This is a genomic window from Salinispora cortesiana, assembly GCF_000484695.1.
GTDB lineage: Bacteria > Actinomycetota > Actinomycetes > Mycobacteriales > Micromonosporaceae > Micromonospora > Micromonospora cortesiana.
In genome coordinates this window covers 1-52,930 of sequence record NZ_AXVR01000036.1, presented here as the reverse complement: position 1 = coordinate 52,930, position 52,930 = coordinate 1, and the positions used below count along the sequence as shown (strand labels likewise).

49 protein-coding genes and 9 pseudogenes are annotated in these 52,930 nt (G+C 68.4%); 31 read left to right on the top strand and 27 right to left on the bottom strand.

All coding sequences use genetic code 11. The features are described 5' to 3' along the window. Nucleotides 1–209 (bottom strand): annotated as a pseudogene (locus K228_RS29600) (IS701 family transposase); the annotation flags it as partial. A 176-nt stretch (nucleotides 210–385) separates the two neighbouring features. Here K228_RS29600 and K228_RS0116340 point away from each other — a divergent pair. Together K228_RS0116340 and K228_RS0116335 are read left to right on the top strand one after the other, a co-directional pair. Next, nucleotides 386–994 (top strand): RNA polymerase sigma factor, encoded by a 609-nt coding sequence (locus K228_RS0116340; RefSeq protein WP_025619398.1) that lies wholly within the window; start codon nucleotides 386–388, stop codon nucleotides 992–994. Beyond that, complete coding sequence (locus K228_RS0116335) at nucleotides 948–1,724, top strand: anti-sigma factor (protein WP_029723645.1); 777 nt, start codon at nucleotides 948–950, stop codon at nucleotides 1,722–1,724. The genes K228_RS0116340 and K228_RS0116335 overlap by 47 nt, the downstream gene beginning before the upstream one ends. A gap of 101 nt (nucleotides 1,725–1,825) precedes the next feature. On the opposite strand, the pseudogene K228_RS25735 reads toward K228_RS0116335, so the two are convergent. Next, nucleotides 1,826–2,286, bottom strand: a pseudogene (locus K228_RS25735) (hypothetical protein); the annotation flags it as partial. Nucleotides 2,287–2,567: 281 nt separating this feature from the next. Between K228_RS25735 and K228_RS0116325 the strand changes: the two are divergent. From K228_RS0116325 to K228_RS25725, 8 genes and pseudogenes are all read left to right on the top strand, one after another. Next, a complete protein-coding gene (locus K228_RS0116325; protein ID WP_025619396.1) occupies nucleotides 2,568–3,953 on the top strand; it encodes a DEAD/DEAH box helicase in 1,386 nt (461 codons plus the stop codon). A gap of 428 nt (nucleotides 3,954–4,381) precedes the next feature. Continuing rightward, a pseudogene (locus K228_RS30415) lies at nucleotides 4,382–5,145 on the top strand (hypothetical protein). Further along, nucleotides 5,127–6,215: a glycosyltransferase gene (locus tag K228_RS0116315; protein WP_245603492.1), complete on the top strand. Its 1,089-nt coding sequence runs from the start codon at nucleotides 5,127–5,129 to the stop codon at nucleotides 6,213–6,215. Before K228_RS30415 ends, K228_RS0116315 begins: the two are co-directional and overlap by 19 nt. Further along, entirely contained in the window at nucleotides 6,202–7,179 is a 978-nt protein-coding gene (locus K228_RS0116310; protein ID WP_025619394.1) for a glycosyltransferase, read from the top strand. The genes K228_RS0116315 and K228_RS0116310 overlap by 14 nt, the downstream gene beginning before the upstream one ends. Continuing rightward, nucleotides 7,179–8,234 carry a glycosyltransferase gene (locus K228_RS0116305; RefSeq protein WP_245603491.1) on the top strand — a complete coding sequence of 352 codons (1,056 nt, stop codon included), beginning with the start codon at nucleotides 7,179–7,181 and terminating at the stop codon, nucleotides 8,232–8,234. The genes K228_RS0116310 and K228_RS0116305 overlap by 1 nt, the downstream gene beginning before the upstream one ends. Beyond that, the gene (locus tag K228_RS0116300; RefSeq protein ID WP_025619392.1) at nucleotides 8,231–9,451 is read left to right on the top strand and encodes an O-antigen ligase family protein; all 1,221 of its coding nucleotides are present in this window, start codon (nucleotides 8,231–8,233) and stop codon (nucleotides 9,449–9,451) included. Before K228_RS0116305 ends, K228_RS0116300 begins: the two co-directional genes overlap by 4 nt. Further along, entirely contained in the window at nucleotides 9,448–10,683 is a 1,236-nt protein-coding gene (locus tag K228_RS0116295) for a hypothetical protein (protein ID WP_025619391.1), read from the top strand. The genes K228_RS0116300 and K228_RS0116295 overlap by 4 nt, the downstream gene beginning before the upstream one ends. Continuing rightward, complete coding sequence (locus tag K228_RS25725) at nucleotides 10,683–12,005, top strand: glycoside hydrolase family 55 protein (protein WP_245603490.1); 1,323 nt, start codon at nucleotides 10,683–10,685, stop codon at nucleotides 12,003–12,005. The genes K228_RS0116295 and K228_RS25725 overlap by 1 nt, the downstream gene beginning before the upstream one ends. A 44-nt stretch (nucleotides 12,006–12,049) precedes the next feature. Here the strand turns inward: K228_RS25725 and K228_RS0116285 are convergent, their stop codons facing one another. Further along, on the bottom strand, nucleotides 12,050–13,024 hold the full coding sequence (locus K228_RS0116285; protein WP_245603489.1) for an LCP family protein: 975 nt from the start codon (nucleotides 13,022–13,024) through the stop codon (nucleotides 12,050–12,052). A 270-nt stretch (nucleotides 13,025–13,294) separates the two neighbouring features. Here K228_RS0116285 and K228_RS0116280 point away from each other — a divergent pair, with 270 nt between their 5' ends. Then, nucleotides 13,295–14,605: a sugar transferase gene (locus K228_RS0116280; protein ID WP_025619389.1), complete on the top strand. Its 1,311-nt coding sequence runs from the start codon at nucleotides 13,295–13,297 to the stop codon at nucleotides 14,603–14,605. Between the two features lie 91 nt (nucleotides 14,606–14,696). On the opposite strand, the gene K228_RS29585 is transcribed toward K228_RS0116280, so the two are convergent. The 5 genes from K228_RS29585 to K228_RS0116255 form a co-directional block, all read right to left on the bottom strand. After that, the gene (locus K228_RS29585; RefSeq protein WP_245603497.1) at nucleotides 14,697–14,924 is read right to left on the bottom strand and encodes a GNAT family N-acetyltransferase; all 228 of its coding nucleotides are present in this window, start codon (nucleotides 14,922–14,924) and stop codon (nucleotides 14,697–14,699) included. Between the two features lie 196 nt (nucleotides 14,925–15,120). Then, nucleotides 15,121–16,359: an MAB_1171c family putative transporter gene (locus tag K228_RS0116270; RefSeq protein WP_025619388.1), complete on the bottom strand. Its 1,239-nt coding sequence runs from the start codon at nucleotides 16,357–16,359 to the stop codon at nucleotides 15,121–15,123. Between the two features lie 6 nt (nucleotides 16,360–16,365). Then, nucleotides 16,366–16,893, bottom strand: a complete 528-nt coding sequence (locus K228_RS0116265; RefSeq protein ID WP_025619387.1) for a hypothetical protein — start codon at nucleotides 16,891–16,893, stop codon at nucleotides 16,366–16,368. Between the two features lie 53 nt (nucleotides 16,894–16,946). Further along, complete coding sequence (locus K228_RS0116260; protein ID WP_025619386.1) at nucleotides 16,947–17,441, bottom strand: hypothetical protein; 495 nt, start codon at nucleotides 17,439–17,441, stop codon at nucleotides 16,947–16,949. A gap of 113 nt (nucleotides 17,442–17,554) precedes the next feature. Further along, the gene (locus K228_RS0116255; protein WP_025619385.1) at nucleotides 17,555–18,394 is read right to left on the bottom strand and encodes an SAM-dependent methyltransferase; all 840 of its coding nucleotides are present in this window, start codon (nucleotides 18,392–18,394) and stop codon (nucleotides 17,555–17,557) included. A gap of 235 nt (nucleotides 18,395–18,629) precedes the next feature. Here K228_RS0116255 and K228_RS29580 point away from each other — a divergent pair, with 235 nt between their 5' ends. From K228_RS29580 to K228_RS25720, 3 genes and pseudogenes are all read left to right on the top strand, one after another. Continuing rightward, nucleotides 18,630–18,962 carry a GNAT family N-acetyltransferase gene (locus tag K228_RS29580; protein ID WP_342667122.1) on the top strand — a complete coding sequence of 111 codons (333 nt, stop codon included), beginning with the start codon at nucleotides 18,630–18,632 and terminating at the stop codon, nucleotides 18,960–18,962. Nucleotides 18,963–19,246: 284 nt separating this feature from the next. Further along, the gene (gene rsgA, locus K228_RS0116250) at nucleotides 19,247–20,239 is read left to right on the top strand and encodes a ribosome small subunit-dependent GTPase A (RefSeq protein WP_025619384.1); all 993 of its coding nucleotides are present in this window, start codon (nucleotides 19,247–19,249) and stop codon (nucleotides 20,237–20,239) included. 213 nt (nucleotides 20,240–20,452) lie between these two features. Next, nucleotides 20,453–20,892, top strand: a pseudogene (locus tag K228_RS25720) (LPXTG cell wall anchor domain-containing protein); the annotation flags it as partial. Nucleotides 20,893–21,000: 108 nt separating this feature from the next. Here the strand turns inward: K228_RS25720 and K228_RS0116240 are convergent. From K228_RS0116240 to K228_RS0116230, 3 genes and pseudogenes are all read right to left on the bottom strand, one after another. Next, complete coding sequence (locus K228_RS0116240) at nucleotides 21,001–21,564, bottom strand: type 1 glutamine amidotransferase domain-containing protein (RefSeq protein ID WP_025619382.1); 564 nt, start codon at nucleotides 21,562–21,564, stop codon at nucleotides 21,001–21,003. A 248-nt stretch (nucleotides 21,565–21,812) separates the two neighbouring features. Next, on the bottom strand, nucleotides 21,813–22,196 hold the full coding sequence (locus K228_RS0116235; RefSeq protein WP_025619381.1) for a VOC family protein: 384 nt from the start codon (nucleotides 22,194–22,196) through the stop codon (nucleotides 21,813–21,815). A 146-nt stretch (nucleotides 22,197–22,342) separates the two neighbouring features. Then, nucleotides 22,343–22,600: pseudogene (locus tag K228_RS0116230) on the bottom strand (VOC family protein); the annotation flags it as partial. 21 nt (nucleotides 22,601–22,621) lie between these two features. Here K228_RS0116230 and K228_RS29575 point away from each other — a divergent pair. Together K228_RS29575 and K228_RS29570 are read left to right on the top strand one after the other, a co-directional pair. Further along, nucleotides 22,622–23,029: a hypothetical protein gene (locus K228_RS29575; RefSeq protein WP_245603488.1), complete on the top strand. Its 408-nt coding sequence runs from the start codon at nucleotides 22,622–22,624 to the stop codon at nucleotides 23,027–23,029. Beyond that, nucleotides 23,011–23,319 carry a hypothetical protein gene (locus K228_RS29570; RefSeq protein ID WP_245603487.1) on the top strand — a complete coding sequence of 103 codons (309 nt, stop codon included), beginning with the start codon at nucleotides 23,011–23,013 and terminating at the stop codon, nucleotides 23,317–23,319. The genes K228_RS29575 and K228_RS29570 overlap by 19 nt, the downstream gene beginning before the upstream one ends. Nucleotides 23,320–23,390: 71 nt before the next feature. Here K228_RS29570 and K228_RS0116220 read toward each other — a convergent pair whose 3' ends face one another. From K228_RS0116220 to K228_RS0116205, 4 genes are all read right to left on the bottom strand, one after another. After that, a complete protein-coding gene (locus K228_RS0116220; RefSeq protein WP_029723644.1) occupies nucleotides 23,391–23,807 on the bottom strand; it encodes a VOC family protein in 417 nt (138 codons plus the stop codon). An 85-nt stretch (nucleotides 23,808–23,892) separates the two neighbouring features. Continuing rightward, the gene (locus K228_RS0116215) at nucleotides 23,893–24,738 is read right to left on the bottom strand and encodes an alpha/beta hydrolase (protein ID WP_025619378.1); all 846 of its coding nucleotides are present in this window, start codon (nucleotides 24,736–24,738) and stop codon (nucleotides 23,893–23,895) included. 70 nt (nucleotides 24,739–24,808) lie between these two features. Beyond that, entirely contained in the window at nucleotides 24,809–25,348 is a 540-nt protein-coding gene (locus K228_RS0116210) for a hypothetical protein (protein ID WP_025619377.1), read from the bottom strand. A gap of 128 nt (nucleotides 25,349–25,476) precedes the next feature. Beyond that, nucleotides 25,477–26,364: a fructosamine kinase family protein gene (locus K228_RS0116205; protein ID WP_033776988.1), complete on the bottom strand. Its 888-nt coding sequence runs from the start codon at nucleotides 26,362–26,364 to the stop codon at nucleotides 25,477–25,479. Between the two features lie 417 nt (nucleotides 26,365–26,781). Between K228_RS0116205 and K228_RS0116200 the strand changes: the two genes are divergently transcribed. The 3 genes and pseudogenes from K228_RS0116200 to K228_RS27300 all read left to right on the top strand — a co-directional run. Further along, on the top strand, nucleotides 26,782–27,831 hold the full coding sequence (locus tag K228_RS0116200) for an MFS transporter (RefSeq protein ID WP_025619375.1): 1,050 nt from the start codon (nucleotides 26,782–26,784) through the stop codon (nucleotides 27,829–27,831). A gap of 142 nt (nucleotides 27,832–27,973) precedes the next feature. After that, complete coding sequence (locus tag K228_RS0116195; RefSeq protein ID WP_245603486.1) at nucleotides 27,974–28,867, top strand: aminoglycoside phosphotransferase family protein; 894 nt, start codon at nucleotides 27,974–27,976, stop codon at nucleotides 28,865–28,867. 72 nt (nucleotides 28,868–28,939) lie between these two features. Next, nucleotides 28,940–29,167, top strand: a pseudogene (locus K228_RS27300) (hypothetical protein); the annotation flags it as partial. A 50-nt stretch (nucleotides 29,168–29,217) separates the two neighbouring features. On the opposite strand, the gene K228_RS0116190 reads toward K228_RS27300, so the two are convergent. Next, the gene (locus K228_RS0116190; RefSeq protein WP_245603485.1) at nucleotides 29,218–29,688 is read right to left on the bottom strand and encodes a dTMP kinase; all 471 of its coding nucleotides are present in this window, start codon (nucleotides 29,686–29,688) and stop codon (nucleotides 29,218–29,220) included. A 6-nt stretch (nucleotides 29,689–29,694) separates the two neighbouring features. Here K228_RS0116190 and K228_RS29565 point away from each other — a divergent pair, with 6 nt between their 5' ends. From K228_RS29565 to K228_RS0116165, 5 genes are all read left to right on the top strand, one after another. Beyond that, entirely contained in the window at nucleotides 29,695–29,832 is a 138-nt protein-coding gene (locus K228_RS29565; RefSeq protein WP_245603484.1) for a hypothetical protein, read from the top strand. 40 nt (nucleotides 29,833–29,872) lie between these two features. Continuing rightward, nucleotides 29,873–31,393, top strand: a complete 1,521-nt coding sequence (locus tag K228_RS0116180) for an MFS transporter (RefSeq protein WP_025619373.1) — start codon at nucleotides 29,873–29,875, stop codon at nucleotides 31,391–31,393. A 124-nt stretch (nucleotides 31,394–31,517) separates the two neighbouring features. Next, nucleotides 31,518–32,828, top strand: a complete 1,311-nt coding sequence (gene aspS / locus K228_RS0116175; RefSeq protein WP_025619372.1) for an aspartate--tRNA(Asn) ligase — start codon at nucleotides 31,518–31,520, stop codon at nucleotides 32,826–32,828. Between the two features lie 156 nt (nucleotides 32,829–32,984). Then, a complete protein-coding gene (locus K228_RS0116170; RefSeq protein ID WP_025619371.1) occupies nucleotides 32,985–34,226 on the top strand; it encodes an MFS transporter in 1,242 nt (413 codons plus the stop codon). Nucleotides 34,227–34,413: 187 nt separating this feature from the next. After that, on the top strand, nucleotides 34,414–35,193 hold the full coding sequence (locus K228_RS0116165; protein WP_029723640.1) for a hypothetical protein: 780 nt from the start codon (nucleotides 34,414–34,416) through the stop codon (nucleotides 35,191–35,193). Nucleotides 35,194–35,416: 223 nt separating this feature from the next. On the opposite strand, the gene K228_RS0116155 is transcribed toward K228_RS0116165, so the two are convergent. Then, entirely contained in the window at nucleotides 35,417–36,121 is a 705-nt protein-coding gene (locus tag K228_RS0116155) for a DUF4386 domain-containing protein (protein ID WP_025619369.1), read from the bottom strand. Nucleotides 36,122–36,307: 186 nt separating this feature from the next. Here K228_RS0116155 and K228_RS0116150 point away from each other — a divergent pair, with 186 nt between their 5' ends. Then, nucleotides 36,308–39,109, top strand: a complete 2,802-nt coding sequence (locus K228_RS0116150) for an ATP-binding protein (protein WP_029723639.1) — start codon at nucleotides 36,308–36,310, stop codon at nucleotides 39,107–39,109. A gap of 30 nt (nucleotides 39,110–39,139) precedes the next feature. Here the strand turns inward: K228_RS0116150 and K228_RS0116145 are convergent, their stop codons facing one another. The 3 genes from K228_RS0116145 to K228_RS29215 are packed head-to-tail and all read right to left on the bottom strand — an operon-like array spanning nucleotide 39,140 to nucleotide 41,659. Continuing rightward, entirely contained in the window at nucleotides 39,140–40,768 is a 1,629-nt protein-coding gene (locus K228_RS0116145) for an ABC transporter permease (RefSeq protein WP_025619368.1), read from the bottom strand. Then, nucleotides 40,765–41,112, bottom strand: coding sequence for a hypothetical protein (locus K228_RS29220; protein ID WP_223160752.1), 348 nt, complete (start codon nucleotides 41,110–41,112; stop codon nucleotides 40,765–40,767). The genes K228_RS0116145 and K228_RS29220 overlap by 4 nt, the downstream gene beginning before the upstream one ends. Before the next feature lie 22 nt (nucleotides 41,113–41,134). Beyond that, nucleotides 41,135–41,659, bottom strand: a complete 525-nt coding sequence (locus K228_RS29215; RefSeq protein WP_223160751.1) for an ATP-binding cassette domain-containing protein — start codon at nucleotides 41,657–41,659, stop codon at nucleotides 41,135–41,137. A 207-nt stretch (nucleotides 41,660–41,866) separates the two neighbouring features. Here K228_RS29215 and K228_RS30410 point away from each other — a divergent pair. Both K228_RS30410 and K228_RS28365 read left to right on the top strand, forming a co-directional pair. Next, nucleotides 41,867–42,030: pseudogene (locus K228_RS30410) on the top strand (IS1380 family transposase); the annotation flags it as partial. Nucleotides 42,031–42,403: 373 nt separating this feature from the next. After that, nucleotides 42,404–42,868 (top strand): annotated as a pseudogene (locus K228_RS28365) (beta-ketoacyl synthase N-terminal-like domain-containing protein); the annotation flags it as partial. On the opposite strand, the gene K228_RS0116125 reads toward K228_RS28365, so the two are convergent. Then, nucleotides 42,750–43,754 (bottom strand): helix-turn-helix domain-containing protein, encoded by a 1,005-nt coding sequence (locus K228_RS0116125; protein ID WP_025619366.1) that lies wholly within the window; start codon nucleotides 43,752–43,754, stop codon nucleotides 42,750–42,752. The pseudogene K228_RS28365 and the gene K228_RS0116125 overlap by 119 nt on opposite strands. A gap of 97 nt (nucleotides 43,755–43,851) precedes the next feature. Between K228_RS0116125 and K228_RS26455 the strand changes: the two genes are divergently transcribed. Beyond that, nucleotides 43,852–45,060 (top strand): GDSL-type esterase/lipase family protein, encoded by a 1,209-nt coding sequence (locus tag K228_RS26455; protein ID WP_025619365.1) that lies wholly within the window; start codon nucleotides 43,852–43,854, stop codon nucleotides 45,058–45,060. A 503-nt stretch (nucleotides 45,061–45,563) separates the two neighbouring features. Here K228_RS26455 and K228_RS0116115 read toward each other — a convergent pair. The 5 genes and pseudogenes from K228_RS0116115 to K228_RS26450 all read right to left on the bottom strand — a co-directional run bounded on the left by K228_RS0116115 (nucleotide 45,564) and on the right by K228_RS26450 (nucleotide 50,660). Continuing rightward, nucleotides 45,564–47,339: an ABC transporter ATP-binding protein gene (locus tag K228_RS0116115; protein ID WP_025619364.1), complete on the bottom strand. Its 1,776-nt coding sequence runs from the start codon at nucleotides 47,337–47,339 to the stop codon at nucleotides 45,564–45,566. Further along, nucleotides 47,336–49,207, bottom strand: a complete 1,872-nt coding sequence (locus tag K228_RS0116110; RefSeq protein ID WP_025619363.1) for an ABC transporter ATP-binding protein — start codon at nucleotides 49,205–49,207, stop codon at nucleotides 47,336–47,338. Before K228_RS0116110 ends, K228_RS0116115 begins: the two co-directional genes overlap by 4 nt. Continuing rightward, nucleotides 49,204–49,536, bottom strand: a complete 333-nt coding sequence (locus K228_RS0116105) for a hypothetical protein (protein WP_245603483.1) — start codon at nucleotides 49,534–49,536, stop codon at nucleotides 49,204–49,206. The genes K228_RS0116110 and K228_RS0116105 overlap by 4 nt, the downstream gene beginning before the upstream one ends. Before the next feature lie 260 nt (nucleotides 49,537–49,796). Further along, nucleotides 49,797–49,976: pseudogene (locus K228_RS30405) on the bottom strand (hypothetical protein); the annotation flags it as partial. A 66-nt stretch (nucleotides 49,977–50,042) separates the two neighbouring features. Continuing rightward, a complete protein-coding gene (locus tag K228_RS26450) occupies nucleotides 50,043–50,660 on the bottom strand; it encodes a TetR/AcrR family transcriptional regulator (RefSeq protein WP_033666932.1) in 618 nt (205 codons plus the stop codon). On the opposite strand from K228_RS26450, the gene K228_RS25700 reads away from it, so the two are divergent. Then, complete coding sequence (locus tag K228_RS25700; RefSeq protein ID WP_033776978.1) at nucleotides 50,659–51,177, top strand: lantibiotic dehydratase; 519 nt, start codon at nucleotides 50,659–50,661, stop codon at nucleotides 51,175–51,177. The genes K228_RS26450 and K228_RS25700 overlap by 2 nt on opposite strands. Here the strand turns inward: K228_RS25700 and K228_RS0116085 are convergent. Then, the gene (locus K228_RS0116085; RefSeq protein ID WP_025619358.1) at nucleotides 51,155–51,685 is read right to left on the bottom strand and encodes a DoxX family protein; all 531 of its coding nucleotides are present in this window, start codon (nucleotides 51,683–51,685) and stop codon (nucleotides 51,155–51,157) included. The two genes, K228_RS25700 and K228_RS0116085, sit on opposite strands and share 23 nt — an antisense overlap. A gap of 570 nt (nucleotides 51,686–52,255) precedes the next feature. On the opposite strand from K228_RS0116085, the gene K228_RS0116080 reads away from it, so the two are divergent. Then, the gene (locus K228_RS0116080) at nucleotides 52,256–52,594 is read left to right on the top strand and encodes a nuclear transport factor 2 family protein (RefSeq protein ID WP_025619357.1); all 339 of its coding nucleotides are present in this window, start codon (nucleotides 52,256–52,258) and stop codon (nucleotides 52,592–52,594) included. Nucleotides 52,595–52,604: 10 nt separating this feature from the next. Beyond that, a partial coding sequence (locus K228_RS0116075) for an SDR family NAD(P)-dependent oxidoreductase (protein WP_029723647.1) occupies nucleotides 52,605–52,930 on the top strand: 326 nt, incomplete at its 3' end.

Here is a 52,930-nt window from a genome sequence, read left to right as displayed (position 1 = left end):
AGATCCTGCATGCCACCCGGGCCGTCGTCACCGGCATGCTCCGCGATCGTCCAACAGTTCTTCGTCGGCAACGGCGCCAGCAGCCCGGCCAGGAAGTCCCGCACCCGCCGGCGGGGCTCAGGCCGACCGAAGCAGGACCCGACCACGTCCATCAGCTCGTCGAACAGCCCAGACCACCGCTGGACGTCTACCCTGTAGGCGGCAGCCACCGCCGCATCTTTGGTCCACACAACCACAAGACTCAGCGGTGGCTGCTCCATGCTCACGGACAAAACCACACAGCTCCAGCAGGTCCGAACGGATCTCCTGCTGGAGTACTAAGGGGAGTGAGGCGAGGGCTGTGGGGGTTACAGTCAGGCATGCCCCACAGAAGGCGACCCGTCCGGTGACGGCGGCGGCACCGCAGGAACCCCCGGGCCCACCGGAGGACGACCTGGCCGCCCGCTTCCGCTCCGGCGATGAGGCGGCACTGCGGGAGGCGTACGACCGGTTCGGCCGGGCGGTGCTGCACCTGGCCATCAGCACGCTGTCGAATCGCAGCGACGCCGAGGATGTGACGCAGGCGACTTTCGTTGCTGCCTGGCTGGGGCGGGAGACCTTCGATCCGACGAAGGGGTCCCTGATCGGCTGGCTGCTCGGCATCGGCCGCCGTAAGGTGATCGACCGGCTCCGGGCTTCCGCCCGGGAGGCCCGGGTGGTCGAGACGGTGCGTCAGCATCCGGATCCCACCCCGACCCGCTCCGACCCGGACAACGTGGTTGACCGGCTGGTGGTGGCCGACGAGTTGGCGCGCCTCCCCGGTGAGCAACGACGCATGCTGGAGTTGGCGTTCTTCGACGACCTGACCCACCATCAGATAGCGACCATGACCGGCGTGCCGCTCGGCACAGTGAAGAGTCACATTCGGCGTGGCATGCAGTGCCTGAAACGCAGATGGGAGGTGGACGGTGCAACACATGGACCACGACCGGCTGGTCTTCCTGGCGCTCGGTGAGAGTGAGGCGGACAACGAAGAGCGCGCCTACCTCGCGGGCTGCGAGCACTGCCGGTCCGAGTTGGAGAACCTTCGGCGCGTCGCCGATCTGAGTGCTGAGGGACAGGGTCTGCACGACCTCCCCGACCCCCCGGACCACCTGTGGCAGGGCATCGTCGCGGAGATTCGGGCGGCCGAGCGGCTGCCCACGCTCGTGGAGCCGCGTCGGCCGGTCACCGCCCCCGACACCTTCGCCGATCCACCCGCGCGGGTCCTGTCACCACCGGCGCGAAAGCGGGCCCGGTGGTCGGGCTGGATGACGACCGTCGCGACCGCGGCGGCGGCCGCGATCCTCGGCGTGGTGGGCACCGCCGTGGTGCTGGGTGGGACGGAGCCCGAGCCCGCGCCGCCGCAGCAGCAGACAGTACGGGCCAGCGCGTCGCTCGCGGCGTTCGGTGAGACCCCGCCAGAGGTTAACGGCGCGGCCCGGGTCTTCGACAACGGGCAACTCCACCTGCATGTGGTGAATCTTCCCGATGTGTCGGGTTACTACGAGGTGTGGTTGATCGATCCCGAAACCATGGAGATGTTTTCGGTTGGGGTGCTCGGTGGCGACACCGACGCGCTGCTGCCGCTGCCCCCAAACGCCGACCTCGAGCGGTACTCGGTGGTGGACATCTCCGCCGAGGGTTACGACAACAACACCGCCCACTCCGGCGACAGCCTGGTGCGGGGCACCCTAACGAGTTAATCAGCCCGGTTGCCCCGTTGGCCCCGCTGCGCCGGGGTGCCTGTGTCGCCGGTTGCCCCGCAACCCGCCGCGCCGGTTGTCGACGGGCGAGTTGGCTGCGATCAACTGTGTCGTTGCCAGACGGGTCGCAGCGAGTCCCAGTTGCCACCGAGGCTGTCGCAGGGCACGTCGACAAGGACAGCGGTATCGGTGCCGTCCGGGTTCCACCAGATGCCGCAGAGAGACGGGATTTCGCCGGTCGGGGTGGTGTACTCGACGTACATGCCCGCAGCCCCGGTGACGCCACCCAGTTGTCGCCGGGCTCCTCCGCATCGGGCCGGTCGCTCGCCGAACTGCGGGCGATCCGCTGCCGGAAACTCAAGTCCGTAGCGCGCCCCTCAGCCGACTGATACGCGACAAAGTGCAGGTACATGCCGCCGTCCCGGCACAGCACGTGGGTGCGCTCGCCGGGGCCGAGGGCCAGGCCGCCGTCATCGGTGTTCGCGGCGCAGCTGCTCATGTCGGCGAGCCACGGCTCCGCCAACGGGATCAGGTCCTCCGGGAATGCCGCCCGGTTGGCGGCGGCGAAGACGTCGGGCCGCTCGATCAGCCACGTGCGGCACGTTATCAGCGCCTATCGAAACCCCGCAGAACCGTTCTGGGAGTTCTTCACCTCGCTGAAGGTGCGCGGAAGCCGCTGCACGGCAGATCCCACGGTGGGCAACGCGCTCCGGAAACGGCTTCGGCTAGACTTGACGTGCGGCCCTTCCAGCAGGACGACCGGGTTCGATGCCCACGTCGCACGCCGCGACCGAAACGGTCAGCGCCGGGCGGGACGGCCCCCCTTCAACCTTCGGAGCCTTCATGGCGGCAAGCCGCCCGCGCCAGAACACCCTGCCTGACTCGGTGACCTTCACTGACCTCGGCGTCCCCGACCTACTCAACCGCCAACTGGCCGCGGCCGGGGTGGAACGGCCGTTCCCGATCCAGGCCGCGACCCTGCCGGACGCGCTCGCCGGACGAGACGTACTCGGCCGTGGCCGTACCGGTTCGGGTAAGACCTATGCCTTCGTCCTGGCGGTGCTGACCCGCCTGGCCGCGACCGCCACCCGCCGTCGTCCCGGGCGCCCACGGGCGTTGATCCTCGCGCCGACTCGCGAGTTGGCCACCCAGATCGACCGCGTGATGGCGCCGCTGGCCGAGGCGCTGTCGCTGCGTACGATGGCCGTTTTCGGCGGTGTCGCCGCCCGGCCCCAGATCGCTGGGCTCAAGGCCGGGGTTGATGTCCTGGTGGCCTGCCCGGGACGGCTGACCGACCACGTCGAGGCCGGACACGCGCACCTGGACGCCGTCGAGATCACCGTCCTCGACGAGGCCGACCACATGGCTGACCTCGGCTTCCTGCCCGGCGTTCGGCGGCTGATGGAGCGCACCCCGCGCGGCGGGCAGCGGCTGTTGTTCTCCGCGACCCTGGACTCCGGCGTTGACGTCCTGGTGCGGCGCTTCCTCACCAAACCAGTCGTGCACAGCGTTGACTCAACTCTGTCGCCGGTCGCCGCGATGACCCACCACGTGCTGCACGTTCAGGCCGAGGACCGGTTCGGCGTGCTGGTCGAGTTGACTGCCGCGTCGAACCGTACCGTCGTGTTCACCCGTACCAAACGGGGTGCGAAGACCCTGGCTCGACGGCTGGCCGCAGCCGGGGTCAGCGCGGTCGAGCTGCACGGCAACCTGGCCCAGGGGGCCCGTACCCGGAATCTGCGGGCATTCGCCACCGGGGAGGCGCACACGCTGGTCGCCACCGACATCGCCGCCCGGGGCATCCACATCGACGACGTGGCGCTGGTCGTGCACGCCGACCCGCCGGTGGAGCACAAGGCGTACCTGCACCGCTCGGGCCGTACCGCTCGGGCCGGTGCGGACGGGACCGTCGTGACCCTGATGACCGACGCGCAGGTGGCCGAGGTGCGGGCGCTGACCCGCAAGGCCGGCATCACCGCGACCACGACCCGCCTACGCCCAGGGGATGCGCTGCTTCGCGAGATCGCCCCAGGTGAACGGCGGTTGGTCCCCCAGCCCGTGCCACCCGCCGGTGGCCCACGGCACGAGGCACGATCCCCCTCCGGCGGCCTGGGCCAGCGCGGCGGCAAAGCGGCGCCGACCACCTCGACCCGATCCGGCCCGCGGCGATCCGGGGCGGCGGCCTTCTCTGCCCGGGCCCGTCCACGCACCCGCCACACGGGACGGTAGCCCCTGTTGGGCAAGGCGCGGCGCCAGTCCGGTTAAGTTCGCTTCCGAGGGGCCGAATTCTTCTGCCCACTGTGGAGTAGCTTTTGCCAGGGGCATTACGGGCAAGGAGTTTGCGGGACCTGGGAAGGTGATGAGGGCCGCGTCACCGGGCCCGCGAAGGCTCGATGGGCGCTGATATCGTGCCGCTCGTGACTGATGAAGCGGCCAGCGAACGGGGGCACCCGCCCGGCGGCGGGCAAGCGCAGGGCGCTCCGGGCGACCGGCGTGACATTCCTGTCTCGTCCACGCCGCCCTACTGGCCGCAGGCCAACCAGCCCGGGGCCGGCCCGGCAGACGGTGGCTCGTATGGGCGGGATCAGTATGGTCTGAGCACGCAACCGGGGGCTGGGCCGGCGGGCGGGGACCCGTACGGGCAGGACCAGTATGGCCTGAGCACGCAGCCGAGCGCCGGTTTGGCGGGCGGGGCCCCCTATGGGCAGGACCAGTACGGCCTGAGCACACAGCCGAGCTCGTTTTCCGCGGCGCCGCTCGCTGCACCCGGACTGCAGCGACGGATCGTGCCATCTCCGCCCCCACAGCGGGGAAATCTCCTGCGCGGCCTGCTCGTCGGTGTCCTCGCCGGTGCGCTGGTGGCCGGGGTCGGTGCGTTCTTCCTTGGCCGGGCAACCGCCCCCGAACCCGACTCGGGCCCGGCTGCCGCCCCGCAGTCGGGGATCCTGTCCGAACTGGTCGCTACCAACCGCGCCAAGTTCCCGAGTGACCTGCTCCCCTGGCAGAGCCGTGGCTCGCCGACATGAGCGGCTGCATCGCGAACACCGACACCGGCGGCCCGGAGCTTGGCGCCGGTCAGCGGGCTCATGTGCTGTGCCGGGACGGCGGCATGTACCTGCACTTCGTCGCATACGAGTCGGCCGAGGCGAAGGCCGCCGACCTGGACTACCGGAAGCAGCTCGCGCTGAACTCCGGGAGCATCCTCGCCGGTGCCGATCAGCCCGGCCGTAGGTTGGGCGTTGCCACCGACTCCCCGGGCACGTACGTCGAGTACGCCACCCCCGCCGGCGATGCCCCGGCTCTCTGTGGTTTCTGGTGGAATCGGGACGACACTCAGACGGCTGTCTATGTGGATGTGCTCTGCGACAGTCTCGGCGGCGGGTGGGACTCGCTGCGAGCGGTTTGGCAGCGACACAGCTGATGGCCGACCTGCTCGCCGATCTGTCGGTGGCGGTGGTCCACGAGTGGTTCAGTGCGGTCAGCGGATCGGAGAACGTCTTTTTGGCGATCGCTGAGCTGATCCCCCACGCGACCCGGCACGTGTTGTGGGCCGAACCGGACGCCGACAGTGCCGGCCTGCGGGAGACGTGGTTGGCCCGCACGCCGCTGAGTCGGTCCAAGGCACTCGCCCTCCCGGTGATGCCGTTGGTGTGGCGCACCGCGGGCCGACCCAGCCCAGACGTGGTGATCTCGTCCAGCCACGCCTTCGCGCACACGGTCAGGTTCGGTCATCCCACGCGCACCCGCCACCTCAGCTACGTGCACACCCCCGCCCGGTACGTGTGGAGCCCCGGCTTCGACGGGCGTGGTGCAAACCCGCTACTCGCGCTGCCCCGCGCGCTCCTGCAGCGAGCAGACCGGTGGGGTGGGCGCCACGTACACGCCTACGCGGCGAACTCCGTGGAGGTCCGCGACCGAATTCGCCGGTTCTGGCATCGGGACGCAGTGGTGATCAACCCGCCGGTCGACGTGGAGTACTTCGGTGCCGCACCGGATGGCGACCGCGACTACCTACTCGGTGTCGGGCGGTGGATCCCGTACAAGCGGTTCGACCTGATGATCGAGATCGCCGTTGAGGCCGGGATGCCGCTGGTCCTGGCGGGATCTGGCCCGGACGAGGCGAGCCTGCGCCGGCGGGCCGGACGCCACGTCCGATTCGAGGTACGCCCCTCCCGGGAGCGGCTGCGCGAGCTGTACGCGGGCGCTGCGGCCCTGCTTTTTCCTGCCCACGAGGACTTCGGCATCGTTCCGGTCGAGGCCCAGGCAGCCGGCACCCCTGTGGTGGGACTGGCTCGGGGAGGTCTGCTGGAGACCGTCGTGCCCGGCGAGACGGGCCTGCTAACCGAATCCACGGATCCGCGGGTGCACGCCCGGTTGCTGGGGAACCTTCGGGAACTGGACCGGACCCGGATCCGGCGGCACGCGGAGGCCTTCGGCCACGCTCGGTTCGCCGAGCACATGACGAGGTGGATCAACGATGCCGTCCGCTGAGCGCCGGCTGACCGTACTGGACGGCAGTGGGGTCGGGCCGGGAGGCATCACCCGGGTCCTCAACGAGCTGGTCCGGTACTGGCCGAGCGGCCACGACCTACGTCTCGTCGGCGCGCCGCCGGGGTTCGACGGGCCGGCGGAGATCGTGGTGAGCCACCAGGCCGACGGCCGGGCAGGCACCATCGCCGCCGCGACCGCCGCTCTGCGCCGGGAGAGCCACGGGCAGATCCTGTCGCTCAGCCCGTCCCTCGCGCTCGCCGGCGCCCGCCTGCCAGTCACCACGATCGTGCATGACCTCGCGTTCCGGCTTTGGCCGCGTGGGCTGTCGCGCTCCGTTCGCGAGTACCGTCGGGTCAGCTACGCCACCGCGATCCGCCGCTCGGCCAAGCTGCTGTGCGTCAGCGCCCGCACCCGGCATGATCTGCTGGGTCTTTACAGTGTGGACGACGATCGAGCCGGCGTTTGGCACCCGGGCAGTGATCTGCCCAGCCCGGGTACGCCGCCGTCGCTCCCCGCCGAGTACGTCGTGATGACCGGACACGCCCCGCACAAGGGCGTCGAGCTGGCAATCGAGGCGATCCGCAGGTTCCCCCGGTACACCTTGGTCGTCCTCACCGGCGGCACCCGTCACTTTTCGGACGACAGCGACCGAACGGTGTTCCTGGATCGGCTCGACGACGGGGCGTACGCGGCGACGGTGGCCGGCGCCGCCGCGTTCCTGATGCCGAGTCACTTCGAGGGCTTCGGCCTGCCCGCCGCCGAGGCGCTCGCCCTGGGAACCCCCACGATCGTCTCGCCCGACCCCGCCCTGCACGAGGCCACCGGCGGTGCCGCAATTCGGATGCGAAGCTGGACCGCCGACGCCCTGGTCGAAGCGCTCCACAAGCTGGAGAAGCCGGAACCGGTCGCCGTTCGGACCTGGCGGGAGGCCACCGCGGAACTGGCCGGACGGATGTGGCCCTGATGCGGATCGCCATGGTGCACGCCTCGTTCGCCGTCCGGGGCGGTGCCGAGCTCTACGTCGAAGACCTGAGCCGCAGCCTCGGCGAGCGCGGGCACGAGGTACGCATCTTCACCGCCGCGGATCGCCGGCGCCTGTCGGCCCGGCTGCCGGGCAAGGTCGCCGTACACGTGGCGGATCTGCTCGACCCGACGGGTTTCGGCCCGGCCGACCTACGCGACTTCGCGCCCGACGTGGTGCATGTGCACAACTGGCAGGGGCTGGGGGTACCCGCGGTGGCCCGGATCTCGCGCGCCTACCCGACCGTGCACACGGTGCACGACCATGCCGTCGTGGATCCGAACAACGCGATGCTGAATCTGGGGCGTTCCCGGGTACTGGACGCGCTGCTGCGGGCGCGCTCGGCGTGGATCCTGCGGCGCTTTCGGCGGGTACTGCTGCTGTACGCCACCGAGCGGGTACGCGACACCGTACGGCGAAGCGCCCGTTCCGCCCGGCATCCGTCGAGCCGGATCCTGCCCCTCGCCGTGGCGCTGGACTGGAACCGGCGGGACTGGCCACCGGGCGAGCCCAACACATTCCTGTTCCTGGGTGCCCTCGGCACCCACAAGGGCCTCGACTTGCTGCTGGACGCATGGGACGGCCCGGGGACCCTGCTCGTGGCCGGGGAAGGACCGCTGCGGCAGCGGGTCGAGACCGCGGCGCCGGACGTGCGGTATCTGGGCCGGCTCGACGAGGCGGGCAAGCGCGAGGCATTCGGCCGAGCCGCCTGGCTGGTGTTCCCCAGCAAGCAGGAGACGTACGGCCTGGTGTGCGCGGAGGCCCTGATGGCCGGTCGTCCGATCATCGCCGGCGCACACGCGCCGCCGGCGATGGCCGCGGGCAGCTCCACGCTGCTCTTCAACGGTGCCGAGGAGCTCCGGGCGGTCCTGCGCCGGGCCGCTGAAATGCCGACCGCCGAATACGCTCGGATGGTCGAATCCGCGGCCGCCGATGGCCGGGAGCTCGACTGGGATGACCACGTCAGCAAGGTGCTCGACGCCTACGAGGCACGATGATTGAACAACACCCGACCCGTACCCCGTCCCGCTGGGCTTCGATCCAGGAGTACGGCCTGCTCTTCGTCCTCGTGGCGAGCATGGCCCCGCTTCCGCTCGAAGGGCTGTCCTGGTTGCTCTTCGCCGGCCGGCCCTGGGCCTTCAGTCTGGCCAGCGCCGTGGTAACCAGTGTTCTGGCAGTCGCCGTGGTGCTGCGGCAGGGCTGGGGCCTACCGGTGCGGTGGGTCGAGGTGGGTGCTGCCGCAGCCCTGGTGCTGACGGTCTGGAGCGCCATCGGCGTCGCCCACCACGGCCTCGCCCAGACCATCACCGGCCTGCGGTTGATCATGATTCCGGTGGCGTTCCTGGTGATTGTCGGCGCGCTGACATCGGGCGCGGTGTCGCGGCTGCTCACCGCAGTGGCCGTGCTGGTCATCGCGAACGCCGCGGCGGGTGTGGCGGAGGTGCTGATCGGGCCCGCGACGCTGGTCCGCTGGGGGTTCAGCCCGCAGCACAACGTCCGCTACATCGACGGCGTCTTCCGCGTACCGGGGCTCACCGAGGTCAATGCCGAACTGGGCATGCTCGCTGCGGCGTACCTGCTCGGCTACCTGGCCTGCTGGATCACGCCCCGGGCGCGGCCGCGGGTGGTGCTGTGGCATCTGGCCGCTGCGGCAGCGGTGCTGTGTCTGATGCTGAGCACCAGTCGGTCCGGCGCTCTGCTCGTGGTGGGCGGCCTGGCCGGTGCGCTCGTCCTGCCGCATGCCCGCTCCCGGGGTAGACGACTGGTGGCCGTGGCGCTGATGGGACTGATCGCAGCCGGGGCCGCCGGCGTGTTCGTGCTGATCGGGGCGGGCGGCAGCAGCAGCCTGTTCCAGCGCTTCGCGGTCTGGCGTGACCTGCTGGCCGCGGCGCCACTGTTCGGCGACGGGATCGGCTCGGCGGGTGGGGCGTCCTACTCTAGGGTGGCCAGTTCGTCACCGCAGTTCGTGGACAACTACTTCCTGAACATCGGCCTGCAGTTCGGTCCCGTGGTGATGGTGTTGCTGGTCGGTGCGACGGTCTTCGCGCTGGTGCGGTTGGCGCGTGCCTCCGTTCGACGGCCCGAGTTGGCTATGCCGATCGCACTCGTCAGTGGCCTGGCTGCGGCCTCCCTGACCCTGGACTCCTGGGAGTTCGCGGCCGCGATGCTGATTCTGATCCTCTTTGGTTACCGCGGTCTGCGTCCCCCGTCATGACCGGGCTGCTCCGGCGGCTCCAGCAGTCGCAGCTGTCCGTACAGGTGATGACCAGGCTGGCGAACGTCGGGGTATTCCTGCTGGCATCCTGGCTCGACAGTGGGCATGTCGCCTTCGTGGCTTTCCAGGGTGTCCTGCTGGCCATTCCCTACACCCTCATCGAGGCTTTGATCGGCCGCCCGCAGTCGGCGGGAATCGTGCCCTCCGGCTGGGACCGGGAAGCGTGGGCGACGCGGACCGCAGCAGTGGTGACGTTGCCGGTCGCCGTGATCGGCTTCACGGCCGTCTCGGTGACATTCCCGGAGAGCGGCATCTTCGACCGACTTCTGGTCGTCCTGCCGGTGCTGCTGCAGCTACCGATCGAGGCGCTCTTCTGGTCGATGTCGGCAACCCGGTCCCGCCGCCGGGCCAACCTGGTGCCGCAACTGGTCGCGGCCGGCACGCTGGCCACGGCGGCCTTCGCGACCGCGGGCCTACGTCTGGAGATCGCGGCGGTACCCGCCCAGCTCGCCGTGCTGGCCTGGGCCCTGAGCCGTCGGTCGCCCCGCGGCGAGGGAATCCGGCCGGGCCTGCTGGCCGGCGTACGACTCGGGGTCACCTACTGCGTGGCCGCGGCAGCTGACCTGCTGTACGTCATCGCATTGCCCGCCGTCGCCGGCGTGCTGGCCGGCGCCGACGCGATCGTCGTGCTGCGCGCGATGGACCTGGCCTTCGGTCCGTTCCACGTGGCGCTCGCGGCCACTACCCGGGAAGACCTGGTCGTGGGGCGAGGGAGTCGGTTCCGGACCGGGGCTCGGCTGTTAACCGTGGTGCTGCTGGTGGGCATCTCCGCCACCGTTGTCGCCAGCCCCGACCTACGCGGCCTACTGGCCGCCGCGCTCGCCGCCGCCAGTTTTGGCACGGTGGCGTTCTACTGCGCCTACAAGGCGGCGCTCATGACTTCCACCTGGCTCTCCACTCGACACATGATCTACTCCGCGCCCGCCACCTACCTCGCCTCCGCGATCGGGTCCCGAACGATCGCCTTCACGGCGCTGGCCGTCGCGCTGCTGTGGCTGCGTACCACCGGTGATCTGTTCCTGCTGCTCGCCGTGGGCGAGTTGCTCGTCGTAGCGTGGTTCGTCCTGCGGCTCAGGCTGACCGGGGACACGGCGGCGCGGCCACCAGAGCTACCCTCGCCACGGATTCCCACCCCTACTCTCGTCCGGCCACGTCAGCCACAGGAGAAGTAATGAATCCCGAGCTGCCCGGCGGCAGAGCAGCCCGTGCCGCCCTGCCACGCCGCCGGGCCATCGCCTCGGTCGGCGCGGTCCTCGCTGTCAGTGGAGTCGGAGCCCTGGCGTACGGCAGGGGCGATGACGCGTCCGCGGGCCGCGACTACGACGTGCGCGAATTCGGCGCGACGGGTGATGGCACCACCGACGACACCGCCGCTCTACAGCAGGCTATCGACGCCGCTCGCGTCACCGGCGGGATCGTCTTCTTTCCGCCGGGCACGTACCTGACCCGTCGGCTCACCCTGTACTCCCGGGTGCATCTGCGCGGCTCCGGCGGTGACGCCACCATGCTTCGACTGGCTCCCGGCGCCAACACCGCCATCCTCGAGTCCGATCGTTTTGAGCAGGAGACGAGAAGTCGTAGCAGCGCTGGCAGCACGATGTTCAGCATCCGTGACCTCACCCTGGACGGAAACCGCGCGAAGGACAATCCGGTCGGCTACGGCCTTCGCCTCTACGGGTACGGCTACGAACTCGCTGACCTCACCGTCTTCAACTGCGGTGCCGACGGGGTGGTCAGTGACTGGGGAATCGCTGCCGACCTGCCCGCCCCCTCCCACCAGATGGAGGCACGGATCACCGGCCTCCGTACGCACGACAACGGGGGCCACGGCATCAACTTCACCGGGCCGCACGACTCGATGTTTCTTAACTGCATCTCGTTCCAGAATGCCGGCACCGGGTTTCACATGGCCGGAAACTCCTACGGCACGCTGATGGTCAACTGCCATGCCTGGGGCGTCCGGCAGGATGTCTCCTTCGAGCTCGCCGCGTCGGGCATTGGATGTGTGAACTGCTATGCAGACCTGGCCGGTGGGGTCGGTGTGCGCATCTCACGCAACGACTGCCGTTGGCTGGCCGGCTACGTGCAGGGTGCCAACCACGCCGGCCCGGGCACCGAGATAGGTATTCGGTTCGTGGCCGGCGCCAAACCCGAGGAGCCCGCCTCGGCCACCATCGACACGCAGATCCGTAACTGTGCCACCGCCGCGATCGACTTCGGCGCGGACCGGGGCATGTCGAGCATCCGGGCCACCCTTTCGCAGCCCGGTCTGCCCGACGTCGCCGGCACCGGACAGGGGTGGATCGGTCAGCCGGCGGCCAACTCACAGGTGGACATCACCCACGGACTGAGCCACCCCAGCAAGAATCTCGTGGTGCGGCCGGCATTTGACCTGCGGGCCCAGCAGACTCCGGGCGTGCCCGGCGAGGGGTTCAGTCCGCGTGTTCGCACGCGAGGTGAACGGTGCCACGCAGCTCTGCGTCCGATTTCCTAACGGCGCGGTGCGGGTGCTGGCGGGGGAGGGCTGACCGGCAGCCGCTATCCGGCCGCTCCGATCGCCGCGATCTGCGCGGTGTCGTCGCGGCGCACCGCGTCGTAGAACGCCTCTGCCTTGGCCGGATCGGGCAGTACGACGCTCTGGTTGCCGCGGGTTCCGGTGCCGGATATGGGACTGGTGTAGAAGCTCAGACTGTCGCTACGGAGGTGACGCAGGTCACGAGCTGTAGTGAAAATGTTCAGGGTTTCGTCGATGGCGACCGCGTCGGCGGTGGCTCGCAGGAACGAGTTGAGCCTGCGGGGGTTGGTCAGGACGCCACCGGAGGCCGCCTTGTTGATGATCGCTTTGATCACCTGCTGCTGATGCCGGATCCGGGCGAAGTCGCCGTCCTCGAACGCGTATCGCTCCCGTGCGTAGTCCAGCGCTGCGGCGCCGTCCATGGTCTGCGGCCCTGCCTTGAACTCGCGGATGCTGTCCGGGTTCAGGGAATGCGTCGAGGTGAACGCCTTCTCCACGTCGATCTCCACCCCGTCCAGTGCATCAACGATCTCTTTGAAACCGGCGAAGTCGACCATCAACACATGGTCGACTCGGACGCCGGTGTAGCGCTCGACGGTCTGCACCATCAGCGGTGCGCCTCCCCAGGCGTAGGCAGCGTTGATTTTCGCTTCCGTGCCGCCACGCCGTCCGTCTGCACTCCGCGGCACCTGCACCCAGGTATCGCGGGGGATGGACACCAGTTGCGCGCCGGAGCGGTCCCCCGGCAGGTGCATGAGGATGATGGTGTCGGCCCGTGAGCCGCCGGTGGTATCCGGGTCGCGGGTGTCGCTGCCAAGGATCAGGAAGTTCATCGCGTCACCGGCCGCCGTGTCCTTCGTCGGTCGGGCCTCCTGCGGAACCTCGGCGAACGCCTCAATCCGGGGTATGTCGTTGTCGATGTCGCGCGCGTACAGTGCTGCAGCCAACGCGCCGCCGCCACCGAGCAGGGTAAGCGCGGCCAAGACAATCAAAAGCACTCGTCGCCACCGACGTCGACGGGGCGGCTGGGTCTGGGCCCCGGTCGAGCATTCGACATCAGGGGGAGGCGTATTGACGGACATGTCCGCGATTTTAACGGGCAGTACAAACTCGACAGCCGTCGTATCATCCTCAGTGGCGGGAGCGAAAACTCGGGGGATTTCATGCCGCAGGTGTGGACTGTGCCACGGCAACGTTCGGCATCGACGACGGTTCTTCCCTACCTGAGGTCACCCTCCTCTCGACGCACCCAGGCACTCCGGGCCTGGATGCTCACGCTTCCGGTCGACCTGAGCACCTTCGTGCTACCGCTGGTGTGGAATCAGGACTACTGGAAGGGCGTTATCGCCGCCGGTCTGGTCACCGTGGCCGCGTTTGCTCTAGGCGGGCTGTACGCCGGGCGGCGACATATCAGCTTCCTGGATGAGCTGCCCCAACTGTGTGTCCGGCTACTCGCCGCTGCGGCGGTGGTCGCGATCATCGCGGCCGCACGCCACGACTCTGTCGAGTACGTTGCTGGCTTTATGCAGATCGTGGCGATGTCGGCTCCGCTAGTCCTGGCTGGGCGGATGCTGACCCGGATGGCGGTGGTGATTGCCCGTCGACGGCGCTGGGTAGAGCACTCCGCCATCATCGTCGGTGGCGGGCCAATCGCCACCGAGCTAGCTCGCCTGCTACGCCGCTACCCGGAGTACGGCCTGCACTTCGCCGGTTTCGTCGACGTGGCGTCGACAAGCCATGAGCGCAGTGACAGCCAACCGTTGATCGGCGAGTTGAGCGACCTTGAAGAAGTTATCCGAATACTTCGCTGTGAAGTAGTGCTGATCGCCGATGTCGCCTGCAGCGACGAGGAGCTCCTGCGGGTCGCCCGCCTACCCGGCGTTGCCGCCTGTGATCTGTGGGTCGTCCCTCGGCTACGAGAGTTCGATTCTCGCCACGGCATTCCCGACCACATCGGTGCCATCGGCGTCCGGAGGGCTACCCGTCCCTCGCTGACCGGCCCGCAGTTCGCGGTGAAGCGCGTCTTCGACGTCATCACCGCGGCCACCTCACTGCTGCTCCTGAGCCCGCTCCTGTTGCTGTGCGCGATCGTCACCCGTATCGGGAGCGGCCCCGGCATTCTGTTCCGCCAGGAACGGATTGGACGTTACGGTCGCCCATTCGAGCTGTTGAAGTTTCGCTCGATGCGACCCGCGGACGAAACCGAGTCGCAGACCACCTGGTCCGTCGCCGCTGATCCCCGGATCGGCCCGATTGGCCGCTTCCTGCGTCGTACGTCACTGGACGAACTACCCCAGCTGTGGAACATCCTCCGCGGCGACATGACCGTGGTGGGACCGCGTCCGGAGCGACCCTACTTCGTTGATCGGTTCTCGGCGGACCACCCCGAGTACGCCATGCGGCACCGCGTACCGGTCGGGTTGACGGGGCTGGCGCAGGTCAGTGGATTGCGTGGCGATACGCCGATCTCCGATCGAGCCCGGTTTGACAACTACTACATCGAGAATTGGTCGCTCTGGTTGGATGTGAAGGTCATCGTACGGACGGCTATTGAAGTGGTGCGCGGCGGCGGCCGCTGAAGGCCCCGCGGTTCGGTCGGACTGATGGCTGTGAGCTACCGGTCCAGACCAGCAGTATTTTGTCCGAAACTGGGGAGTAATGATGGAGCATTCAGGCAGAGGGGGCGAAGGGACGTTCCTTGACCTCACGATAGGTCACCCTGCGGCTGCCTTTCTCCGGCTTTTCACGGTAGTGGTCTTCAACGTCGTGGCTGTTGTGATCCTTGGCGTCTACGTGGCCGCTGGGTTGGCCTGACCCTGCTCGCGGACCAGGTGGATCGCGGTTCGCGAGCAGGGCGGCACCGATGCCCTGGCCCCGCCGGCCAGGTCGAACGTACAGCTCCTCGAGTTGGGCCAGCGGTCCGTCGTGGTACCCGGTGGCCGCAGGGTCAGGAAGGCGAAGCCGGTCGGGTTCTGGTCACTGCCGGCCGCCAGGACGAGGATGTCGTCGCGTTCGAGTAGCTGTGTGAACCCCGGTGGTCAGCTGTGTCGCGGCCGGCCCCGCGGTCTCGAATTCGGGTGAACGAAACGGTCTCTCACCGGCGCGGGTCCACAACGGCTTGCGACCGGGTGTCGGTGGAGGTGAGGTGCTGGGTGGCGTCGAGGGTAGCCGTGACCACCGGGGACTGGCGGTACGCGGCCGCAACGCGGGTGAGCCAGGTGATCTCGCCGGCCCAGCCGCCGGCCGATCGGGGTGGGCCCTCGGCTGGATGCGGCTGGGGCGCGGCGATCCCGGCTCGGTGCGCTCGCAGGCCGAAGGCCAACTGGGCGGCCTCGATGGTGGCGAGCCGGTCGTCGTCCGCGAGGCCCGCCTGCTCGGCGAGGGCGTCGGCAGCCTGGGTAGCCCGGGCGTCCAGGAAGGGCCGTAGCGCCAGCCGTCCGTCGCGGATCTCGGCCAGGCGACGGGTCAGTGTGTAGTCGAGGTCACGTACGGCGACGAGCGGCCGGCGGAGTTGCGGGTCCAGCTCAAGCTCGGGCAGCGCTACGGTGAGGTCGTGCCACAGCGGCCCGAGGCGTCGGTAGGCGCGCAGGTCGTCCCAGCGCCGGGTGAGGGGCATCAGTGGGCCCCAGGCGGGCATGGTCAGGCCGATCATCATGAGTAGTGCGCTGATGGTGACCAGGACCGCGGCGATCTCGCGTTCGCCGGTTGGCTGTCGCCCACTCCAGAAGGCGACCAGGTAGATGATCTTGTTGGTGCTGTAGAGCATGGCGACCGCAGCGCCGGCAGCGGTGATGCGCAGGCCACGTCGGAGCCAGGGCCGGCCGCAGATGCGGGCGAACTTCCAGCACAATCGGGAGATATCGATGCAGTAGGCGAAGAAGCCCACCACCATGAGAATCAGCAGATATGTCGAGACCGCCGGGTCGGTGGCGTACTCAACGGTCAGCTGAACCGGCTGGTCGTAGCCGAGGGTGTGGGCGTACAGGGCGACCATGACGAGGTACGCGCCGGCCGTGATCCAGACCCAGCGTCGGGTACGGGCGGCCGCCTGTGCGGGCGGCAGTGCGAGGTACAGCAGCATGTGCTCGGCGGACGCGGCGATGGTCATGGCACAGCCGTGGGCGAGTACCTTGGCCAGATTTGGTAACCCCAAGCCGGTCTCAATGCTGTCGGCGAGCGGTGGGATGGCCAGGGTGACGCCGACCGCGAAGGCACCGAACGAGACGCAGAGGGCGCGACGCGCCGGGGTTGGGTGTCGTCGCAGCAGCCGTAGGGTGTAGGCGAAGGTCGCCCAGCCAGCGCCGGCGCAGATGCCGTAGAGCAGGGTATCCATCGGCTGCTACCGGCCGGGGTGCTCTAGCGACTGCCGTAGCCGGTCGCGCAGAGCGGCTTCAGGACTGTCTCGAGGCGGCTCCGTTCCCGCAGCGTCCGAACTGTCGTGGACCCGGTGTAGCAGGAGAGAGCCGATCATCTCCGCCTCCCGCTCCTCCTCGGCGGCGTAGGTGCCTCGGCCGAGGAAGCGCTGCACGGTCTGGGGGTCGAGGTCCGGCAGGAGCAGCTTGGAGGCATCGGGTTCCAGGACGGCGGCGGGCCGGTGCCCAGCGAGCAGGTGACCCAGCTCGTGCCCGATGATTAGCATTTGGTGTATCGGCGAGGTGTCCTGCTCATAGAAGACCGCGTCGAAGCTGTCCGTCGGCACCCACATGCCGCAGACGGTGTGCACTGGCAGGCGAATCGGAACCAGGTGGATGGGTCGTCCCCGACGCTCTCCCAGAAACCGGCACAGATCCAGGATGTCGAACGTCTCGGGCATGTTCAGCTCGGCGACCACCCGCTTGCAGCGCTTTCGTAGTTGGCGCAGGGTCACGTCAGCCTCTCCCCGGTCGTCTGGATGCCTCCACCGCAGGACAAGCATGACTGTCAGCGGCCCTTCCGATGGCTGTCGCCAAGGGCTTGCAGACGGGCAACCATCTGTTCCACCAGCCGAGAGTCGGCCGAGGACAAGCCGGTGTCCGCGAGAACTTGCCGCAGTGCTACCTGTTTGACGCCCATTCGTCGGAGCTCGCTGAGGAGTCGGATCTGGTCCCGAACCCGGTGGGCCGCCGCATCATCCACAAAGTAGCCCGAGTGCACGCCAAGGGCCCGGGCCAGGGCGCGGACGTGCGAGGTACGCGGATCGCACGCCACGCCTCGACGTAGCTCTCCAATGTAGGCAGCGCTGATGGACACTCCCGTCTCCGGCTGCTGTCCATTGATCTTGTCAGCGACTTCTTTGTTTGTGTACTTGCGGCCGGGCTCTTCGGACCCTCCAAGCTCCTCGAGTGTGGGGCGGATGGTCTCGAACAGGTACTCCAAGCGGGCCGCGAGGGTGTCGAGGGGCGGCGGTTCCTGCCGGCCTTGGTGCTCCGCAACCAATGTTCCTCACTCTCCCCGTGACCGATCCACCGCAGTGTCACACCGCCGAGGCCCGGCAGGACAGGTGTCGACACATGACCGTTACCTATGACGGCGACGACCCCTCCTGCCGGTCAGGGCTTGTATCCCACCCCGCAGAACTCGTCTACCTCGGGCCCGGCAGCGGTGTCAGCGTCGGGTCGCCATCGGGTCAGTGAGACGATGCCCGGCTCGACCAGCTCAAGGCCGCGGAAGAATCGGCCGATGCCGTCGAGGCTGCGCACCACCATCGGGTCCGAGCCGCCCTCGTTCCAGATCCGGACCGCCTCGTCGGTCGCGGCGCCGTGAACGGCGTTGGTGGTATGTGTCATCGCCAGGTAGCTCCCCGACGGGAGCGCCTCAACCAGGCGGTCGACTACTCCGTAGGCCTCGTCGTCGTCGGCCAGGAAGATCACAATACCGAGCATGGTGATGGCGATCGGCTTGGTGAAGTCGAGTGTCTTGGCCGCCGCAGCGAGGATTTTGTCCGGTTCCCGCAGGTCGGCGTCGATGTAGTCGGTCGCGCCCCTGGGGTGGCTGGTCAGTAGCGCCCGCGCATGCACCAGGACCAGTGGGTCGTTGTCGGCGTAGACGATGCGCGAGTCGGGAGCGATCGACTGGGCGACCTCGTGGGTGTTGTTGGCTGTCGGCAGGCCGGTGCCGATGTCCAGGAACTGTCGAACGCCGGTCTCCTTGGCCAGATGGGTGACCGCGCGTACCAGGAAGGCGCGCTGGTTGCGGGCCAGTTCGATGATGTGTGGGTAGGCGGCGATCGTGTGATCGCCGACCTCGCGATCCACCTCGAAGTTGTCCTTGCCGCCCAGCCAGTAGTTCCAGATCCGGGCCGGGTGCGCGATCGTGGTGTCGATCTTCGAGGAGAGTGACCCGTTCGGTTCGGCGGCCGATGGCGTGGTGTCCGAAGGGGTGTTTGTCACTGGGAATCTCTTCTCGACTGGCGACGGGTGACCTCTCCCACACCGTAGCAGGGGTGCCGAAACGGCTCGCATGCTCTCCTCTATGGACAAAGTTGTGCAGGGCCTACCGCTTGTGCGCAGGTGAAGCCGCACTACATCGGGGGAAAGCTGCTTGCCTGCTCTGCCTCCGGCCCGCTACAGTCCGCCGCGTGTTTCCGGCGCGGATCACTCCGGAGAATCTTGAGGCTGCTCTTGTATTCCGAGGGGGCCCGACCATGATGCCGATGATCTGCGGTCGGGCCTGTGGTGGCTGAACATCGCGGCCGAGGCCCAGGGGCGCGGCTACGGACGGTTCGCGGTTGACGCCGTATGTCAAGAAGTCCGGGCGAGGCGCGGCGACCGCGCGTACGTCACCTGGGAGCCGGGGGCGGGAGGGCCGGCGGGCTTCTACCTCAGGCTGGGCTTTCGGCCGACCGGCGAGGAGAGCGGCGGTCAGACGGTAGGTGTCCGCAGCCTCTCCGGACGGGGTCAAGACGCCGCGCGGCCGGCCGTGGACCCCTCCGCTCGGAGCGAAGCCCTTCATCCGTGACGCGGCGGGGACGGATAGCGTAGTGTGGTCTGGGGCCTCATCGTGAGGCTGTGGGGAGTCCTCAAGCTGTGGGGAATCCTCAAGCTGCGGGGAATCTGAAGGAGGAGGTGGCGTTTCATGCATGTGATTGCTGAGAACCGCCACGCTTCGTGCGCCTGAGCGACATCAGGTGACGATCGGCTCACCCGATCGGATCTCACTCCTTCACGCAGAGGGTTCCTCAGTTGTCTCTTCCCCACCGGGGTCCATCGGAGACCCCAGAATCATCCTTGTCTCTCGCCGCCTTGGGCTGGTCACACCGATGGCAGGCGGCGCTCGCCGCACACGGTGCTGGCCGCCCGGGGCGCGTTGTCCGCCACGACGGTTCAGCCGTCCTGGTCACTACGGCAGGTGGCACCCGCCACTTCCCCGTACGGGCCTCGGCGCCCGCGCTCGCGGTCGGGGACTGGGTCGTCGTCGACGACGATCGCGTTCTTGACCTGCTGCCACGGGCTTCGCTGCTCCGCCGTCGTGACCCCTCCACCGGAGGGAGTCAGCTCATCGCCGCGAACGTGGACGTGGTGGGCATTGTCTGTGGCTTGGACCGGCCGGTCGTCCACGGCCGGCTGCAGCGTTTCACCTCACTCGCCTGGGATGCTGGAGCGGCGCCGTTGGTGATCCTCTCCAAGGCCGACCTCGTGAGATCCACCGCGCAGATCGAAAGCAGTCTGCTCCAGCAGCATCCCGGCGTCGACGTCATCTCCGTCGCGGCGGCGGCAGCTGCCGGGGTATCCGACCTCCTCGGCCGGTGCGCGCAGCGCACGCTGGTGCTCGTCGGTGAATCCGGGGCAGGAAAGTCGACGCTCCTCAACGCCCTTGCTGGCCGGGAGTTGGGCGCCACCGGAGAGGTCCGCAGCTCGGATGCGAAGGGCCGGCACACCACCACTGCCCGGCAGCTCTTCGCGCTGAAGGGTGGTTGCTGCCTGATTGACACTCCTGGCGTGCGCGAGGTCGGTGTTCATGCCGACGTTGCCACCGTTGACGCCGGGTTCGACGACATCGCGGAGTTGGCGCTCGGCTGTCGCTTCGGTGACTGCGGTCATGCCAACGAGCCTGGTTGCGAGGTGCTCGCGGCCGTCGCCGACGGGAGGCTGAGCGAGCAGCGACTGCGGGCCTGGAATCAGCTGTGCCGTGAGGCCGCGTGGGCAGAGCTCCGCGCGGATCCTGCGGCCCAGCGCCGCGCGGGTCGGAGACTCGCCCGGGTCATCAAAGACGCCCAGCGGGCAAAGCGGCGTTGACCCACTCTGATCCTCGCGCACGTCATTGATCAGGAAGCAGGTGCTGGGTTGCGCCGGACGGTCCGCCGGGTGAACCGGTGGACCGTCCGGCGCGACCGTTGCTCCCTGGGCTAGGCGATCTCGGTCGATCCGCTTTGTGCCCAACGGTTTAGCTGCTCTCGTCCTGTATTAGGACGAAATCTGCTGGCGGACAGGATGAACCGTTGAACGGTCATCAGATCATTCCTCAGGGCGGAAGTGCAGAGCGCCTGGTCGGTGGATCTGCGGATCCGCGTGGTCCAGACGTTGACCGACGCTGGTCCCAACGTGGATGCGGCCACCCAGGAGGTGCTGGGCCAGGCAGCTGTCGATGTGTATCTGGCCTACCTCAATGACGGCCTGTACGTCGCACGTGAGCTTGACTGCGCAGCTCAGCCCACACCTTGACGCAGACCGTGACGCCAACGGCCACGCCGACCGCCACGCCAACGGCTGCGCCGACCGGTGCGCCGACCTCTGCCTCCCCGGCCGACCCCACCGGCGGCGAAGGCGGTGGGTTGGCCGTGACTGGTGCCGACACCGCGACCGCGGCCGGCATCGGAGGTGCACTGCTACTCCTGGGCGGTGCGGGCTATGTGATCGGGCGTCGACGCCGTACCCGCTTCCAGGCATAGTTGCCGCGCCCGGCTCGATACTTCGTCGGGCCGGGCGCGATCAGCGCTGTGCCCGGCGAGGTGTGCGCCGCTACTTGCTACTCCCGCAGGAGATCCGTGCTGCCGGTGTCAACTGGCCGATCCGGCATACCCGCCGTCGGCGATTTCGGCGACCAACGTGGCGCAGAACGCCGGTAGATCGCCGGGTCTGCGGCTGGTGATCAGGCCGTTGTCGACATAGACCTCCTCGTCAACCCAGGTGGCGCCCGCGTTGGCCAAGTCGGTGCGCAGGCTCGGCCAGGAGGTGAGGGTGCGGCCCTGCACCACGTTCGCCTCGACCAGCGGCCACAGGCCGTGACAAATAGCGGCTACCGGCTTACCGGATTCAACGAAAGTCCGTACGAAGCGCACCGCGTTGGGGTCGGCCCGCAAGAAGTCTGGGTTGGCTACCCCACCGGGCAGCACCAAGGCGTCGTAGCCGGCGGGGTCCGCGTCGGTGACGACCCGGTCTACCTCGTACGTCGCGGACTTGTCCAAGTGATCCACTGACTGAATCGGTTCCGCACCCAGCGAGATCAGTTCGACGGTGCCGCCGGCGGCCTCCACAGCTGCACGGGTCTTGGTGTACTCCATCTCTTCCACCCCGTCGGTCGCCAGAATCGCCACCCGCTTGCCGTCGAGCTTCGCCGCCATCGCCTCGTTCCCCTCTTTCGGTGCTGCCAGCAATTCGGGGCAGGACCGGTTCTGGGCTACCCGCTCTCCGGATCAGCGAAACCCGGCTAAGGGTGGCTACCACGCGAGCCTGTCAGCGCGCCGAAGTGGGCGGACCGTGGCAGCGCCGTCGTGGCTGACCAGTCGCGTCGTCGCCGATCCGCCGGTGTGGTGTCTGTGTCGTCGAGTCGCGGGCTGCGGATCGGACCGGGGCTGAGGCCGTTTACGGCTCAGCTTGGGTGGGGGTTCTGCATCAGCGCGACAACCGCGCCGGCAGGATCCTTGATCAGCGCGAATCCGCCGGGACCGGTGCCGTTGGGCTGCCGCACAACCTCGCCACCTTTCTCGGTCGCCCGCGTCAGGCTTTCGGAAAGGTCGCTGACCGCGATGTAGGTGATCCACTGTGGCGGCAGGTCGGCGTTGCCGCTCCTGGCGTGGCAAATGCCTGCGACCGGGCTACCGTCCGGTGCGAGCATCACGTAGTCGTCGTAGTCGCCCATGCTTAGCGGCTCTGGCTTCCAGCCGACCACGTCTGCATAGAAGTCGCGTATGCGGTCCGCGTCCTGGACGGTCAGGTCGAAGCCCGCGATTGTGCCTACCCTGGCTTGACTCATCGGGTTCCCATTCCTCTCGCGTTCAAGCCCCTACCGTGCGCAAGGTCCCGGTTGCTGCTCCCGCGTCATTATGGGGCTATGTCGTAGGTCGATGATACTAGTCCTCCGGCTGCCCCAGGGCTCGTGCTTTCCTTGAGGCGCTGGGCCTATGTCGTGTGCCCGAGGCGGGACTGGCCGCGATGTTCGATGGCCACGAAAGTGGCACCGAATCGGGACCTGAAGTACGCCAGCCACGCCTCGTGCCCTTCGTAAGGGCGCTGCTCAGCGCCGGCGAAGACTCCCGCCACCGGGTGGCCGCCGGAGCTGAGCGTCACGTATGGCACGTCCTCGAGCGATTCGGTGTCGTAGCTGGTGCTGGTCACCTCGCTCCAACGGGCCGCTCCGTCCTCGTCAACCACTTGAGTCATGCCGCATGCTCTGGACGAATGTTGGAAATCGGCGAGGGTGAGTCGGTCGCTGTCCACCACGTTCCCGACCGGGTCGGCCTGCCGGTGCTCGAACTCGAGGAGCTGCGGCACAACAAGGGAAATGCCGCGACCTACGGGATCTGGCGTGTGCGGGGGACGCCTGGTCAAGCGGTGTTGAAGATCTACCAGCCCGGGACGCCCGGGTACAGCGGCTACTGGCCGACCTCCGCCGAGCCGGCGCACTGGAACTACTGGCGGCGGGAGTCACTGGCCTACGCGGAAGGCTTGACCTCGACTGCCTACGCCGAGGCCGGCATCAGTGGGCCGGAGTTGCTGGAGACCACCGTACGTGCTGACGGCATGGTCGAACTTTGGCTGGACCACGTCTGCGGCGCCGGTGGTTTCGAATGGTCGCCCACGGCCTGATGGATCCGGACCTGCTGCCGGAGATCGCGGCGAGCTGTCTCGACGGCTACCTCAAGGGCTTGCGGGACGGTGGCTGGGCCGGCTCCGAGGACGCGGTTCGGGTCGCCGTCGGCGCGTGTGACGCCGCGAAGTTCAGCTGGTTTGGCCCGGCCGTCCTCGGCCGGACAGTCAGCAACGACCTTGGGTCGTCGAACTACAGCAAGGACGAGGCCGCCGAGTTGGTGGTCGAGCGAGTAGCAGGCATGGTCACGCTCATCACCGACTGGGCGCGCCTCGCCGGACCAGGTTAGGCCGGCTGCTCCAGCTCCAGGTCAGGCCAGTTGTTGCGGCTCCAGGTCAGGCCAGTTGTTGCGGCTCCAGGTCAGGCTGGTTGTTGCGGCTCCAGGAACTCCAGTCGGTTGCCCAGCGGGTCGTGGGCGTAGATCCGACGGTGCCCGGGGAAGTTGTCGTCCCAGTCGACCTCGATCCCGTGCTCGCCGAGGTGCTTGGCCAGAGCGTCGATGTCATCCACCAGGATTCCCGGGTGCGCCTTGCGGGCCGGCCGGAAGTTCTGCTCTACGCCGAGGTGGATCTCGAGCCCGCCGGAGCGAAACCAGCAACCACCGCGCGCGGCGAGAGCTGGCGGCTTGTCTATCTCGGCCATGCCGAGTACGCCGCCGTAGAACTCTCGCACGGTCGGCTCCGACTTCGGCGGGATGGCCAACTGCGTGTGGTGCAGCCGGTTCAACTTGTAGCCCTGCTGACGCTGGTCACTCACCGACGTACCCCCACTCGTCATAACAGCGTGGCTAAATATATACGCTGGCCTCCGTTCGCGCCGGGAGAGTGTTCTCTGAGCCAAGGTGCGAAGCATCGCTCGCCGGCTATCGGCTGGGCCGCCACAGCCACCGCAGAGCGTCGGGGATAAGGGTGCCGCCATGATTTGGGCTGTGGCCACCATCGCCCAGTACCAGACGGAAGTCGTAGCCCGCTTCCGCCAGGGCGGCTGCGACTCGGAGGTTGTTTGCCAGCCAGTTTTGCTCGGGCTCGTTCCAGTGCAGGTCTCGATGGCCGGCCTGCAGGAAGATACGGAGCGGCTTGCGGGGAACGCGGGGAATCAGTTCGGGGTATGGATTACCGCCGGGCATCTGCGCAAAGCTGGACAGGCAGCCGATGACCCGACGGAACTTGTCCGGGCGGAGCCACGCCGCGGTAAAGGCGCAGTTGCCGCCACTGCTACCACCACAGATGCCCCACAGCTCAGGGTCCTCGGTAACTGCGTAGCGGTCGGTGACCTGAGGGATGATCTCGTTTAGGAGGAAGTTGACGTAGCGATCGTCGAAGGCGTCGTACTCGATGTTGCGGTCTTTCGGATTCTCGGCCCCCTCGAAGATGCCCGGGTCCACGAACAGGCCAATGGTTACCGGAATTTCTCCCCGGTGGATGAGATTGTCCAGAACGGTTCCGCCCCGGACTTCCCCCTCCGCGTCCAGATACAACCTTCCATCCTGAAATACGATCAGCGCCGCTGGCTCTGCCGGGTCGTACTGCGCCGGAAGGTGAACCCAGAACCTGCGAGATGTCCCCGGGTAGGCACGGCTTTCGCGCCAGTCGAACTCGATGGTTTCGCCTGCGGGCACACCCTGCTGCGGGCCCGAGTCCGGGCCATGCGCGTACCGGACGTTCGACTGGTTGGGGGGAAGCGGGCGGTAGGGGACCTCGACAGTCACGTGGGGCAACGTAGCGGACAACCACACGACTGCGGCAAGCAAAATCTGCCGCTTCCAGCAGTGCAGGGATTCAGAAACCGACGATGGCTGCGGAGACAACAGAGAAGAGCGCAGCGGCGAGCAGGACCAGCCCGGTTGGCGCGCCGACGACTGCGCTCACCGACAGCTTCCGGGCTCGGGCGACCGGGAGCGCGGCGACCGAGACGGCCGTGATGAGAACGGCGACCACGTGGATCATCGGATAGCCGATCAGCGCGGCGACCGGGAAGAGGTGGGCACCGACGACGAAGGCGACCCACATCGAGATCAGGTCCCGTCGGCCGCGGAGCGCGAGTAGGACCGACCCGAGAGCCGCGGCCCCGAACTCGATGGCGACCACGACCCCGAACGCGCGGCTGGTGGCCTCGTCGAAGGCGGTGTCGTTGTGCCAGAGCCGCCAGGTCAGCAGAGCACCGGCGATCGCGGTGAGTAGGCCGGTCACCGAGCCGGCGGCGAGGAGCCCGCGCCACCTGCCAGGAGGCGACTCCTGCGCCCAGCCGAACCAGCTCGAAGCGAAGAAGCCGAAGATCACGGCGGTTGCTGCAGGGTCCCGCACGTGCTCGGCAAACATGGCGCCTCCCTGCCCGATGAGGACAAGCTACGGCAGTTCGCGGCGCTCCTCCAGCCTCCGGCCGGACCAGGTGCCAGGTGGTTCCGGCTGGCTGCTGCAGCGCCCGGTGCCGACTGAAGCCCCGCCGTTCAGCTGTATTTGCGCAGCACGGTCTTGGTGTCGCGGATCCAGTCCGGGAGGTCGGAGCCGAAGTGGGCGAGGACGCTGAGCTGTTCGCGGAGGTTGAGCAGGTCCATCCGGTCACGCCAGCCGGGCTGGGGAGCGGCGGCTTCCTCGTAGGCGGCGAAGAAGGGCTCGGGCGGGCGGTCAACGCTGTAGATCATGCTGAGGTCGGCTTCGGCCCAGTTCCAGTGCACCGCGGGGTCGATGAACACGGGGGTGCCCTGGTCGGTGGCGATGAGGTTGTTGCGCCAGAGGTCGCCGTGGGTGAGCACGGCGGGGGCGGGTGGGAGCAGGTCGGGTAGCCGTTCGCAGATGCGCTCCAGCCGGGTCAGGTCGGTGGGGTCCAGGACCTGTTGGACCTTCGGCTCGGTCGCGTAGCGCAGTAGCCGGTGGGTGGCGAAGAACTCGTGGCCGTTGCTGGTCTGCTTGTTGTGTTGGGGCAGCAGGCCGAGCCAGCCGTCCTCGGGCCAGCCGAAGGTGCTGCCCGCAACAGAGTGCAGCCGGGCGATTGCGCGGCCGGCCTCCTCCCAGTATTGGTCGGTGTCGGGGCGGGGAGCCAGGGCGGCGAGGACGAGATGGTGCTCGGTCACCTCGTAGACCTCGGGTGTGTGGACGCCACCGAGCTCGCTGAGGGCGCGCAGCCCCGCGGCTTCCAGCGCGAACATGCCGGGCGGGCTCTGCGAGGATGCCGGGGTCTGCTTGACCACTGCCGGCCGGCCATCGGCGAGCCGGACTCGCTGCACGTGGTGGGCGAGCCCGCCGGCGAGGGGTTCCCAGCCGGTGGCGCCATCCAGTACCGAAGTGACCGTCGCGGTACGCGTGTTGGCCGCGTTCACCTGACCCGAATTCACGATCAACCCTTCCTGCACACCCACCTGCAGGATGCACTATCCAGCCTGCTGACTCCCGGTCGGTGGCAGGGCTAGCGAACGGAGTCACAAGGATAAATGGGTTATTGCACACATAGAATTACAAAAGGCGCAGCGTAGGCGTTCCGGGTGATTGCCTCGGTCCTTCCGGCTGCGGAGCGTGATCGGCTCTTCGCTGCTCCCTTGTGTGTGGAGTGGGGGACGTCTATGCTTCGCTACTTCGCGCCATTCCGGACAGTAGCCGCGATCCAGCGTCATGGCAGTTGACTCACGTTGCCGCGGCCCGCGCAGCGACGAGGGGACCAAGGTGACCGAGGCCGAAGCCGTCGAGACGGCCACCCCGTCCGACAGCGCCCCGAAGCGGCTCCTCAACAAGACGATGCTGGGAATCGTGCGGCCCTTGTGGTGCAGCGCATCGGGGTGCGCGCCACGATGCTCCTGGCGGACGCCGTACGAGGAGCGTTGGTCCTGCTCATCCCAATCCTGCACCTGCTTGGGCTGCTGTCGCTTCCGGTGCTGCTGGCGGTCGTCTTCGCGCTCGGCTCCTGCACCGCGCCGTACCTTTCGGCGCAGCGTCTGATCCTGCCCGAGGCCTTCGGCGACGACCAAGCCCTGATGACCAAGGGCAATGCGCTGATTGAGGGCGGCACCCGGACGGCACAGCTTCTGGGTCCCGCCATCGCCGGTCTGCTGATCACTCAGATCGGCGAGCTCAACGTTCTCTGGTTTGACGCGGCGACCTACGCGCTGTCGATCGCCATCCTGATGCTCGCTCTTCCCCGATCCAGGAGATCAGTCGCTGCCGCGGCAGCGCCACAAGGTGGCACCTTCGAAGGCGCCCGGTTTGTGCTCACGCACCCGCTGCTACGACGCGTAACGGCGGCGGCTCTCGCGTTCGGTACCTTCTTCCCCATCCTGGTGGTGACCCTGCCGGTCCTGACCGTGGAACGCTTTCAGGCCAACTCGGCCGTGGCTGGTGCGCTGATCGGCGGCTGGGGTGCCGGTGCTCTGATCGGTGTCTTCGTGGTCATGCGGCTGGCGTCGCGTCTTCCGCCACTGAAGTTGGGTGCACTGGGCGGCCGTGGCCGTAGCCGCGCCGCTGTGGCTGTTGCCCCTGCCGCTCACCGCCTGGCAGAGCATCCTGGTCCTGGTCCTGGCCGGCGTCTTTACCCCCATGCTCAACGCCCCGGTGATCACGATCATCCTTACGCGTTCCCCCGACCGCATTCGGGCCAAAGTGATTGCTTTCGTGATGACGCGAACCTACTCGCCGGCCCGGCGGGGTACGCAGTTGGCGGTGCGCTGCTGGAGCGCTGGGGAGTAACCATCCCGCTGATCCTCGCCGCAGCCGGTACCAGCCTCGCCGCGCTTCTGCTGACCACGATGCTTCATGTTTCCGACACGGCGTCACCTCCCCAAGAGCAGGAGGCGCCAACAGTGGCAGACTCCTGACACTCCTCGCCACCAATGCAGAAGGTGGTTCGGGCGGGTGTAAACGCGTCCATATAGGTGGGACCTTGACCGGGTAGTCCATTGCTGCCTGCGGTGCTGAAACTGCAACCCGAATCGGTTGACCGGCTGCTACCTTGGCCCGGTGCAGGCAGACGCGGTGCTGGCCGGAGACGAGGCGGAGCGGATCGCGCGCGCAACCGGCCACCAGGTGGTGCACGCGGTACCCGTCCGCCAGGGATATGCGAACAACCGGCGGTGGCTCGTACGCTTGGACGACAGCCGGACGGTCTTCGCCAAGCACGCCGACGACGAGCCGGGTGCGGTCTGGCTGCGCCGTGAGCACCAGGTCTACGAACAGCTCCACGGGCCGTTCATGCCGGAGCTGATCGGTTGGCATGACGACGGGGAGTTACCCGTGCTCGTGCTGGAGGATCTCTCCACCTCGACCTGGCCCCCACCCTGGTCCTCGGAGCAGCTGCGGGCGGTACAGGACACGTTGCGCGAGATCGCGGCCCAGCCCGCCACCGACGGCCTGCTCCCTGCTTCACGGACCTGGTACGGCCAGGGTGGCTGGCCCGAGATCGTCCAGAATCCAGCGCAGTTCCTGGCGTTGGGTCTCTGTACCCCGCAGTGGTTGCACCAGTGTCTGCCGATCATTCTCGACGCCGCCGACTTCGCCGGCATGGACGGGGACTCGATAGTCCATCTCGACGTCCGCAGCGACAACCTCTGTTTCCGCGGTAACCAGCCGGTCTTGTTCGACTGGAACCACGCGGCCCTCGGCAATCCGCAGTTCGATCTCGCCTTCTGGCTGCCGAGTCTCGCCCTCGAAGGTGGGCCGCAGCCCTCGGAGGTGCTCACCGACCCTGACCCGACGGTGGTCACGCTCGTCACCGGATTCTTCGCCAGCCGTGCCGGCCTGCCCCTCCTGCCGAAGCTGCCGCTGGTTCGCGAGTTCCAGCTGCGTCAGTTGCGGGTAGCGTTGCCGTGGATGGCGACGGTGCTCGGGTTGCCCCGGCCGGACGCACCCGGCTGAGTTCGTTCGGTCAGGAACTCCTCGGCCCCTGGCCTGGTCGCGTATCACGACAGGGTGGGGCGGAACGACACGGCGGCCGAGGTGGTGGCTGGCCCGGTGGTGATCGCCGTCGTGGCCGTCTGCGGGCGACTCCGCAGGACTGCCGCTGTCTACCTGGTGATCGCGTTTGGTCTCTGCCTCCTCGCGGTGCCGGTGGCCGCTGAGGCGTACCGAGACCTCAACCCGCCCTCGCCTTCACCTCCAGCACCAACGATGTGCCAGCAGCGCAGCGGCGACGATGCCAGCTGTCCCAGGGGCTAGCTGATGTTCCGCGCGCTGGCAAGATTCACCTCCACGGATTCGCAACCACATCAACGGCCAGCGTCCGCGGCCGAAACGGATGGCGTCCGGGGAAGGGACACCCGAAGGTCGAGGGCGCTGGCGACGACCTCACGCAGAGCCCGCTGCACGGCCTCCCGTCCACCGTTGCCGTCCACGACGACGAAGCTGTCGAACTCTGGCAGGGACAGGTAGGCACGCCGATAGCTGGCGAGAAAGTCGATGCTCTCCCGATCGATGCCGCGACGTTCGATACGCCGTTGAGCGCCGGCTGGATCGACGTCGAGGAAGACGGTCAGGTCGGGAGTGGGGAGCGCGCGGTTGAGGCGTCGGAGGAAATCCTCGTTGGTGGCCTGCTGCAACCGAACCGCTGCGTACTGGCAGTACGTGTAACGATCCATCAGCGTGACCGATTCCGGATCGGCTGCGACCTCTCGCAGGGTAGCGAGCGTCGCCAATTTACTGCAGGCCGAGACCAGGCGGATGACATCCGGTCCCAACATCTCGAGGTGATCCTCGAAGCCGTCTTCCCGAGCGATCTTGTCGAGGGACTGTCGGACCGGGAGAAGGGTCTGGTTCAGCAGTTGATTTCAGCCGAGGCGCACGTGGCTGTCAGGTATCTCGATCTGGTGGCTCATGAGGGGTAGGGGCTTGTTGCAGTTGTCGCATTCCTGGTAGGAAGCGTCCATGTCCCCGGCCCAGACCGCAGGCCACCGTCGCGGTCTTCGGGTGCTGGCTGCGGCGGCATTGGCGCGGGGGCCGGCCGAGGTGCTGGACTTCCTTCTGCCGCTGTGGGCCGGTGCGGCCATCGGCGCGACGGCCGGTCAGGTCGGCGCGTTGGCCGCGACCGAGGCGTTGCTGTCCCTGCTGTGTCGGCCGGTCGCCGGGGTCCTGGCCGACCGCTTCGACCGGACGCGGGTAGCCGCGGCCGGGGCTGTGCTGTTCGGACTATCCCCTTTTGGATATGCGCTCGCCAACGACCTTGGTCTGGCGTTCGGCGCTGCTGTCTGCGGCGGAATCGGTGGGGCGCTGTTCTGGGTGGCGCTGCGGGCGCGCGTTGGTGAGCATCTGCGCGACGACGCGGCGATCTACAGCCGGCTGTTGTCCGCCGAGGGAACCGGCATCTGGATCGGCTTCCTCGTCGCGCTGACCCTCCTCGACAACGACCGGTACCAGCTGGTCTTCGCCACCGCCGGGATTGCCTGCCTGCTCGCCGCGGTGCTGCTCCTGTCCAGCTCGACACCGGCCGGCGGGCAGTCGCGCGCGCAGGCCGACCTGCGTCAGGTCGCCCGCCGGCTACGCCCATTACTCGTGGTGGTGGCGGTCACCGCCACCGTAGAGTTCGGAGTATCCCTGCTGCTCTTGTTGCATCTACAGCGGGGCTTTGGTCTCACCGTCGGCCAGATAGCCCTGGTGTTCCTGCCCGGCTTCGTCATCCTCACCACGCTGCCGCTGCGCCTGTACGCAGTCGTACGGCGGATCGGACGCGCGGCAACCCTGACCTCCTCGCTGATCGCGAGCGCCGTCGTCGCCGTCGGGCTGGCCTTCGCGGCCAACCCGGTGATCATCGGGGCACTGTGGGCGGTCTCCGCCGCCTGCCTGGCCGCGGCGATCCCGGTGGAGCAGACCGTCGCCGCAGAGGCTTCCGACGGCAGCCTCGGGCGCGGCATGGGTATCTACCAGAGCGCGACCCTGCTCGGCGCGGTCCTCGGCCCGCTGAGTGCCGGCGCGCTCTACCAGAGTGGTGGGTGGCGCGGGGCCTGCGTCGGCGCGGCCGGCGTGCTCGTGGCGGGAGCGGCGCTCGTCCCGGCCGCACTGCGCCGCGTCGGTGTACCGGACCGGCCACCGCCCCAGCCGTCGGGTGCTGCGGACCCGGTGGCGACGCCGGCGGCGGAGACAGTGCCACCGGCACCGCCACTGCAGCGTCGCCACTCGCCGGTCGAGTTGCGGCGTCGCTGGACCGTCCGGGCGGCCGTGTTCATCGCCGGGCAGGTGGCCTTCGCGGCACTCGGCCACTCCTGGCTCGCCGCGGTCGCGAGCGGCCGGTACACCCTGCTGGAGGCCCTCAACGGCGACCTTGGCGACGCGCCGTGGCAGCTGGGCGCCAGCAGGATCTGGCTGATCATCTTCCTGGTCGACTCGATCTGGACCTGGACCCGCCTGGTCCGGCACCGCCGGCGGTCCGGGCGTGAGTCACAGCCGGTGTGAAAGTGCCACCGATGCCGGCGGGGTACGGGCCCCCTCGGCGGCGAAAATACCTTCGACGGTAGACAGTGGATACCTAGACTCCTGGGCGGCCACCTTCGAGTACCTGCTGAGAGGTGAGGGACCTGTGGTTTCCAGGACGCTTATCCGTGAACTCGCCGCAGCCGTCGGTCAGGAGGTGACCGTCTACGGCTGGGTGAACGCCCTGCGGTTGCAGCGCAAGATCCAGTTCGTGATCCTACGCGATCACACCGGGCTGGTGCAGATCACGAACAAGCGTACCGAGGAGCCGGGTGAGCTGGAGCAGCTGATCGAGCACGGGATACCCCCGGAGTCCGCCGTCAAAGTCACCGGCGTGGTGATCTCGGCATCCAACGTCAAGCTCGGCGGCCTGGAGATCCGGCCTACCGCGATCGAGGTGGTGTCCCGCTCCGAGGCGCTCCCGATCGACCGGCAAACCGGCATCGACCAGCGGCTCGACTGGCGGTTCCTGGACGTACGCCAGCCGGAGCGCCAGCTCACCTTCGCGGTGCAGACGACGCTGGAGGAGGCGCTGCGGGAGTTCGCGTATGCCGAGGGCTGCACCGAGTTGCACACCCCGAAGCTGATGGCCACGGCGTCCGAGTCCGGCTCCGAGGTGTTTGCGGTGAGGTACTTCGAGCACACCGCATACCTTGCGCAGTCCCCGCAGTTCTACAAGCAGATGGCGATCGCCGGCGGCATCGACAAGGTGTTCGAGATCGGTCCGGTGTTTCGCGCTGAGCCGTCCTTCACCTCTCGGCACGCCACGGAGTTCACCGGGCTGGACGTCGAGATCGCCTGGATCGACGACGTCAACGATGTGATGCGCTTCGAGGAGCGGATGCTCACCCACATGCTGCGCCGCATCAAGGAGCGGCACGGCGAGACCACCCGGGAGACTTTCGGCGTCGAGGTCACCGTGCCGGCGACCCCGTTTCCCCGGTACACCATGGCGGAGGCGATCAGCCTGCTGCGGTCCCATGGTTGGGACCCTGAGGGAGTCAAGGCGGACCTGGACCCCGAAGGCGAGCGGATGATCTCGGCAATCGCCGCCGAGGAGCACGGCAGTGAATTCGTGTTCGTCACCGAGTTCCCGGTGGCGGTACGCCCGTTCTACCACCTGCGCCCCGCAGACAACCCCGACGTGACGGCCAGCTTCGACCTGCTCTGGAAGGGGCTGGAGATCACCACGGGTGCCCAGCGTGAGCACCGGCACGATGTGCTGCTCGAGCAGGCCGAGGAGAAAGGGCTGGGACTCGAAGCGCTCACGTCGTACACCGACTGCTTCCGGTTCGGCACTCCACCACACGGTGGCTTCGGCGCCGGGATCAACCGGATCCTGATGGTGCTGCTCGGGCTGGAGAGCATCCGGGACGCTATGTTCCTGTTCCGGGGACCGAACCGGCTCACGCCCTGATTCCGCGCCGACGGCGGGACGATCGGCTGAGCCGGCTCGTCGGCGCCGCGGCTCATCACTCAGGCCCGCCCGAGCTTGCGGGCGACGACGAAGCGAGCGCCGAATTGCGATGCTGTTGACGGGTTTGCTGGCGATACTGAGGAAAGGTAGTTAGCTTTGCGCGCGTACCGTGAGCTACTCGGCACGCCCGGTGCCGCCCTCTTCGTGTCCGCCGGCTTCGTCGGTCGGCTGCCCATGTCGATGCGCAGCCTCGGCTGCCTGCTCATGATCTCCATTCAGACCGACTCGTACGGCCTCGCCGGCGTGGTCACCGCCGCACTCACCCTGGCGCAGGCGGTTGCCGCCCCGGCGTTGGGGCGGGCCGCCGACCAGTTCGGGCAGCGGATCGTCATCGCCGTCTCGGTGCTCGTACACGCCTTCGGGGTGGTGGCGCTTGTAATCCTGGCCGGCCGGTCCGCGCCGGCGTGGACGTTGATCGGCTCCGCCGCGCTCGTCGGGGCGTCGGCCCTGCCGCTCGGCTCGCTGGTCCGGGCCCGGTGGACGGTGCTCGTCGATTCGGCCCGGGTGCCGACGGCGTACGCTTTCGAATCCATCCTCGACGAGGTCATCTATGTGGCCGGTCCGGTGTTGGTCACCGCCCTGGCGGTGGGCTGGTTCCCGGCGGCCGGGCTGCTGTGCGCCCTGGTGCTCACCGTGCTCGGCTCGCTTGCGCTCGCTGTCCAGCGGCGCACCGAACCGCCGCGGGCGCCCCAGCAGCGGCGGGCGAGTGCGGTCCGGGCCCGGGGCATGGGGGTCCTGCTCACCGTCTATGTCGGTCTCGGGGTGTTTCTCGGTGCGGTCGACGTCGCTGTGGTGTCGTTCAGTACCGAGCGCGGCGCCACCGGTGTCGCGGGCGTGCTGCTCGCGCTGTTCGCGGTCGGCAGCCTTGTCGCCGGGCTGGTGTACGGGCCGGTGCCGATCGACCGGATCACGTCCCGGCAACGCCTCGTGGGATCGGCCGCCGCGCTGTGTGTGGTCGCCGTGCCGATGGTGTTCGCGGACACCGTGCCGGTGTTGGCCGTCGGTGTCGCGCTCGCCGGTGTAGCCGTGTCACCGATTCTTATCGCTGGAAGTTCGCTGGCCGCGTCATTGGTGCCGCGCGCCGCGTTGACTGAGGGGTTCGCCTGGCTGTCCAGCGCGGTGGCGGTCGGCTTGGCCGCCGGAGCTGCTGTCGGCGGTCAGGCCGTGGACGCGTCCGACAGCACCGCCGCGTTCCTGCTCGCGGTGGCTGGTGGCTTCATCGGGGCAGTCGCGGCTGTTCTCGGGCACCGTCGCCTCCGGCCCCGGTCAGCTCCGATCCCCGGCACCGGCCCGGTCGTGGCCGCCTCCGCATCCACCTCGAGCGTGAGGCGTGACTGACCAGGCGATGGCAAGGCTGCTCGGGTTGGCGCGCAACCCCAGGGCGTCGCAGGGTGTTCTCGTCCGGTTGGCTCGCCATGCCCGTGCGGCTCGTGAGATATCGCGCCGGCGCGAGACTCTGCCGGACCCGGCGGCGATCGAAATCTTGGCACACCGCGATCCCTCGGCAGTGTTGCATCTTGACGGCATGAATCTGGCCGCCGCCCGGGACGACGAGGTCCGCGAGGCCGCAGCACGGAACCCCACGCTGCCGGTCGAGGCGGTCGCACGGCTGGTGTCCGACCCGGATCCCGTGGTGCGGGCCATCATTGCCCAGCACCGGCTCGTCGATACACAGACTCGGGACCGGCTCTACGCGCAGCTGGCCGAAGAGGTGAAGGCCGGCAGCATCGAGGCCGTGGTGGCGCTGGAATGGAACTTCCTCGAGCCCGACTGGGTGTGCGAAGAGCCACTGCCGGCACGGTTGATGTACCTAGAGTCCCCGCACGTGGCTTTCCGCCGCGCCCTCGCACGAAGCCGGGACCTGCCGCCAGAGGCATGGCAGCGACTCGATGTCGACCCCGACTGGCGGGTGGGCCGATATGCCGCGATGCGTCCGGATGTATCCCCGGCGGTCCTGGAGCGGTTTGTCCGCGAGTCCGGCGACGGCGGCCCGTTTCGCCCCGGCCTGGTTGCGCACCCCAACTTTCCCCGTGAGGCGCTGCCGGGCTTCGTCAATGCCGCAGATCCTCGGGTCCGGAGGTTGGTGCTGCATGACGCGGGCCTACCGCGACCACTGCTCGTGCGTCTCGCCGCCGATCCGGACGTGCAGGTACGCCGGACAGCGGCGGGGCACTCCGGGCTGGATGAGGAACTGTTAACTGTCCTGTTAGCCGACGAGGACGCCGACGTTGTCGCGAATGCGGCGGCGAACGAGGCGCTGCCGGTCCAGGGGATGTGTCAGATCCTCAACGCAGCCGGCTTATGACGATCGAAGGTACCCGCGGCTGCTCGGACAGGAGCCGGAGGACGCCCGACCCGGCGGCGACGGGCCCTCCGGTGTTGTGCCCGGCGGTGCCGGGTCGGGCGGTGTCGTGCCCGGCGGTAGGCAGGCGCGGGGCGCCGGGCACATTCACCAGGAGCGGGTGGAGCTCAGCGAGGACGTGCGGGGGTGAGCCGTCGGATGCCGGCGTCCGAGTTGGTCTGCTTCGTTATGCCACCCTCACCTTGTCGCTCTCCTTCGCGCCAGCGAGAGAAGAGCGGACGGGATCCGTGGACCGGATGCCCTTGATGAGCAGCCACCCGCCGGCGGTGATTTCGAAGGCGAGCATCGGCAGCCACAGCAGGAAGCCGGCGCCCTCGGCGGTGACGGAGCCGGCGGCGCTTTGCACGGGGACGCTGACGGCGAGCAGCAGCGATGCGAGCAGGCCGAGGCTGGCCAGCGGTCGGGGGATCGCGCGGGACCGCAGCAGTAGGTAGGCGTAAACGGCACTACCGACGGCGAAGAAGCAGGCGCCGACGTTCGTGCTCCACGCAGCGATGTCGACCGTCGCCGCGCCCAGTTCCCGGGCAGTGTCCGTTTGTTGCCGGCTGAGCGACAGGAGCAGCATGGCACCGAGGATCTGTACTGCGTAGAGTCCCGACTCCACCGCTCGGCAGGCCAGGGCGAAAGCGGCCAGGGACGGGTCCTGTCGCCGGGTGATGGCGTGCAGCATGGCGGCCAGACCCAGCGTGGCGACGCCGGCGACGGCCAGCAGCACGATGCTGAGCCGTAGCCCGGACGGGTCTGTGGCGATGTCGTCGAGCCGTTCCGCGATGCCGCCGGCGCCGCTGCCGGCAGCCGAACTGGCCAGGACGACCGCGATGACCAGTAGGAAGAGGGCACCGGCGAGGCGGGCGGCGGACCGTTCGGACATCGTTCCTCCAGCAGTATCGTGGCAACCCGGGGTCGGGCTGCGGCGGGTTCGAGCGGCGGGCGGCGACCTGCCTCCCGCGATCGAGGTGGCCCGATCGTGGCGGACCTACGTTGGGTCGGCGTTGTACGGGCGTTGAGAAGATGTTGAGCTGCGGGTCGGGGCGGGTTATCGGACGCGGGAGTGGCTATGGCAGGTCCGGCGGTACGCATACGGTTGCTCGGTGGAGTCGAGGTGGTGGACGGGAACGGTGCCGTCGTCGACATCGGGGCGGGTAAGTGCCGTGCGCTGCTGGCGGCCCTGGCGTTGCAGCCCGGCACGGCGGTTCCGGACTGGCGGCTGATCGATCTGCTGTGGGGCGAGCAACCACCCCGTACTGCCGTCCGAACCCTGCAGTCGTACATCGCTCGGCTGCGGGGCGGTCTGGGCGCCACGCGGATTGTGCGCTCGGGTGCCGCGTACCGTCTCGATGTGCCCGCCGATGCGGTCGATGTGATCCGGTTCGGCCGGCGGGTCGAGGCCGGCGATCTCGCCGGGGCGCTCGCCGAGTGGACCGGCGATCCGCTGGCCGGGGTGCCGGTGCCCGGCCTGGCCGCGGCCGTGGACGGTCTGGTCGAGCGGTGGCTCGGCGCGGTCGAGGCCGACCTCGCCGCCCGGGTGGACGCTGACGCCGCAGCGACCGTGGGTCCGCTGACCGAGCTGAGCGTGCGGTATCCGTACCGTGAGGGCATCTGGGCGCTGCTGATGACGGCGCTGTACCGGGTGGGTCGGCAGGCTGACGCGCTGGCCGCGTATCGCACTGCCCGGCAGCGGCTGATCGAGCACCTGGGCGTGGAGCCCGGGCCGCGACTGCGCCGCCTGGAGTTGGCGATCCTCGGCCAGGACCACCGCATCGGCGGCGAGCAGCGGTCCGAGCCGGTAGACCGGCTGCCCCGGCGTGCCGTGCGCCTGATCGGCCGCGACGGCGACCTCGACCGCATCGGCCGGGCGTTGGCGGAGAGCCCGGTGGTCACCCTGGTCGGGCCGGGCGGCATCGGCAAGACCGCGCTCGCTCTCGCGGCCGCCCAACGGGCCCGGCTGGAGCACGGCGCCTGGCTGGTCGACCTGACCGAGATCACGACCGACCAGGACGTCCCCCAGGCCGTCGCCGCGGCGGTACGCGCCGAGGAGGGCCCAGGCCGGTCGCTGAGTGAGTCCATTGTGCTGGCCCTGAGCTCACTCCGGGCACTGCTTGTGCTCGACAACTGCGAACACGTCGTGGAGGGCGCAGCCCGCCTGGCCCAGGCCGTCGCCGACGGCTGCCCGCAGGTGCGGGTGTTGGCCACCGCGCGGGAACCGCTCGGCCTCAGCCACGGTCACGAACGGCTGGTCGCCGTACCGCCGTTGCCCGCGGCCGGGGCCGGCGCCGACCTGTTCACCGAACGCGCGAACGCGCTGACCGTCGCCGGCCCGACGGGTGCCGCACGGGAGGTGATCGAGGAGATCTGCCGCTACCTCGACGGGCTTCCCCTCGCCATCGAGCTGGCCGCCGCCCAAACCGTCAGTCACACCCCGCAGGAGATCCGCGAGCGTATCGACGATCAGCTCGGTTTGCTGGTCGGCGGGCGGCGGACCGGAGCGGACCGGCATCGCACCATGCGGGCCACGATCCAATGGTCCTACCGACTGCTCACCGCGGCCGAACAGGACCTGCTGCAACGGCTGTCGGTGTGCACCGGCCCAGTCGACCGGGCCGGAGCCGCGGCCATTGCGGCCGGCAGCGGCCTGGATGTCAACGACGTGCTGCACACCCTCGTGCAGCGCTCGATGGTGGCCGCCGAACCCGGCCCGTTCGGCCAGCAGTTCCGGTTGCTGGAACCAGTCCGCCAGTTCGCCGCCGAACACCTCGCCGCGGGACCGGCGGCCGCACCCGTCCAGGCCGCGCACACCCGATACGTACGGGAACGGGTGACCTCGCTGCACGATCAGCTCGGCGGACCCGCCGAAGTCCAGGGGGTCGCCCGGCTGGACGAGCTGTGGCCCAACCTGCGGGTAGCGGTTGACCGGGCCTTTACCGGCGGCGACTACCGCCTCGCCCATGACCTGTTCCGGCCGATCTGCACCGAGGCCGCCCGGCGGCACCGGCACGAGATCGGGCAGTGGGCGCAGCGCCTCCTCGAACAGGCGCCGGCCGAGGACCGGCCGCGGGTCGTGGCCAGCCTGATCGCTGCCGCGTCCCGCTATCACGTCCGTCAGGACCCAGCCGGGTTCGACACCCTGGTCCGGCAGCACTGCGATCAGGACGACCCGGTAGCCCGGCACCTGCGGGCCAACGTCCACGACGACTACGCAACTCAGATACACACGGCGCCGCCAGCGCTGGCCGAGCTGCGCCAGCTCGGCGCCGGCGATCTCGCCGCGCAGGTCGAGGTCGACCTCGGCGCAGCGTTGGTCTTTCAGGGACAGTACGCACGCGGAGAGGCCCAGCTCACCCAGCTCGTCGACCGGTTCCGCAGCCACGGCCCGCCGACCTTGTTGCACTGGACGCTGATGCTGCTTGGCTTCTCCGCCGCCTTCCAAGGTCAACGGGCCGTCGCCGACCAGTTGTTCGACCAGGCGATTGACGTGCCGCTGCCGGCACGCACCCACTCGCCGAACCAGTCCGTGCGTGCCCAGGCGCTGTTCCAGCGCGGCGACCGCAGAGCCGCCTATCAGCTACTCCGTGCCCACGTCGAAGAACTGCTCGAGGTCGACAACATGCACGCGGCCTGCGCTGTCCTGGTCGGCTTCGTCACGATGATGCCGGCAGTGGCACGTTTCGCCGACGGCGCCCGGATTCTGGCCTTCCTCGACACCACCGGCATGCTCGACAACGCCGCCTGGGCGGCCATGGTCGCTGATGCCCGGGACAAGCTCGCCGCCGCCCCCACACCGAACGAGTCCGCGATTGTGAATTACCGGCAAGCCCTCGCCACGATCGGCGACACTCTCGACGATCTTCTTATCGCATAGACCAGCCTGGCCGGGTGCTATGGGCTCCGATCATGTACGCGCGTTACGGCGAGCACTGCCGACCACGAGAGCGAGACCGACCAGGACCACGGCGGCGCCGACGAACAGCGCGGGATTCGGCCCGGCCGGAACGCCGTCGACGCGGGCGGTGCCCATGAAGTCCAGGAACGCGATGTCGTTGATCGCGGCGTACCACCACATCACGAAGATCGCCTGGAACAACCGGTGGGTACGGCTCAGCACGCCCAGGGCCAGTGCCAGCGACGGAATGAAGAGCGCGCCGGCGGCCCAGGCGGCCAGGCCGGGCGCGTCCGCCGCGGCCAGCATCCGTATGGCCGGGGCGATGCCGACCAAGGCGGTGAGCACCACACCGGCAGCCCACTCGGCGAGTAGCCTCCGCCGCGCCCACGGGTACGCCCCGAGGATCGCGTCCACGCCGTACTCGTACCGCTGCGTGCCCAGGCGGGACCAGACCAGCATCGGCCAGACCCAGCTCAGCGGCAGGATAGCCAGGATCACCCCGTCGAAGGGCAGGGTGAGGCCGAGCACCGTGATCAGCAGTGCCCCCAGCCACCACCAGCGCGACACTCCCTGGATCAGGATCCGGAACTCGCCGGTGAGTAGCCGCAGGTACCCGCCAGGCCGCCGCACCCCCTTGGCGGGAAGGATGGCCACGCTGGCGGCCGCCGTGGTGGTCGCCGGCCGACCGGCGGCGGATGGCACCACCGCCATCGGGAGGTCCGGACCCTCGACCGCCGGTCCGACCGGGTCCACCGTGTTGCCCGGCACCGGACCGTGGCCGCGGGACGGGTCGAACCGCGCGAACCACAGGGCCGGCACCACGGCCAGCAGCAGCGCGAGCACGATCATCGAGAGCCGTCCACCGAGGTAGCCCGCGGTCAGGTCCAGCCCGTCCCAGGTGAAGGTACGCAGCGGGTTGTCGAGATAGACCAGACCGAGGCTGAAGCCACCCTCGGAGTTGTCGATTCCCTGGTTGGCCATCGCCCGTGCCATCGATTCCGCGACGGCGTGCACCCCAATGCCACCGAGCGGGGCGCCCGGCGACTGGCCGCCGATGGCGACCACCAGCCAGACGAAGAACCACAGGATGTTGCCGAGACCTGCCCGCAGCAACGGCACACTCTCGAACAGCAGGGCCATGGCGGCTGTGAACGCGACCAGCGGGATGGCGATCACCACGAACGGGGTCAGGAGCGCGATCGGATCGATCGACCGGTCCTCACCACGGGCCACCTGCAGGACCATCGCGGTGATCGCCAGCACCCCGACCATCGACGTCAGGGTCAGGCAGCTGCTGAGGAACTTGCCGAGCAGATAGTCGACCGAACGCAACGGCGTGGCGGCGAGCAGCTGGCCGACGCCGGTGCTCTCGTCCCGGCTGATCGCGTTGCGCACCACGTAGAACCCGCCGAGAGTGAGCCACAACGCGCTGGTCAGCGCGATCAGCGTCCCGATGTACGCCGAGTTGTACTCGCCGCGGTGGTGGCCGATGTACATCACCGCCCAGCGCGCGTCGCTGGCCGGCGCAGCGACGTAACCCAGGCCGACGGCGGCCAGCAGGATGACCGCGTAGGCGGGGCGGCGTACCCGGTCCTTGAAATCGGCGACGGCCAGTCCGCCGATCGTCGCGACCCTCATCGGCGCACCGCCCGCTCTTCCACGTACTGACCGGAAGCCTGGTTGATCACTGCCAGATACGCGTCCTCGAGGTTGGGAGCGGCCGAAACCGATTCCGGACCCGGCGACTCGGGGGAGAGCAGTCGGACTCGTACGCCTTCGGTGGTGCGAACCAGCCGGCTGATCACGAATTGGTCTTGGAGCACCGAGACCTGGCTGGACGGCACGACGAGCTCCCAGACGTGCCCCTCCACCTGGCGGAGCAGCTCCTCGGGGCTGTCGCGGCGCAGCAGCCGGCCCTGCGAGACGATGGCGATGTCGGAGGCGACCGACTCGACGTCCGACACGATGTGGGTGGAGAGCATTACCACCCGGTCGGCGGCGAGATCACTGAGCGCGGAAGCGGACCCGTTCCTCCGGGTCCAGCCCGGCGGTCGGCTCATCCACGATAATCACTTGCGGGTCGGAGAGCAGGGCCTGGGCGATGCCGACCCGGCGCAGCATGCCGCCCGAGTACTTGCCGAGCGGCCGTTTGAGCGCCTCAGTGAGGTTGACCATCGCGAGCAGCTCGTCGATGCGCGCTGTGGCCGTTTTGGCGGACAGTCCTTTGGCGGCAGCCAGGTAGCGCAGGAACTCCCGGGAGGTCAGGTTCGGGTAGACGCCGAAGTCCTGCGGGAGGTACCCGAGAGCCTGGCGCAGCAGGTCCGGCTTGGCCACCACGTCGGTGCCGTTGAACAGTACCTTCCCGGAAGTCGGCTTGGTGACGGTCGCGGCGATCCGCATCAGTGACGACTTGCCCGCGCCGTTCGGCCCGAGCAGGCCCAGCATCCCGGGCTGCATCCGAAGGGTCATGCCGTCCACGGCGCGTTTGCCCTTGGCGTAGATCTTGGTGATGTCGATCAGTTCCAGCATGGTGGGTCCTCCTAGCCTGGGCCCTTCGTTAAGGAGCTACCTGGTCCATGATCGAACATGAGGAAGCGCCTTCTGATCTTGGATGACCTGGCTTGTCGAAGGCCCTGATCGCCCGTCACGGAGGGTACGTGCCGGGTGCAGGCTACCGGAACGCGTTTGACGGTCATTGTCAGCGTGGACGGACGTGTGTCCGGACACGCAGGTGCCCGTCGCTTTGGCTACCACCCACTGTGCTGCTTCCTGGACAACTCCCGCGAGGCCCTGCCGGGGCTGATGCGCGCCGGCCGGGCCGGGTCGAACACCACGCCGACCACATCACCGTTCTGGACGCGACCCTGCAACAGGCCCCCGGCACTCGCCGCTACGGCACCGGATCGTACTGGGCTGCGCGGAAGGTGCGTCCAATCAGGATGTTGCTGTGGAGCTGGGGATCTGGCCGCAGACCGATGCCACGCACTGGTCGTGGGCGTCGATGGTGGCCGAGTCTGGGCTGTCCGACGGTGGGCCGGATCTGGAAGGCCTTCGGCCTTCAACCCCACCGGGTAGAGACGTTCAAGCGGGGTGGCACCCGGCGCTCCCGCCGGCCGCGGCCCAAGGACTCACGAAGGACGCCTGGAGTGATGAACCGACGGGTTGTGGTGACCGGGCTCGGGCCGGTCTCGAGTATCGGCATAGGCATCGACGCCTTCACGGGCCTGTTCGGCGAGCAACTACGCGCTCGGGTTCGCCTTCGACGCCGTCGCCGCCGGTGGCCAGGACTACATGGTCGTTGGCGGGGCCGACTCGGTGTGCCGGTGGGCGTACGCCGGCCTCTACCGGCTCGGCGCGCTGGCGGCCGAGCGGTGCGCGCCCGTCGACCGGGACCGCGCGGGAGTGATCGCCGCCGAGGGCGGCGTGGCGCTGTTCCTGGAGAGCCTCGACCCGGTCCACATCCGACGCGCGCTCCGGACCGGCCCGTCGGGGATGTCCGGGCGCTTCCTCGCCCTGCGGGTGCGGATCGCCGGCCGGGTGATCCGACGCGGACCCCAGTGGGGTTCTGCCCACTCTGCCACCAACTCGTCCCAACCTGAGCAACCACTACTAGCGGGCACTACCGAGGTCCGGTCGTTGACACCAGCGCGGGCCCGGCCGTCGCAAGCGTGTGGAAGGCCGCTCGGTAGGCCGCAGGTGTGGTGTCGAAGCGTCGCCGGAAGTGTCGCCGTAGGTTGACCGCGGAGCCGAGGCCGGTGCGGGCGGCGATCGATTCGACGGTCAGATCGCTGCACTCCAGGAGCCGTCGCGTCTCAAAGAGGCGCTGCTCCAGAAGCCACTGTGTGGGCGTGGATCCCGTTGCCAGCGCGAAGCGCCGGGCTAGTGTCCGCTGGCTGACTGCGGCTTGTTGCGCTAACTCACTGAGAGTGAGGTGCCGATCTAGATGTGCGGTCATCCAGTCCAGTAGTGGAGCGATCGGATCAAACGGATCGGGCGCAACCGGCCGGTCAACGAATTGGGATTGCCCGCCCCCTCGGTGGGCCGGGACGACCATCCGCCGAGCAACCTCGTTGGCTGCCGCGCCGCCAAGGTCGTTGCGGAGCAGGTGGAGGCAAAGGTCGATGCCGGCCGCCGTGCCGGCGGACGTTGCCACGTCGCCGTGGTCGATGTAAAGCACATCGGGGGTCAAACGTACGGTGGGATGCCTGCGGCGGAACTCCGCCGCATAGCGCCAGTGTGTTGTGGCCTCGCGCCCGTTCAGGAGTTTCGCGGCTGCGAGGACGAATGCGCCGCCGCAGATGGAGGCGACCCGCGCGCCCCGCCGCCAGGCTTGATGGACTGCGTCGACAACCTCCGCGGACGGGTCATGATCGACCGGATGCCATCCGGCGACGACGACCGTATCGGCAGTGGCAAGCGCCGCAAGGTCGGCGGAGGTCTGAAGAAGCAGGTGAGGGGCGTTGCGTACCGGCACGGCACTGCGGGGCGCGCACACCTCGAAGTCGTACCACGGACTTGCCACGTCCTCCCGGCTTAGCCCAAACACCTCAGCAACGGCGGCCAGTTCGAACAGCGACATGTGCTCGTGGGCGATCGCTACCACTCGGTGTCGCCGTACGGTCATGGCAAGAAACTATCGCAGTGTGGCGTTCCTGCCACTCCCCTTCCTGTCGGCGACCAGGATTTGATAGCCGCGCGAGGCATCCGGAAGGGATCAGAGAATGATCAACACTCATCACCCAACACCTCACTCACCGCTACGGGTCTGCGTTCTCGGCGACTCGTTGGTCCTCGGCGTGGGTGACCCCGAGCAGAGTGGCTGGGTCGGCCGGCTCATGCCACTCGCCGCCGATCGTGGCATCGATCTCACCCTGTACAACCTCGGCATCCGGGCGCAGACGGCGGACCTCATCAGCGCCCGTCTACCCGAATGTATGGCCCGCTTGCCCCACCCTCCGGACGGCCGAATCATCATCAGCTCCGGGGTCAACGACACAGATCTCGTCGAGGGCCTGCCACGACTCACCGACGTCGACGCCGGCCGCTCTCTGGCCTGCGCATTGCGATCGGCGACCGCGCATGACGTTGCCGTTGCCGTGGTCGGGCCCACCCCGGTGGTGGACGAGGCCCACCGCCAGCGCGTCCGAAGCCTCAACACGGTGTTCGCGGCCGTCACAGCCCAGGCCGGGGTACCGTACGTCGACGTATTCGCAGCCCTGTCAACCACCCCGAGATGGGCCGACGACCTGATCGACGGGTATCACCCCGGCCCCACCGGCTACCAGCTCCTTGCCAGGGCCGCCTGGGCAGGCGGACTGGCCGACTGGCTGTCATCATCGCCCGTAACGACGGCAGCGATACCTGCACCAGCAGCGGCCGAGGCCGACAGCCAGGCACCCCAGTCGCGGAGGGTGCTCGTCGACGAACTCGCCCGGCATCAGCGCCGGGTCGAGACCGTGCTGAAGATGCTCACCGCAGCGGGTGAGCGTGCCACCCTGCACCCGACCGAGCAGGCTCGGCTCATAGCCACAGGACACTTTCGCGACTACAGCGGGGAACTGGGCTGGACCGCCCGAGAGATCGCCGGCCATCTGCGCGACAGTGCCCTGATCTTCACCGAGCGGATTCGGCTCCTGTCCAGCGGCCGACCGGATATCACCCTGTCGAACTTCGACCCGCTGGATGCCGATCGGGTCGCCACCTATGCCGCCGTGGACTGGGGGGATCTACTCGACGATCTCGCCGCAGCCCAACAAGACCTCCGACACGCCGTCCGCGCCTGCCCGTCCGCCACCTGGGCTGTGACCGGCCGCAGGCCTAACGGCGCTACGATCAGCCTGGGCGAGATCCTCCGATTTCTCCCCGGGCATCAGGACGAGCACGCCACCCAGTTGGAGATGATCGTAGCGGCGCGGTGTCTCCGGCCGTAGCGCGTACGCGGGGACTGGAAGTAACAGCTCGTCATCGGTGGACAGGTGAACGATGGGGAACCGTCCGGGTGCAGCTCGACCCGATCGGCGACCAGGCCGTCGCGGCCCAGCAGCCGGGTCGTATCGTTGCCCATGCTCGCAGCTCTTCACGTGTGACCATCCGATCTAGACGCTCAGATGATCAGCGAAGGGCTGCGAGCCTTCATCTCCGGGGCAGACCGATCAACGCACCCCTTCGGCCGCTGGGGCTAGGTCTTCATGGCGCAGCGAGCCCGGACCGTGCATCCGTCGCGACGGTGTGGCCGATGTGCAGCACGAACCGCCGTGCTCCCGCAGCCCCGCGGCGGCCTCCATCGCGCGGGGCCACCGGAACAACTCGCCCCGGCTCATCTTCGCGGGTCGGTGGTGCGCAGATCCGGCGTAAGTTATATCGACAGAGGTGACCGACGGGCCATACCAGCGAACAGTGCGGGAGCCGGGCGTTGCCGACAAGACAGGCATGATCAGGTACCGGCCGTTCCGGCCGCTGCCGACGTGGGTATGGCGGTGGTAGAGAGACGCCATCCACTGGTGCGTTGCCGTTCGTGCCAGAAGGCCGCGTAGCGTCCGCCTGCGGCCATCAGTTGGTCGTGCGTGCCGTATTCGGCGATTCGGCCCTGGTCGAGGACGATGATCTGGTCGGCGGCCCGAACCGTTTGCAGCCGGTGGGCAATGACGAGCAAGGTCTTGTGGGTGGTGAGCGCGGTGAGAGCGTCCTGAATGGCGACTTCGTTGGCTGGGTCGAGGGCGGAGGTAGCTTCGTCGAGCAGAACGATCGGGGCGTCTTTGAGGATGGCGCGGGCGAGGGCGATGCGTTGGCGTTCGCCCCCGGACAGTCGGGTGCCGCCTTCTCCGACGCGGGTCTGGTAGCCGTCGGGCAGGCGGTCGATGATCTCGTCAACTCGCGCGAGGCGGCCGGCTGCTTCGACCTCGGCGTCGGTGGCTTCCGGGCGGCCGGTGCGGATGTTGTCGGCGATCGTGCCGTCAAACAGGTAGACCTCCTGGAACACCAGCGATAGTTGCGCCATGAGCTGTTCGGTGGTTTGCTCGCGCACATCGCTGCCGCCGACCTTGACCGTGCCAGAGGTCACGTCGTGGAAGCGGGCGACGAGCCGGGTGATGGTGGTCTTGCCGGAGCCCGACGCGCCGACCAGGGCGGTCATCGTGTGGGGCGGTACGTGCAGGCTGACGTCATGCAGGACGGGCCGGTCGCTGTCATAGCCGAAGCTGACGCGCTCGAGGGCGATACTGCCGTTGTCGGGGTGACCGTCCAAGGCAGTGGCGGGTTCGGGCATAGTCGGTGTTCGCAGTAGTTCGTCGATACGGGACAGGGAGTTGCGGGCGACACGTAGCGCCCCGCCGAGGTCGGCGGCGACGACGAGGGGTTCGGCGAATCGGATGACTAACACGAGCAGGGCGATCAGTTCGGCCACGTCAACGTTGCCGCCAAGGGCGAGAGTGGTGCCGACGGTGAGCACGGCGGTGACGGCGACCTGGACGGTGAGTGCGAACGCGGCCCGGCCGGGAACAGCGCGGTTAAGCTGGGCACGGCCGGCGTGGGCCTGCTCGCTCAGGGCGGCGTCGAGGTGCGCGAAGCCGTCCCGGGCTCGGCCGTGGGCGCGCAGCACCGCCTGGGTCTGGGCATACTCGACGACCCGAGCGGCGGCTTCGGCGCCGGCGGCGTCAACGGCGTGGTCGCTCGCGGCGATGAGGTCACCGGCCCACCGGTACACGAGGATCAGTACAGGAACGGTGAGCAGACTCGCCGCCGCGAGGCGCCAGTCGAACACGGCCAGGATCGCCACAACCGTGGCCGGGGTGACTATGGCGGATACCACCGGCTGCAGCAGATGTGCCGGAACGCCCATGATGTCGACGACGCCCTGGCTGCTCAGGCGGGCCACGCGGCCGACCTTCTCACCGGTGAACCAGCCCAGGGGCAGGGCGGCGAGGTGGTCTCCGGTGCGATGGTGCACCGCCCGGGATAGGGCCATACCGACCCGGTAGCCCAGTTGCGCCTGTACATAGTAGGCGGCTGCGGTCGCGACCACGACAACCGCGAGGATGCTCAGCCACTGCCATGCCGCACTCGTGTCACCAGAGAGCAATGCCCTCAGTACCGGGACGAGGAGGGCGAACGCGACGGCCTGTAGCACGCTGTAGACAACGAGTGCGGTCACGTGCAGGCGCAGTGGCCGGGCGTAGTCGGGGCCGAGGACCCGACCCAACAAGCCGATCATGTCGTCACCTCCAGGGTCTGAGGGGTTTCGGTGCGTGGCGCCCAGCGGCCGGTGCGCTCGTGGGCCTGCCACAGCGACGCGTACTGGCCGCGGGCGGCGACCAGGTCGGTATGCCGGCCGTGTTCGACGATCCGGCCGCCGTCGAGGACGACGATCTGATCTGCGTCGACCACAGTGGACAATCGGTGTGCGATCACGAGCAGGGTGCGTCCGGCGACCAGGGTCGACAATGCGTCCTGGATCGCCGCCTCGGACTCGGGGTCGGCGAACGCGGTTGCCTCGTCAAGAACCAGGATCGGCGCGTCGGCCAGCAGCGCCCGGGCGATCGAGATCCGCTGGGCCTCGCCGCCGGACAGGTGGGCGCCGACGCCGAGAATCGTGTCGTAGCCGTCGGGCAGGGCAATGATCCGGTCGTGGATCTGTGCCGCGCGAGCCGCCGCGTGGAGCTCATCGTCGGTTGCGTCGGGGCGTGCCAACGTGATGTTGTCCCGGACAGTGCCTCGTATGAGCTGCACCTGCTGAAACACAAAACCGACCCGCCGGTACAGGGCTTCGCTGGGAATATCGCGCAGGTCTATCCCGCCGAGGGTGATCACGCCATTGGTAACGTCGTGGAAGCGGGGCAGCAGCGCGGCCAGGGTGGACTTGCCTGACCCGGACGGTCCGACCACCGCGGTCACCGTTCCCGGTTGCAGGGTCAGGTCGATGCCGGTGAGCACGTCGGATTGGCCGTCGTAGCTGAACCCGACGCCGCGGTACTCCACCTGGTTACTCTTCGGCGTCTGGGACGCTGCGGATTCAGGCATCGAAGGCGTGTCGAGGATGGCGAGAACCCGGCCGGCGGCCTGTCGGGCTAGCCGCAGCTCGTCCGCCCCGTGTCCGAGGGTCAGTACCGGCGCGGTCAGGCCAAGGCCGAGTAGTGCGAACGGTAGCACGTCCACCGGCGCTGCCCAGCCTTCAGCAGTGAACCAGGTGCCCCAGCCGAGCACTACCAGCAGCATCACCGGCGGGGCGACCAAGGCACTGGCGACCGCTTCGGCGCGGATTATCCCGGCGGCCCAGGCGCCGAAGAAGTCAGCGAAGTCATCGGTCGCTTCCAGGAACCGCCGGTGCGCACGCCGGGCCTGGCCGAACGCCTTGACCACCGCGATGCCCTGCACGAACTCCACCACGGCGGTGTTGATCCGGGCCAGGGCCGCGTTGTAGCGATCCATCTTCTCCGGATTGCCGCTCATCATCACCGCGTACACGGCGATAAACAGCGGCACCGTCACCAGCGTGAGCAGCGCCAACCGCCAATCAACCCACAACAGGTACGCGAGCGCGGCAAGGGGGGTCACAACCGCGGCGGCAAGGTCTGGCAGCGCATGCCCGACCAGGTGGTGCATGGCCGCCACGTCGTCCTGCACTGCCTTCTTGACCTGCCCGGTCGACCGCTCGGTGAACCAGCCCAGCGGCACCCTGCCCAGATGGGCGGCCAACCGCCGCCGGATCTGCAGTTGCAACTGCACATCGGCGAAGTGCGTGATACCACTCGCGGCGGCCAGGGTCACGAACCTTAACAGCAGTCCAAAGGCTGCCCAGCCAACGATCCTCCACATCCGGCCTTCGTCAACCGGCCCGGCGGCCAGCAGCGCCCGGCCGAGCTCGGCCACGGCAACGAACGGCACCAGCGATGCCACCGACGAGATCACCTGTAGCGCGATCGCCAAGATCAGCCGGCCGCGGATCGGCGCCAGCAGCGCCGCAAGGGCCTTCGCCTCCGAAGGTCCCTGCCGGACGTCACCCGCCGCCTCATCAGCCGCTGCCTGCTGCCCAACGCGCCGGCCGCGGGTGTTCGGTGCTCTGGTCGCCGTGTCCGCGCTCATGCCGGCACCTGCGCGGGGGGCTCACTGTCCACGCCGGTTGTGTCGCCGGTGGCCACGGAACAGCCGTTCGAGTGGTAGTCGAACCAGATCCGTTTGGCCGCAATACCCGCCGTGATGACCACAGCAGCGGCCCCCAGTACCGCGGGGTGGCCGACCTGCCCGGCGACGGCTGTGCTGACTGCACCGCCGAGCATCACGGTCGAGCCGGTGGAAAAGGACCCCATGCCGAGAAGTCGGCTGACGTACGAGCCAGTCAGCCGCACGCCACGCGGGATCGATGGCGCCGCCGTGGCAAGCAGGGATTCAGCGGGAACACTCGGGTAAGCCATCAATATCTGCTCCGTTCCACCACGTACGTGCGTACGGCGTACGCAAGGTTAGGCTTACCCAAACTGAGGCGAACGTCAAGGGACTGCACGGCCGAACTACCGATCAGCCATTCACAGAAGACGCCTAGACGAGTAAGCCCGAAGTCTGGCTAATGGTTGTAGGCGATCAGGGACCTGGTCACGGGTTGGCTGGTGGCCCGGTTGTGCCAGATCGCGGCGGTCATCGCGAGGAGGCGTTGCGCGACACGTGCCGTGACGCCTGGCACGAACCGCAGCCAACGGGCTTCGGAGCGCATGCCGAGCAGGGCCTGAGCCACGGCCAGGGTGCGCAGATCGGCGTCCGAGAGCCTGGGTGGCCGTCCGGGCTTACGCCGCCGTCCGAGCCAGTCATCGATCTTCACGTAAGGTGCCGTCAGGAGGGTGTTGAGGTCGGTCGTCACAAACCGGTCCCCAACACCCTTCGTCTATCTCCACCACCCAGGGTCGTTAGGATCTACTCGTCTAGGTCACCGAGGCAGCGCGCCCCGGATCAGAGCGGCGAGACCGACGGCATAGACAGCCTCGGCATCGAGCCCCTCCAGCAGCGACTGGATCGCCCGCACCCGCGGTAACTCCGCCAACGGCGCCCGCCGCGCCAATTCCTCACGCCCGGCACGCACCACCGGATCTTTCGGATACACCGTCGCCAAATTGCCCATCGTGTAGTGCCACAGCGCGGTGTACACCGTCAGGGCTTCCCGCTCATCCAGACCGCCGACCGCAAGCGCCTCAAGGACAGCCTCGGTGAAAAGCAGCGCCCGCGGCGCAAACAGCTCGCCTTCACGCAGCACGTCCACCACCCATGGGAACCCGCCAAGATACTCACGGAGTGCGTCGAAGAGGCCGAACACCCGCTCAGCAGGCGGACCATCCGGCACCGTCACCGGCATCCCGGCCGCTACGTCGTCCAAGACCAGGACAAGCAGTTCACGTTTGTCCGACACATGCCGGTACAGCCCCATCGGTGAGCAACCCAATTCCGCCGCCACCCGCCGCATCGACACTGCACCCACTCCGTGCAACTCGGCCAGCCGCCGCCCCGCCGCGACAATCACCGAACGATTCAACACCGACCGAGACTGCATGCCTCGACCATGCCAGGCCCACCCGGCCGGCTCCATACCCGCCCCTGACATCCCGTGCTGCTGCACGCACCCACCGTTCCCCGTCCCGGCCTGGCCGGACCTCGACGCCCACCCGCCGGCGGCCGCCTTCGCCGGACAGGCGTGGCTGCCCCAGGTGTGGACGATCCTCACGGCGGTGGAGGCGATCGGACATGCCAGCCCTGACCTGGCCCGAGCAGTTCAGCAGCAGTGGGCGACCGCGCCAGCGGAACTGGACATGCGGCGCGGGCGCCGCAGCGTGCTGTCGGTAGCCCGCTATCTGCTGCGGATGAACGGACGGCCGACGCCGGTTGGGCTGCTGGCAGAAGTCACCTCGGTCGAGTTCGACCCGGCCCGCGCCGCAGCCGCGGTCTGGGGTGAGCAGCACCGGACGGTGGCCCAGCCGTCGGCGGGCTGGCTTGCCGAGCTCATCGCCGAACCGTTGGCCGGCTGTCCCATGATCGCCCCGGTCGTGATCAACGTGGCGTCTCTCTCGTGATCGGTTGATCAGCCGTCAGCTCAGCCCCTCTCCTGGATTGCAGCGGCGATGCGCCGCGCGTGGCCCACAGTGCCGCGCCGATGTAGAGAACCTGTTCGGGGATGCGCTGCCACAGCGGAGACGGCTGTTCGCCTGCGAACGGGACTTCAGCGACGGCCGCGTAGATGTTCCCAGGAAGTAGAACGACGAACAGCAACGCGAGGCAATATCCGGCAGCACGGCGAGTGCGGGTGATGATGAGGCCGAGTGCGCCGAGGACTTCCAGCACGCCGGTGAGGTAGACCACCAGGGATGGAAGCGGCACCAGAGGCGGCACCATCGCCACCAGGTCGTCGTGGGTCGGCATGACGGTGACACCACCCGGCACGAAGTGGGCTGTGGCGGTCATGAACAGCATGATCGCTAGGGCGTGCGCAGCGGCCGAAGGCCAGGTCGCGAATCGGCGCACGCCCAGCACTCCGAGGCCGTACAGGACGGCCAGTGCGACAAGAAGAACGGGGGTTGCCATGGGGAGCTCCGAATCTAGTCACTGTCAAGTCTGGGCTCAGAGTAGCCCCGACGGGCAGTCTTGACAATGACTAGTTGCGCGCTGTGGCGTACGGCATTCCACTCTGGCCGGATTACGTCATGGGTTACATCGCCACACCCATCCGGCGCGGCTTCTGGATATCCACGTGGCACGAGGTTCCCCTCGGGATGTGGACACCGGGTCATGCCACGATCAGACGCAGCGTAGTCAGTGCGAGGGCCTGCTCGTAGTCGGCGGTGCTGAGGCAGTCGAGTGCGGAGTGGCTGCGTCGGTGGTTGTCCGGGCTTCATGCGCCCGGAGTTCCCCGCCTGCCGGGAGGTCCTCGGTGACCGTCTCACCATCGCTGCGGTAGGTTCTGGCCACATGCTCTACGGTGAGGGTCCGCAGGCGGTTAGCATCCTGCTCTCGGTACTTCCTCCGCGAGCACTCACCCGAGCACCGGTGTCCCGGCGTTGTCCTGGGGCCTAGCCAAGGGCCACCTGGGATGTTGGCGGACTTCCTCTGGAAGCATCTGGCGCATCCCTGGGGAAAACAGATGCAGCAACGGAAATGGTAATCGCTATGAACGAGCCCAGCACGATCGTCGAACGTCAGCTTGACGCCTACAACACCCATGACCTCGAAGCCTTTGTCAACACCTATGCGGTCGACGTGAGGATCGACCGCCGCGACGGATCGCAGATCATCGGGCGGGAAGCCCTCCGGGACGCGTACGCCGATCAGTTCTCCGAGGGACGGTGCCGCGCGGAGATTGCGGCCCGGATGGCGGAGGGTGACTGGGTGATCGACCATGAGACGGCACATGGGCTGGCCGATGAGCCTATCCGTGTGCTGGTGGCATACCGGGTGCGGGCCGGCCGCATCGACCGCGTCCACTTCTTCGGCTGACGGCGTCCTGATGAGCAGATATGTGATTACCGGGGCCACTGGCGGCATCGGCGGAGCCGTCGCGGAACTGCTGCATGAGGAGGGTCATCACCTGGTCTTGGTGGGTAGCCACCGCGGGCGTCTCGACGCAGCGGCCGGGCGATTGGGTGGATGCGAGACCCTTGTTCTCGATTTGCTGGACGTGGAGGGCATCGCCGCTCACGGATCCGCCCTGGCCGCCGGAGACCGGCCCATCGACGGTCTCGTGCACAGCGCGGGTCTGGCCCAGCTGGGCTCCATCGCCGACGCCGAGGCCGAAAGTTGGCTGGAGCATTACAAAGTCAACGTGGCAGGCCC

Bases quoted from the DNA above. Each gene is read 5' to 3' on its own strand.
- K228_RS0116210 (WP_025619377.1), bottom strand. From the start codon at position 25,348: ATGTTTGCCGAGCACGTGCGGGACCCTGCAGCAACCGCCGTGATCTTC.
- K228_RS0116220 (WP_029723644.1), bottom strand. From the start codon at position 23,807: ATGACGAGTGGGGGTACGTCGGTGAGTGACCAGCGTCAGCAGGGCTAC.
- K228_RS0116235 (WP_025619381.1), bottom strand. From the start codon at position 22,196: ATGAGTCAAGCCAGGGTAGGCACAATCGCGGGCTTCGACCTGACCGTC.
- K228_RS0116325 (WP_025619396.1), top strand. From the start codon at position 2,568: ATGGCGGCAAGCCGCCCGCGCCAGAACACCCTGCCTGACTCGGTGACC.
- K228_RS29570 (WP_245603487.1), top strand. From the start codon at position 23,011: ATGGTCGCCCACGGCCTGATGGATCCGGACCTGCTGCCGGAGATCGCG.
- K228_RS0116085 (WP_025619358.1), bottom strand. From the start codon at position 51,685: ATGGCAACCCCCGTTCTTCTTGTCGCACTGGCCGTCCTGTACGGCCTC.
- K228_RS0116150 (WP_029723639.1), top strand. From the start codon at position 36,308: ATGGCAGGTCCGGCGGTACGCATACGGTTGCTCGGTGGAGTCGAGGTG.
- K228_RS0116115 (WP_025619364.1), bottom strand. From the start codon at position 47,339: ATGATCGGCTTGTTGGGTCGGGTCCTCGGCCCCGACTACGCCCGGCCA.
- K228_RS0116295 (WP_025619391.1), top strand. From the start codon at position 9,448: ATGACCGGGCTGCTCCGGCGGCTCCAGCAGTCGCAGCTGTCCGTACAG.
- K228_RS0116270 (WP_025619388.1), bottom strand. From the start codon at position 16,359: ATGGATACCCTGCTCTACGGCATCTGCGCCGGCGCTGGCTGGGCGACC.
- K228_RS0116180 (WP_025619373.1), top strand. From the start codon at position 29,873: ATGTCCCCGGCCCAGACCGCAGGCCACCGTCGCGGTCTTCGGGTGCTG.
- K228_RS0116240 (WP_025619382.1), bottom strand. From the start codon at position 21,564: ATGGCGGCGAAGCTCGACGGCAAGCGGGTGGCGATTCTGGCGACCGAC.
- K228_RS0116080 (WP_025619357.1), top strand. From the start codon at position 52,256: ATGGTAATCGCTATGAACGAGCCCAGCACGATCGTCGAACGTCAGCTT.
- K228_RS29215 (WP_223160751.1), bottom strand. From the start codon at position 41,659: ATGCTGGAACTGATCGACATCACCAAGATCTACGCCAAGGGCAAACGC.
- K228_RS0116190 (WP_245603485.1), bottom strand. From the start codon at position 29,688: ATGTTGGGACCGGATGTCATCCGCCTGGTCTCGGCCTGCAGTAAATTG.
- K228_RS26450 (WP_033666932.1), bottom strand. From the start codon at position 50,660: ATGCAGTCTCGGTCGGTGTTGAATCGTTCGGTGATTGTCGCGGCGGGG.
- K228_RS29220 (WP_223160752.1), bottom strand. From the start codon at position 41,112: ATGCTCTCCACCCACATCGTGTCGGACGTCGAGTCGGTCGCCTCCGAC.
- K228_RS0116110 (WP_025619363.1), bottom strand. From the start codon at position 49,207: ATGAGCGCGGACACGGCGACCAGAGCACCGAACACCCGCGGCCGGCGC.
- K228_RS0116125 (WP_025619366.1), bottom strand. From the start codon at position 43,754: ATGACCGTACGGCGACACCGAGTGGTAGCGATCGCCCACGAGCACATG.
- K228_RS26455 (WP_025619365.1), top strand. From the start codon at position 43,852: ATGATCAACACTCATCACCCAACACCTCACTCACCGCTACGGGTCTGC.
- K228_RS0116300 (WP_025619392.1), top strand. From the start codon at position 8,231: ATGATTGAACAACACCCGACCCGTACCCCGTCCCGCTGGGCTTCGATC.
- K228_RS0116105 (WP_245603483.1), bottom strand. From the start codon at position 49,536: ATGGCTTACCCGAGTGTTCCCGCTGAATCCCTGCTTGCCACGGCGGCG.
- K228_RS0116155 (WP_025619369.1), bottom strand. From the start codon at position 36,121: ATGTCCGAACGGTCCGCCGCCCGCCTCGCCGGTGCCCTCTTCCTACTG.
- K228_RS25725 (WP_245603490.1), top strand. From the start codon at position 10,683: ATGAATCCCGAGCTGCCCGGCGGCAGAGCAGCCCGTGCCGCCCTGCCA.
- K228_RS0116145 (WP_025619368.1), bottom strand. From the start codon at position 40,768: ATGAGGGTCGCGACGATCGGCGGACTGGCCGTCGCCGATTTCAAGGAC.
- K228_RS29575 (WP_245603488.1), top strand. From the start codon at position 22,622: ATGTTGGAAATCGGCGAGGGTGAGTCGGTCGCTGTCCACCACGTTCCC.
- K228_RS0116310 (WP_025619394.1), top strand. From the start codon at position 6,202: ATGCCGTCCGCTGAGCGCCGGCTGACCGTACTGGACGGCAGTGGGGTC.
- K228_RS25700 (WP_033776978.1), top strand. From the start codon at position 50,659: ATGCCTCGACCATGCCAGGCCCACCCGGCCGGCTCCATACCCGCCCCT.
- K228_RS0116280 (WP_025619389.1), top strand. From the start codon at position 13,295: ATGCTCACGCTTCCGGTCGACCTGAGCACCTTCGTGCTACCGCTGGTG.
- K228_RS0116165 (WP_029723640.1), top strand. From the start codon at position 34,414: ATGAATCTGGCCGCCGCCCGGGACGACGAGGTCCGCGAGGCCGCAGCA.
- K228_RS0116305 (WP_245603491.1), top strand. From the start codon at position 7,179: ATGCGGATCGCCATGGTGCACGCCTCGTTCGCCGTCCGGGGCGGTGCC.